The 55,482-nt window shown below is 73.2% G+C and carries 57 protein-coding genes (2 of these 57 cut by a window edge); 39 read left to right on the top strand and 18 right to left on the bottom strand.

Annotated features, from left to right (window positions below; all coding sequences use genetic code 11):
* On the top strand, positions 1-167 hold the 3' portion of the coding sequence (locus ACGFIA_RS02090; RefSeq protein ID WP_357390107.1) for an MMPL family transporter. 2,056 nt of this gene lie to the left of the window's left edge; the window shows 167 of its 2,223 coding nt (coding positions 2,057-2,223); the start codon falls outside the window, past its left edge; it ends in the stop codon at positions 165-167.
* A 210-nt stretch (positions 168-377) separates the two neighbouring features.
* Here the strand turns inward: ACGFIA_RS02090 and ACGFIA_RS02085 are convergent, their stop codons facing one another.
* A complete protein-coding gene (locus ACGFIA_RS02085) occupies positions 378-1,247 on the bottom strand; it encodes an endo alpha-1,4 polygalactosaminidase (RefSeq protein WP_357390109.1) in 870 nt (289 codons plus the stop codon).
* A gap of 77 nt (positions 1,248-1,324) precedes the next feature.
* A complete protein-coding gene (locus ACGFIA_RS02080) occupies positions 1,325-2,470 on the bottom strand; it encodes a CAP domain-containing protein (protein ID WP_357390111.1) in 1,146 nt (381 codons plus the stop codon).
* A 373-nt stretch (positions 2,471-2,843) separates the two neighbouring features.
* On the opposite strand from ACGFIA_RS02080, the gene ACGFIA_RS02075 reads away from it, so the two are divergent.
* From ACGFIA_RS02075 to ACGFIA_RS02065, 3 genes are all read left to right on the top strand, one after another.
* Entirely contained in the window at positions 2,844-3,038 is a 195-nt protein-coding gene (locus ACGFIA_RS02075; RefSeq protein ID WP_013284566.1) for a hypothetical protein, read from the top strand.
* Positions 3,039-3,352: 314 nt separating this feature from the next.
* Positions 3,353-6,952: a chromosome segregation protein SMC gene (gene smc / locus ACGFIA_RS02070; protein ID WP_357467258.1), complete on the top strand. Its 3,600-nt coding sequence runs from the start codon at positions 3,353-3,355 to the stop codon at positions 6,950-6,952.
* Positions 6,949-7,566 (top strand): HAD-IA family hydrolase, encoded by a 618-nt coding sequence (locus tag ACGFIA_RS02065; protein WP_357390525.1) that lies wholly within the window; start codon positions 6,949-6,951, stop codon positions 7,564-7,566. The genes smc and ACGFIA_RS02065 overlap by 4 nt, the downstream gene beginning before the upstream one ends.
* 6 nt (positions 7,567-7,572) lie before the next feature.
* On the opposite strand, the gene ACGFIA_RS02060 is transcribed toward ACGFIA_RS02065, so the two are convergent.
* The 5 genes from ACGFIA_RS02060 to ACGFIA_RS02040 form a co-directional block, all read right to left on the bottom strand.
* Positions 7,573-8,100, bottom strand: a complete 528-nt coding sequence (locus ACGFIA_RS02060) for a DinB family protein (protein ID WP_357390527.1) — start codon at positions 8,098-8,100, stop codon at positions 7,573-7,575.
* A 68-nt stretch (positions 8,101-8,168) separates the two neighbouring features.
* Positions 8,169-8,657, bottom strand: coding sequence for a universal stress protein (locus ACGFIA_RS02055; RefSeq protein WP_357390529.1), 489 nt, complete (start codon positions 8,655-8,657; stop codon positions 8,169-8,171).
* Positions 8,658-8,659: 2 nt separating this feature from the next.
* Positions 8,660-10,249 carry an MDR family MFS transporter gene (locus tag ACGFIA_RS02050; RefSeq protein ID WP_357467264.1) on the bottom strand — a complete coding sequence of 530 codons (1,590 nt, stop codon included), beginning with the start codon at positions 10,247-10,249 and terminating at the stop codon, positions 8,660-8,662.
* 104 nt (positions 10,250-10,353) lie between these two features.
* Positions 10,354-10,779 (bottom strand): MarR family transcriptional regulator, encoded by a 426-nt coding sequence (locus tag ACGFIA_RS02045; RefSeq protein WP_357467268.1) that lies wholly within the window; start codon positions 10,777-10,779, stop codon positions 10,354-10,356.
* A 13-nt stretch (positions 10,780-10,792) separates the two neighbouring features.
* A complete protein-coding gene (locus ACGFIA_RS02040; RefSeq protein WP_357390535.1) occupies positions 10,793-12,505 on the bottom strand; it encodes an alkaline phosphatase D family protein in 1,713 nt (570 codons plus the stop codon).
* Positions 12,506-12,653: 148 nt separating this feature from the next.
* Between ACGFIA_RS02040 and ftsY the strand changes: the two genes are divergently transcribed.
* The 8 genes from ftsY to ACGFIA_RS02000 all read left to right on the top strand — a co-directional run bounded on the left by ftsY (position 12,654) and on the right by ACGFIA_RS02000 (position 22,369).
* Positions 12,654-13,844 (top strand): signal recognition particle-docking protein FtsY, encoded by a 1,191-nt coding sequence (gene ftsY, locus ACGFIA_RS02035; RefSeq protein WP_357390537.1) that lies wholly within the window; start codon positions 12,654-12,656, stop codon positions 13,842-13,844.
* A gap of 8 nt (positions 13,845-13,852) precedes the next feature.
* On the top strand, positions 13,853-14,716 hold the full coding sequence (locus ACGFIA_RS02030) for an aminoglycoside phosphotransferase family protein (RefSeq protein WP_355015018.1): 864 nt from the start codon (positions 13,853-13,855) through the stop codon (positions 14,714-14,716).
* Between the two features lie 167 nt (positions 14,717-14,883).
* Entirely contained in the window at positions 14,884-16,239 is a 1,356-nt protein-coding gene (locus ACGFIA_RS02025; RefSeq protein ID WP_357390540.1) for an ammonium transporter, read from the top strand.
* Positions 16,240-16,264: 25 nt separating this feature from the next.
* Positions 16,265-16,603, top strand: a complete 339-nt coding sequence (locus tag ACGFIA_RS02020) for a P-II family nitrogen regulator (RefSeq protein WP_013284578.1) — start codon at positions 16,265-16,267, stop codon at positions 16,601-16,603.
* Between the two features lie 17 nt (positions 16,604-16,620).
* Positions 16,621-18,882 (top strand): [protein-PII] uridylyltransferase, encoded by a 2,262-nt coding sequence (locus tag ACGFIA_RS02015; protein ID WP_357467272.1) that lies wholly within the window; start codon positions 16,621-16,623, stop codon positions 18,880-18,882.
* Positions 18,883-19,068: 186 nt separating this feature from the next.
* Complete coding sequence (ffh, locus tag ACGFIA_RS02010; RefSeq protein WP_357390544.1) at positions 19,069-20,622, top strand: signal recognition particle protein; 1,554 nt, start codon at positions 19,069-19,071, stop codon at positions 20,620-20,622.
* Between the two features lie 67 nt (positions 20,623-20,689).
* Positions 20,690-21,268, top strand: coding sequence for a Uma2 family endonuclease (locus tag ACGFIA_RS02005; RefSeq protein WP_357390546.1), 579 nt, complete (start codon positions 20,690-20,692; stop codon positions 21,266-21,268).
* Positions 21,269-21,286: 18 nt separating this feature from the next.
* The gene (locus tag ACGFIA_RS02000) at positions 21,287-22,369 is read left to right on the top strand and encodes an amidohydrolase family protein (protein ID WP_357390548.1); all 1,083 of its coding nucleotides are present in this window, start codon (positions 21,287-21,289) and stop codon (positions 22,367-22,369) included.
* Between the two features lie 41 nt (positions 22,370-22,410).
* On the opposite strand, the gene ACGFIA_RS01995 is transcribed toward ACGFIA_RS02000, so the two are convergent.
* Together ACGFIA_RS01995 and ACGFIA_RS01990 are read right to left on the bottom strand one after the other, a co-directional pair.
* Complete coding sequence (locus ACGFIA_RS01995) at positions 22,411-23,004, bottom strand: TetR family transcriptional regulator (protein WP_357390550.1); 594 nt, start codon at positions 23,002-23,004, stop codon at positions 22,411-22,413.
* 25 nt (positions 23,005-23,029) lie between these two features.
* Positions 23,030-23,560, bottom strand: a complete 531-nt coding sequence (locus ACGFIA_RS01990) for a hypothetical protein (protein WP_357390551.1) — start codon at positions 23,558-23,560, stop codon at positions 23,030-23,032.
* A gap of 70 nt (positions 23,561-23,630) precedes the next feature.
* Here ACGFIA_RS01990 and proS point away from each other — a divergent pair, with 70 nt between their 5' ends.
* From proS to ACGFIA_RS01930, 12 genes are all read left to right on the top strand, one after another.
* A complete protein-coding gene (proS, locus tag ACGFIA_RS01985; protein WP_357390553.1) occupies positions 23,631-25,046 on the top strand; it encodes a proline--tRNA ligase in 1,416 nt (471 codons plus the stop codon).
* Positions 25,047-25,121: 75 nt separating this feature from the next.
* Positions 25,122-25,769: a DUF402 domain-containing protein gene (locus ACGFIA_RS01980; RefSeq protein WP_357390576.1), complete on the top strand. Its 648-nt coding sequence runs from the start codon at positions 25,122-25,124 to the stop codon at positions 25,767-25,769.
* Positions 25,770-26,011: 242 nt separating this feature from the next.
* The gene (gene rpsP / locus ACGFIA_RS01975; protein WP_357390555.1) at positions 26,012-26,470 is read left to right on the top strand and encodes a 30S ribosomal protein S16; all 459 of its coding nucleotides are present in this window, start codon (positions 26,012-26,014) and stop codon (positions 26,468-26,470) included.
* Entirely contained in the window at positions 26,445-26,705 is a 261-nt protein-coding gene (locus ACGFIA_RS01970) for an RNA-binding protein (protein WP_030500803.1), read from the top strand. The genes rpsP and ACGFIA_RS01970 overlap by 26 nt, the downstream gene beginning before the upstream one ends.
* Positions 26,705-27,244: a ribosome maturation factor RimM gene (rimM, locus tag ACGFIA_RS01965; protein WP_357390557.1), complete on the top strand. Its 540-nt coding sequence runs from the start codon at positions 26,705-26,707 to the stop codon at positions 27,242-27,244. The genes ACGFIA_RS01970 and rimM overlap by 1 nt, the downstream gene beginning before the upstream one ends.
* Before the next feature lie 14 nt (positions 27,245-27,258).
* The gene (gene trmD, locus ACGFIA_RS01960) at positions 27,259-28,047 is read left to right on the top strand and encodes a tRNA (guanosine(37)-N1)-methyltransferase TrmD (RefSeq protein ID WP_357390559.1); all 789 of its coding nucleotides are present in this window, start codon (positions 27,259-27,261) and stop codon (positions 28,045-28,047) included.
* A gap of 143 nt (positions 28,048-28,190) precedes the next feature.
* Positions 28,191-28,550, top strand: coding sequence for a 50S ribosomal protein L19 (gene rplS / locus ACGFIA_RS01955; RefSeq protein WP_013284591.1), 360 nt, complete (start codon positions 28,191-28,193; stop codon positions 28,548-28,550).
* Between the two features lie 168 nt (positions 28,551-28,718).
* A complete protein-coding gene (lepB, locus tag ACGFIA_RS01950) occupies positions 28,719-29,600 on the top strand; it encodes a signal peptidase I (RefSeq protein ID WP_357390562.1) in 882 nt (293 codons plus the stop codon).
* The gene (gene lepB, locus ACGFIA_RS01945; RefSeq protein WP_357390564.1) at positions 29,597-30,229 is read left to right on the top strand and encodes a signal peptidase I; all 633 of its coding nucleotides are present in this window, start codon (positions 29,597-29,599) and stop codon (positions 30,227-30,229) included. The genes lepB (ACGFIA_RS01950) and lepB (ACGFIA_RS01945) overlap by 4 nt, the downstream gene beginning before the upstream one ends.
* Before the next feature lie 90 nt (positions 30,230-30,319).
* Positions 30,320-30,787, top strand: a complete 468-nt coding sequence (locus ACGFIA_RS01940; RefSeq protein ID WP_357390566.1) for an NUDIX hydrolase — start codon at positions 30,320-30,322, stop codon at positions 30,785-30,787.
* On the top strand, positions 30,781-31,662 hold the full coding sequence (locus ACGFIA_RS01935) for a ribonuclease HII (protein ID WP_357390568.1): 882 nt from the start codon (positions 30,781-30,783) through the stop codon (positions 31,660-31,662). The genes ACGFIA_RS01940 and ACGFIA_RS01935 overlap by 7 nt, the downstream gene beginning before the upstream one ends.
* Positions 31,659-31,982 carry a DUF2469 domain-containing protein gene (locus ACGFIA_RS01930; RefSeq protein WP_011905215.1) on the top strand — a complete coding sequence of 108 codons (324 nt, stop codon included), beginning with the start codon at positions 31,659-31,661 and terminating at the stop codon, positions 31,980-31,982. Before ACGFIA_RS01935 ends, ACGFIA_RS01930 begins: the two co-directional genes overlap by 4 nt.
* Before the next feature lie 25 nt (positions 31,983-32,007).
* Here the strand turns inward: ACGFIA_RS01930 and ACGFIA_RS01925 are convergent, their stop codons facing one another.
* Both ACGFIA_RS01925 and ACGFIA_RS01920 read right to left on the bottom strand, forming a co-directional pair.
* Entirely contained in the window at positions 32,008-33,114 is a 1,107-nt protein-coding gene (locus tag ACGFIA_RS01925; protein WP_357467288.1) for a sulfite oxidase, read from the bottom strand.
* On the bottom strand, positions 33,111-33,770 hold the full coding sequence (locus tag ACGFIA_RS01920) for a class I SAM-dependent methyltransferase (RefSeq protein WP_357390572.1): 660 nt from the start codon (positions 33,768-33,770) through the stop codon (positions 33,111-33,113). Before ACGFIA_RS01920 ends, ACGFIA_RS01925 begins: the two co-directional genes overlap by 4 nt.
* A 209-nt stretch (positions 33,771-33,979) precedes the next feature.
* On the opposite strand from ACGFIA_RS01920, the gene ACGFIA_RS01915 reads away from it, so the two are divergent.
* The gene (locus tag ACGFIA_RS01915) at positions 33,980-34,528 is read left to right on the top strand and encodes a murein hydrolase activator EnvC family protein (RefSeq protein WP_393258593.1); all 549 of its coding nucleotides are present in this window, start codon (positions 33,980-33,982) and stop codon (positions 34,526-34,528) included.
* 13 nt (positions 34,529-34,541) lie between these two features.
* Here the strand turns inward: ACGFIA_RS01915 and ACGFIA_RS01910 are convergent, their stop codons facing one another.
* A complete protein-coding gene (locus ACGFIA_RS01910; RefSeq protein WP_357390574.1) occupies positions 34,542-35,723 on the bottom strand; it encodes an aminotransferase class V-fold PLP-dependent enzyme in 1,182 nt (393 codons plus the stop codon).
* Between the two features lie 119 nt (positions 35,724-35,842).
* The gene (locus ACGFIA_RS01905; protein ID WP_357382324.1) at positions 35,843-36,823 is read right to left on the bottom strand and encodes a tyrosine recombinase XerC; all 981 of its coding nucleotides are present in this window, start codon (positions 36,821-36,823) and stop codon (positions 35,843-35,845) included.
* Positions 36,824-37,221: 398 nt separating this feature from the next.
* Here ACGFIA_RS01905 and ACGFIA_RS01900 point away from each other — a divergent pair, with 398 nt between their 5' ends.
* Positions 37,222-37,563, top strand: a complete 342-nt coding sequence (locus ACGFIA_RS01900) for a hypothetical protein (protein ID WP_357382326.1) — start codon at positions 37,222-37,224, stop codon at positions 37,561-37,563.
* A 5-nt stretch (positions 37,564-37,568) separates the two neighbouring features.
* Here ACGFIA_RS01900 and ACGFIA_RS01895 read toward each other — a convergent pair whose 3' ends face one another.
* Genes ACGFIA_RS01895 through ACGFIA_RS01885 form a run of 3 tightly spaced genes read right to left on the bottom strand, consistent with a single transcriptional unit; the run spans position 37,569 to position 40,625 of the window.
* Positions 37,569-38,834, bottom strand: coding sequence for a DNA-processing protein DprA (locus tag ACGFIA_RS01895; protein ID WP_393258590.1), 1,266 nt, complete (start codon positions 38,832-38,834; stop codon positions 37,569-37,571).
* Positions 38,744-40,264: a YifB family Mg chelatase-like AAA ATPase gene (locus tag ACGFIA_RS01890; protein ID WP_357382330.1), complete on the bottom strand. Its 1,521-nt coding sequence runs from the start codon at positions 40,262-40,264 to the stop codon at positions 38,744-38,746. Before ACGFIA_RS01890 ends, ACGFIA_RS01895 begins: the two co-directional genes overlap by 91 nt.
* A gap of 1 nt (position 40,265) precedes the next feature.
* Positions 40,266-40,625 (bottom strand): YraN family protein, encoded by a 360-nt coding sequence (locus ACGFIA_RS01885; RefSeq protein WP_357382332.1) that lies wholly within the window; start codon positions 40,623-40,625, stop codon positions 40,266-40,268.
* Between the two features lie 152 nt (positions 40,626-40,777).
* On the opposite strand from ACGFIA_RS01885, the gene ACGFIA_RS01880 reads away from it, so the two are divergent.
* The 10 genes from ACGFIA_RS01880 (at position 40,778) to ACGFIA_RS01835 (ending at position 50,375) form a co-directional block, all read left to right on the top strand.
* Positions 40,778-40,993: a hypothetical protein gene (locus ACGFIA_RS01880; protein ID WP_357382334.1), complete on the top strand. Its 216-nt coding sequence runs from the start codon at positions 40,778-40,780 to the stop codon at positions 40,991-40,993.
* The gene (locus ACGFIA_RS01875) at positions 40,990-41,529 is read left to right on the top strand and encodes a hypothetical protein (RefSeq protein WP_393257935.1); all 540 of its coding nucleotides are present in this window, start codon (positions 40,990-40,992) and stop codon (positions 41,527-41,529) included. The genes ACGFIA_RS01880 and ACGFIA_RS01875 overlap by 4 nt, the downstream gene beginning before the upstream one ends.
* A gap of 86 nt (positions 41,530-41,615) precedes the next feature.
* A complete protein-coding gene (locus ACGFIA_RS01870; protein ID WP_393258587.1) occupies positions 41,616-42,653 on the top strand; it encodes a hypothetical protein in 1,038 nt (345 codons plus the stop codon).
* A 236-nt stretch (positions 42,654-42,889) separates the two neighbouring features.
* A complete protein-coding gene (gene rpsB / locus ACGFIA_RS01865) occupies positions 42,890-43,765 on the top strand; it encodes a 30S ribosomal protein S2 (RefSeq protein ID WP_357382340.1) in 876 nt (291 codons plus the stop codon).
* 128 nt (positions 43,766-43,893) lie between these two features.
* Positions 43,894-44,721: a translation elongation factor Ts gene (gene tsf, locus ACGFIA_RS01860; protein WP_357382342.1), complete on the top strand. Its 828-nt coding sequence runs from the start codon at positions 43,894-43,896 to the stop codon at positions 44,719-44,721.
* A gap of 155 nt (positions 44,722-44,876) precedes the next feature.
* Entirely contained in the window at positions 44,877-45,644 is a 768-nt protein-coding gene (gene pyrH / locus ACGFIA_RS01855) for a UMP kinase (protein WP_357382344.1), read from the top strand.
* A gap of 88 nt (positions 45,645-45,732) precedes the next feature.
* Complete coding sequence (gene frr, locus ACGFIA_RS01850; RefSeq protein ID WP_030504243.1) at positions 45,733-46,290, top strand: ribosome recycling factor; 558 nt, start codon at positions 45,733-45,735, stop codon at positions 46,288-46,290.
* Positions 46,291-46,544: 254 nt separating this feature from the next.
* Positions 46,545-47,852, top strand: a complete 1,308-nt coding sequence (locus ACGFIA_RS01845) for a phosphatidate cytidylyltransferase (RefSeq protein ID WP_357382347.1) — start codon at positions 46,545-46,547, stop codon at positions 47,850-47,852.
* A gap of 104 nt (positions 47,853-47,956) precedes the next feature.
* Complete coding sequence (rlmN, locus tag ACGFIA_RS01840; protein WP_393257928.1) at positions 47,957-49,102, top strand: 23S rRNA (adenine(2503)-C(2))-methyltransferase RlmN; 1,146 nt, start codon at positions 47,957-47,959, stop codon at positions 49,100-49,102.
* Between the two features lie 22 nt (positions 49,103-49,124).
* A complete protein-coding gene (locus ACGFIA_RS01835; protein ID WP_393257924.1) occupies positions 49,125-50,375 on the top strand; it encodes a DivIVA domain-containing protein in 1,251 nt (416 codons plus the stop codon).
* A 78-nt stretch (positions 50,376-50,453) separates the two neighbouring features.
* On the opposite strand, the gene ACGFIA_RS01830 is transcribed toward ACGFIA_RS01835, so the two are convergent.
* A complete protein-coding gene (locus ACGFIA_RS01830) occupies positions 50,454-50,678 on the bottom strand; it encodes a hypothetical protein (RefSeq protein WP_081635946.1) in 225 nt (74 codons plus the stop codon).
* A gap of 247 nt (positions 50,679-50,925) precedes the next feature.
* On the opposite strand from ACGFIA_RS01830, the gene ACGFIA_RS01825 reads away from it, so the two are divergent.
* A complete protein-coding gene (locus ACGFIA_RS01825) occupies positions 50,926-52,515 on the top strand; it encodes a Rieske 2Fe-2S domain-containing protein (RefSeq protein WP_357467303.1) in 1,590 nt (529 codons plus the stop codon).
* Between the two features lie 54 nt (positions 52,516-52,569).
* Here the strand turns inward: ACGFIA_RS01825 and ACGFIA_RS01820 are convergent, their stop codons facing one another.
* Positions 52,570-54,168 (bottom strand): phytoene desaturase family protein, encoded by a 1,599-nt coding sequence (locus ACGFIA_RS01820; RefSeq protein ID WP_393257920.1) that lies wholly within the window; start codon positions 54,166-54,168, stop codon positions 52,570-52,572.
* Between the two features lie 68 nt (positions 54,169-54,236).
* On the opposite strand from ACGFIA_RS01820, the gene ACGFIA_RS01815 reads away from it, so the two are divergent.
* Complete coding sequence (locus tag ACGFIA_RS01815) at positions 54,237-54,656, top strand: 50S ribosomal protein L7/L12 (protein ID WP_393257917.1); 420 nt, start codon at positions 54,237-54,239, stop codon at positions 54,654-54,656.
* 106 nt (positions 54,657-54,762) lie between these two features.
* Positions 54,763-55,482, top strand: partial view of an alkaline phosphatase PhoX gene (locus ACGFIA_RS01810; RefSeq protein ID WP_393257914.1) — the 5' portion only. 450 nt of this gene lie beyond the right edge of the window; only the first 720 of its 1,170 coding nucleotides appear in the window; the start codon lies at positions 54,763-54,765; its stop codon lies off the right edge, out of view.

Genomic DNA, 55,482 nt, shown 5'->3' with positions numbered 1-55,482 from the left:
CGATCCTGCTGGACGCCACGATCATCCGCGCGGTCGTGCTGCCCTCGGTGATGACGCTGCTGGGCGACGCGAACTGGTGGGCGCCGCGCTTCATGCGCCGCCGTACCGCCGCCCCGGCGGTCGAGCCGCCGCCCGCACCGGCGCCGGAGCTGGTCGGCGCCCGCTGACCCGGCCGGCCGGGGTGGCTCGACACCCGGTCCGGCCCGTGCCGCCCGCCGAGACGGCATCCACATGTGGCGGGTATGCCTGGGAGTCATAATCATGACTCTCAGGCATACGGCTTCCGTACTTCTGCCCGGCCGGGAGGCTGCGTCGAGGCCGAGGGCAGGCCGCCGGAGGACCTGGCCACCCCGCTGAGCGCGGAACACGCCGAGGCGTCACGGCAGCGCGCACGGCTCCCGCCAGGCGTCCAGCGTCCGATCCTTGCGGATCGAGGCGAAGCCGTAGCCGACCGAGGTGACGCAGAAGTCCGCCGGCTCGCCGGTGTACTCGACGTGGAAGACGGGCTTGCCGGCGTCGACGAACGGCAGTAGCTTCGCGCACTGGCGGCGGCGTACGCACTCCTGGTTGACCGCGAAGTCGAAGTCGGGGGCCAGCGCGGCCACCTGTGTCACGTCGTCGACCAGGCCGGGGGAGAGGCTCAGCTCGCGGGCCAGCCCGGCCAGCCGGCGGTTGAACAGCAGCTGGTCGTCGAAGTCCAGCGGGAAGCCGGTGCGGTGCCGGTAGCCGTCCGCGTCGGCCAGGGCCACCGCGCCGAAGCCCTTGCCGCGGCACAGCCGGAACCGGTCGGCCAGCACCGGCGCGAGCGCGTCCCAGCGCCGTACGTCCAGGAACCGGCTCCCCGGCCGCCCCGGCACCGCGGCGCCGCGCACGGCGGCGGGGAAGCGGGTGGCGTCCGGGTCATCGGCGGCGTACGTGCCGACCCGGACGTGGCAGACCAGCCGGCGGCCCCGCCCGCGCAGCGCGGCGGTCTCGGCCGAGGTGGCCGCCACCGGGTCGAGGAGGAAGACGTCGGCGTCGACAGCGACCTCCACCGGCGTGGTGAGCTGCCACTGCCACCGCCAGCTGTCGGCCTGCGCGGCCGGCCAGGGCGTCGGTGCGCCGGGCGGGGTGATCGGCCGGCGGCAGGCCGGCACCGGGACCAGCAGCAGGGCGGTCAGCGCGAGCGCCACGCCCCGGCGCGGACCACGTCGGCGGACGCGGGCCGGCCGGGGGCGCGGCACGGCCCACACCGGCCGGATCCGCATCGACAGCTCCCCGGACGCGGGCGGCCCGGCGCCGCCCCCGATGGGTCAACGAGCGCCGGGTCGGTCACGACGCGCGGTCAGCGCGGGGTGGCGAAGACCTGCGTCCAGTACGGCCCGTTGCTGCGCGCCACGCCCACCCCGATCTGGGTGTACGAGCAGTTGAGGATGTTCTTCCGGTGGCCCTCGGAGTTCATCCAGCCCTCCATGACCGCGGCCGGGGTCTGGTAGTTCCAGGCCACGTTCTCGCCCACCATGCTGTACGAGTAACCGGCGGCCTTGACCCGGTCCCAGGGCTGACTGCCGTCGCTGCCCGTGTGGTCCATCTTCTTGTGGTCGGCCTGGTCCTGGCTGTGCCGCTGGGCGGCCAGGTTCAGCTTGGCGTTCACGGTCAGTGCCTTGCAGCCGGCCTTGGCCCGCTCCTGGTTCACGATCGTGACGACCTGCTGGAGTTCGGCGCTGAGCCCGGTCGTGGCGGCGGCCTTGGTGCCGGTGCCCCCGGTGCCGCCGCTCGACGAGCCGCCGCCCGGGGCGCTGCTGCGCTCCTGCTGCCGTGACGGCGCGGTGCTGCGGCTCGGCTTCGGCGTGGCCTTCTTCGTCGGGCTCGGCGCGGCGGTGGTCGGTACGGCGGACGGGCTGGCCGGCTCCGGGGCGAGCACGTCGGCGGGCGCCTCCTCGGTGCCCTCGGGCCCCTGCGGCGCGGCGGCCACCGGCGCGTCGGCGGAGGTGCGCTTCGTGCCCTGGTCGCCGCCGGGCAGCAGGACGGCGCCCACGCCGAGGCTCACCACGAGCGTCGCCGCGGCGGCGGCCCCGCCGATCACGAGCGGCCGGGACAGGCGCCGCTTCGGGCGCCGCCGCTCGTCGGCCGGGGTGTCGGTGGCCGGCTGCCAGGTCGCGGTGGGCTGCTCCCAGCCGCCGGCCGGCTGCTCGTGACCGTGCCAGGCGGCCGGCTGCTCGTGACCGTGCCAGGCGGTGGGCTGTTCCTGGCCCTGCCACACCGCCGGCTGTTGCCGGCCCTGCCACGCGGGCTGCTCGCCCTGCCACGCGGCGGTGGGCTGCTCCTCGCCGTTCCAGCGGTCGCGGGGCGGCTGCTGTGTACCGTCGCCGAACAGGTACGACGACCGCGGCTCGGGCCGGTCGCTGAGCCACGCCGGACCCTCGTCGGTCGGCTGCTCGGGGCGTCGGGCGGTGCCCTCCGGGTCGATCGGGTCGTTCCAGCGGTACACGCCTGTCCCCTCCACGGGTCGGTTGCGGGCCGGGGTGACGCTACGGGCGCGTCCGGAGCTGCGGCAACGTGGCTAAGAAAGAGTTAAGGCGAAGCGGGCTCGGAGGGTGCGGCGTTCGCGCGTTCCGGGCGTACAGTAAAGGCGTCCGGACAGAGCGTGTCCGCGCCTTCTGGCAGCCCCCTGACGAGTGGACCGGCCGACGTGGAGATGATCTACGGCCTTGGTCAACTTGACGCCGGAGGGGTTTTCGGCTCAATATGTAGGTGTCGCCAGTCGCGCCCAGTCATGCCCCGATGCAACGGGAATGGCAGCCGCGAACATCATGGGCGCGCGTTGGCCGGCCTTTCCGGCAGCGCACATCAAGGAGTTCAGCATGGCGAAGGCCCTCTACGGCCACGTAAGTGCAGCGCCCGACCGGCGTCTGCTCGACGAGGTCACCCGTCTGCGTGCCAGGGTTCAGGCACTGGAGTTCGAGATCACGCGTCTGCGTGCCGACAACGATCGGCTCGCGGCGGCAGCGGCGGAGGCCGACGACCTCCTCCGTCTTGCCGAGCCCGCGCTGACCTGATCTCCAGTCGCCGGAAAACTGAATCGCACCACACCGAAAAGCGCGCCGACACTCAAGTGCCGGCGCGCAGCCATGTGCGTACCCCTTTTCGTGGTTCCCGCCGTAATTCTCGATCTTGCGAACCGCCCGGAATTGCGCCCGGTAATTGTGATCATGCATTTCCGTTCCCTCCGCGACGGCCGGGCGGAAAACGGACACCGCGGGCGTCGGGTGGGTCGCGTCGCGGCGACGTCGCGGTCCCGGGTTAGTCTGCGGGTTCACCAGGTCCGCGCAGCCGGCGACGGTACGGCGGCCACCGGACGAGGATCGAGAAGGTGCATCTCAAGAGCCTGACGGTGAAGGGCTTCAAGTCCTTCGCCTCCGCCACGACGTTGAAGCTGGAGCCCGGGATCACCTGCGTGGTGGGCCCGAACGGCTCCGGCAAGTCCAACGTCGTCGACGCCATCGCCTGGGTGCTCGGCGAGCAGGGCGCGAAGGCGCTGCGTGGCGGCAAGATGGAGGACGTCATCTTCGCCGGCACCGCCGGGCGGGCGCCGCTGGGCCGGGCCGAGGTCACCCTCACCATCGACAACACCGACGGCGCGCTGCCGATCGAGTACACCGAGGTCTCCATCACCCGCCGGATGTTCCGGTCCGGCGAGAGCGAGTACGAGATCAACGGCGACTCCTGCCGCCTGCTGGACATCCAGGAGTTGCTGTCCGACTCCGGCATCGGCCGCGAGATGCACATCATCGTCGGGCAGGGCCGGCTCGACGGCATGCTGCACGCCAAGCCGGAGGACCGGCGGGCGTTCATCGAGGAGGCGGCGGGCGTCCTCAAGCACCGCAAGCGCAAGGAGAAGGCGCTGCGGAAGCTCGACGCGATGCAAGTGAATCTCAACCGCCTGACCGACCTCACCGCCGAGCTGCGCCGCCAGCTCAAGCCGCTGGGCCGGCAGGCCGAGGTGGCCCGCCGCGCCGCCGCGATCCAGGCCAACCTGCGCGACGCCCGGCTGCGGCTGCTCGCCGACGACCTGCACACGCTGCGGACCACGCTGGACAAGGAGATCGCCGACGAGACCGCGCTGCGCGAGCGGCGCGAGCTGATCGAGGCCGAGCACGGCGAGGTGCAGGGCCGCCTCGGCGAGCTGGAGGCGGCGCTGGCCGAGGACGCCCCGCTGCTCGCGGCGGCGCAGGACACCTGGTACCGCCTCTCCGCGCTCCAGGAGCGGTTCCGCTCGATCGAGCAGTTGGCCCGGGAGCGGCTGCGTCATCTCAGCGCCGCCGGCGACGACGAGCGCCCCGGGCGCGACCCGGAGCAGCTGGAGGCGGAGTCGCGGCGGATCCGCGAGCAGGAGGAGGAACTGCGCGCCGCGCTCACCGAGGACCAGATCCGCCTGGCCGAGGCGGTCGAGCACCGACAGGAGCTGGAACGCCAGCTCGCCGCCGCAGAGCGGGAGCTGGTCGCCGCCGCGAAGGCGATCGCCGACCGGCGCGAAGGGCTGGCCCGCCTCACCGGCCAGGTCAACTCCGCCCGCGCGCGGACCACGAGCGCCGGTGAGGAGATCGAACGGCTCGCCGCCGCGCACACCGACGCGCTGGGCCGCGCCGAGAAGGCGCAGGCCGACCTGGACGCGGTCGCCGAGCAGTCCACAGAGGCCGACCGGGACAACGCCGACCTGGACGCCCGGCACGACGAGGCGGTGGCCGTGCACGAGCGGGCCCAGGCGGCGGTGCGCAGCCTGACCGACGGGGAGCGCGCCGCCGAGAAGGACGCCGCCACCTGGAAGGCCCGCGAGGAGGCGCTCGCCATGGGCCTGCGCCGCAAGGACGGTGCCGGTGAGCTGCTGGCCCGCGCCGACCAGGTGCCCGGCCTGCTCGGCAGCCTCGCCGGGCTGCTCACCGTCGCCCCCGGCGACGAGGCGGCGCTCGCCGCCGCGCTGGGCGGCCTGGCCGACGCGGTGGCGGTCAGCGGCGTGGACGAGGCGGTCGAGGCGATGCGGCTGCTCAAGATCTCCGACGCCGGGCGGGCCGGGCTGCTCGTCGGCAGCCCCGCCGGACCGGGCATGGACGGCTCCGCCGACGCGCTGCGCCCGAAGCTGCCCGAGGGCACCCGCTGGGCCCCCGACCTGGTGGAGTGCTCGGCCGCGATCCGCCCCGCCGTGCACCGGGCGCTGCGCGACGTGGCGCTCGTCGACGACCTGGCCGCCGCGTCCGCGCTCGTCGCGGCGAACCCGGAGCTGCGCGCGGTCACCCCGGACGGCGACGTGGTCGGCGCGTACGCGGCTGCGGGCGGGTCGGCCAAGGCGCCCAGCTTCATCGAGGTGCAGGCCGCCGTCGAGGAGGCGCGGGCCAACCGGGCCACCGCCGAACGCACCGCCGCCGAGCTGCGGGAGCAACTGGCCGAGGCGCGCGCCGAGGTGGCCACCGCCAAGGAGGCCGTGCAGCACGCCGCCGCCGCCAAGCGGGAGGCGGAGAGCCACCGCAACGCCGCCGCGCGCCGCCTCGCCGAACTGGGCGCCGCCGCCCGCTCGGCCAAGGCGGAGACCGACCGGCTGGGCGAGTCCCGTTCCCGCGCCGAGGCGGCCCGGGAACGGGATCTCGCCGCGCTCGCCGAGCTGGAGGAACGGCTGCGGCTGGCCGAGGCGACCCCGATCGACGCCGAACCGTCCACCGAGGAACGCGACCAGCTCGCCGCCATGGTGCCGCAGGCGCGGCAGAACGAGATGGAGGTCCGGCTCGCCGTGCGTACCGCCGAGGAGCGGGTGGCCTCGATCGCCGGGCGGGCCGACTCGCTGGCCCGGCAGGCCACCGCCGAGCGGGCGGCGCGGGAGCGCGCCGCCGCCCGCCGCGCGGCCCGCACCCGCGGGGCCCAGATCGCCCGGGCCGTGGTCGGCGGCGCCCGGGAGGCGCTGAGCCGGCTCACCGTCTCGATCGCCCGGGCCGAGGAGCACCGCGACGCCGTCGCCCGCGAACGCGCCGCCCGCGAGGCCGAGCTGTCCGAGGTACGCGGCGCGGCCAAGCGCCTCGCCGCCGAGCTGGAACGGCTCACCAGCCAGGTGCACCGTGACGAGGTGGCCCGCGCCGAGCAGCGGATGCGCATCGAGCAGTTGGAGGCGAAGGCCGCCGAGGACTTCGGCCTCGACGTGGCCACGCTCGTCGCCGAGTACGGCCCGGACCGGCCGGTCCCGCCCACCGACGCGGACGTGGCGCTGGCCGAGAAAGACGGCCGTCCGGTGCCGGACCCGGTGCGCTACGAGCGCCCGGTGCAGGAGAAGCGGGCCGCGAAGGCGGAGCGGGAACTCGCCCTGCTGGGCAAGGTGAACCCGCTGGCGCTGGAGGAGTTCGCCGCGCTGGAGGAGCGCTTCAAGTTCCTCTCCGAGCAGCTGGAGGATCTCAAGGCGACCCGGCGCGACCTGCTCACCGTGGTCAAGGACGTGGACGACCGGATCCTCGAGGTCTTCGCCAGCGCGTTCGAGGACACGGCCCGGGAGTTCGAGCAGGTCTTCACGGTGCTGTTCCCCGGCGGCGAGGGCCGGCTGGTGCTCACCGACCCGGAGGACCTGCTCACCACCGGTGTCGAGGTCGAGGCCCGTCCGCCGGGCAAGAAGATCAAGCGGCTCTCGCTGCTCTCCGGCGGGGAGCGGTCGCTCACCGCGGTGGCGATGCTCGTGGCGATCTTCCGCGCTCGGCCCAGCCCGTTCTACATCATGGACGAGGTGGAGGCGGCGCTCGACGACGTGAACCTGGGCCGCCTGATCACGCTGCTGGCACAGTTGCGGGAGAAGAGCCAGCTGATCGTGATCACGCACCAGAAGCGGACCATGGAGATCGCCGACGCGCTCTACGGGGTGACCATGCGCGCCGGCGTGACCCAGGTGATCAGCCAGCGGCTCAACCGGGCCGACGACGAGGAACAGGTGACGAGCGAGTGAGTCGGGAACGCGCCACGGCGCTCCTGGTGGACTTCGACGGCGTGCTGCGCCGCTGGGATCCGGCGGTGGCCGCCGGCGTCGAGCGGGAGTACGGGCTGACCGAGGGGGTCCTCGGTGAGATCGCGATGTCCTGGGGGCTGCTCCAGCCGGTGCTGACCGGCCAGGTCAGCCACGCCCAGTGGATGGTGAGCGTGGCCGACGCGCTGACCCCCGTGGTCGGCGCGGACCGGGCCCGCGCCGCGGTCCAGGAGTGGCAGAGCTACCGCGGCGAGGTCGACCCGGACGTGCTGGCGTTCATCCGCGAGGTGCGGGCGGGCGGCATCCGGGTCGGGCTGGGCACGAACGCCACCGACCTGCTCGACGCCGACCTGGCCGCGCTGGACCTGACCGGCGAGCTGGACGTGATCGTGAACTCCTCGGTCGTCGGGGTGCACAAGCCGGCCAAGGAGTACTTCCAGGCCGCCTGCGAGGCGCTGGGGACGCCGCCGGGGCGGGTGCTGTTCGTCGACGACGAGGACCGCGCGGTGGCGGGCGCCCGGGTGGCCGGCCTGTCCGCGCACCGGTGGAGCGGCCCGGCCGACCTGCGCTACCTGCGGGCGGCCCTGGCGTACTGAGCCGGGTCAGGCGCCGGTGACGCCGTCGATGCGTTCCCGGATCAGGTCGGCGTGGCCGTTGTGCCGGGCGTACTCCTCGATCATGTGGACGTACACCCAGCGGAGGCTGATCTCGTGCGTGGCGTCGCCCCGGCGGTGGTGGAAGGTGTGCTCCAGCGGCAGGCCGGCCACTGCCGCCCGGGCCGCCTCGATCTCGGCGCGCAGCGTGGCGAACGCCTCGGCCGGGTCGGCGTCGGCGACATGGTTGAGGTCCGCGTCCGGGTCGGCGTCGTAGTCGTAGAGGTCGGGCAGCTCCTGGCCGGTGGCGCGGACGCGGAACCACCAGCGCTCCACGTCGGCCATGTGCCGGACGAGGCCGAGCAGCGTCAGCCCGGAGGGCTCCACGCTTCGGGTACGCAGTTGCTCGGCGGTCAGCCCGGCACATTTGTGCACCAGGGTGTCGCGATGGTGGTCGAGCCAGCCTTCGAGCATGGTGCGCTCGTCGGCGACGTAGGGCTCGTGGCGGCGGTCGATCTCAGGAACGGTCCAGGTCATGGGCGCAGATGTTAAGAGGGGCCCCCTGTACAACGCGAGGCGTTAACGGGGGGCCCTTCCTTACACCCTCAGGGCACCACGATGACGGGCCAGCGGCCGGTACGCACCAGCCGGGTGGCGACCGAGCCGACCAGCTTGTGCCCGGCCTGCTCGGACGAGCCGACCACCACCATGTCGGCCCGGTGCTCGTCGGCGGCCCGGCACAGCTCGGTGTAGGCGTCGCCGCGCCGGCACAGGAACGTCACCGGCAGGTCCAGTTCCTCGGCCCCGCGTCGGCACTCGGCGCGCAGCTCGTCGGCCAGCTCGTCGTGGGTCTGCTGGACCGCCCCGGCCACCACGCCGGAGAGCATCGCGCTGTAGGTGGCCGGCGAGCTGACGAACACCGCCACGAGCGTGGCGCCCTGCCGCCGGGCCAGTCCGGCGGCGTACGCGGCGGCACGCATCGAGGTGCGGCTGCCGTCCACGCCGACGAGCACCACCCGTGGCCCGTCCGTACCCCGTTCGTAGGGCAGCGGACGGGTCCGCGGGCCGTACCGTTCGCGTTCCGCGGCGTCCATCGTCAGTCCTTCGTTCCGGCCGGGACGACCTCGGCCGTCTCCCGCACGGCGGGGACCGGCTCGGCGTTGCTGCGGCGCAGCGGCACCTCCCGGATGAGGACCACGGCGATCAGGGCGAGCAGCCCGAACGGGGCGGCGGCCAGGAAGATGTCACCGGCGGCGTGCCCGTACGCGGCCTCGACCACAGTGCGGACCGGGCCGGGGAGCGTGTGCACGTCCGGCAGCCCGCCGCCACCGGACCCGGAGGCCGGGACGCCGAGGCGGCTCAGGCCGTCGGCCAGGTAGCCGGTGACCCGGTGTCCGAGCACCGCGCCGAGCGCGCTCACGCCGATCGCGCCGCCGAGGCTGCGGAAGAACGCCACCACCGAGCTGGCGGCGCCCAGCTCGTCCGGGCGGACCGTGTTCTGCACGGCGAGCACCAGGTTCTGCATGCTCATGCCGACGCCGAGGCCGATCAGCGCCATGAACACGGCGAGACGCCAGTACGGGGTGTCCGCGCGCATGGTGCCCATCAGCGCGAAGCCGGCGGTGAGCAGCACCGAGCCGATGACCAGCCAGCTCTTCCAGCGGCCGGTGGCGGTGATGATCCGGCCGACCACCGTCGAGGAGACCAGCAGGCCGCCGATCATGGGAAGCGTCATCAGGCCGGACATGGTGGGGCTGGCGCCGCGGCTGATCTGGAAGTACTGCCCGAGGAACACCGAGGCGCCGAACATGCCGACGCCGACCGCGATGCTGGCGATCACGGCGAGCGTGATGGTGCGGTTGCGGAACAGGTGCGGCGGGATCATCGGCTCCGCGGCACGCGTCTCGACCCGGGCGGCGAGCACGCCGAGCACCGCCGCACCGGCCACCATCGCGCCGCTGGTCCAGGAGATCCAGTCGTACCGGTCACCGGCCAGGGTGATCCAGACCAGCAGCAGCGAGACGGCTGCGGTGATGAGCGTGGCGCCCCACCAGTCGATCTTCACCTCGCGCTTGACCACCGGCAGGCGCAGCGTCCGCTGGAGCACGATCAGTGCGAGCACGGCGAACGGCACGCCGACGTAGAAGCACCAGCGCCAGCCGAGCCAGGAGGTGTCCACGATCACGCCGCCGATCAGCGGGCCGCCGATGGTGCCGACTGCCATCACCGCGCCGAGGTAGCCGCTGTACCGGCCGCGCTCGCGCGGGGCGATCATCGTCGCCATGATCACCTGGGCGAGGGCGGTGAGGCCGCCCGCGCCGACGCCCTGCACCACCCGGCAGGCGATCAGCTCGCCGGTGGTCTGTGCCTGCCCGGCGAGCACCGAGCCCAGCACGAACACCACCAGGGAGATCTGGACCAGCAGCTTCTTGCTGAACAGGTCGGACAGCTTGCCCCAGATGGGCGTGGTCGCGGTGGTCGCGAGCAGCGTCGAGGTGACCACCCAGGTGTACGCGGACTGGCCGCCGCGCAGGTCGGTGATGATCCGTGGCAGCGCGTTGGAGACGACGGTGGAGGAGAGGATCGCGACGAACATGCCCAGCAGCAGGCCGGAGAGCGCCTCCAGGATCTGCCGGTGGGACATGTCGACGGCGGTCGCCCGCACGGGCGCGGTCGCCTGGGTCATCGTGGGTTGCCTCCGTATGGGGGAGAAGGTTGCCTCGGGCAACCGAAGTCGTTGCCTTGAGCAACAACCAGGGCCGGGCCGGGATTGTTCCCTCCCGCCGGGGGCTAGAACGACTCGTTGAAGCGGTGCATCAGCCGGGCGAAGGCCGCCACGTCCTCTTGCGGCCAGCTTTCCAGCGAACGTCGTATCTGTCCGAGTCGGGCCGCCCGGGCCGCGTCGAACCGCCGGGTGCCCTCGTCGGTCAGGCTGAGCTGGGCCGCCCGCCGGTCGGTCGGGTCCGGGTCGCGGCTGACCAGGCCCAGCGCCTCCAGACCGCCGATCTGGCGGCTGAGCGTGCCCTTGCCGATGCCCAGCTTCGCGGCCAGGTCGGTGAGCCGGATCGAGCCGGAGCGGCGCAGCCAGAGCAGCAGGCCGTACGCGTTGGGCTCCAGGTTCGGGTGGACCTCGCGGGCGATCTCCCAGGACAACGCCCGGCCCCTGCGCAGCAACGCGGTCAACTCGTGCTCCACGGCGCGCAGCGTCTCGTCCACGCTCAGAGGGTACTCAGTCCCCGTCGCTGAGTTGCTGGTGCGCCACCGGCCGCAGCTCGCCGTCGCTGGTCGTGCCCTCGATCACCACGGCCGCCTTGCGCCCCTGGTGGGTCAGCGTGGCCACCGCGTTGCCGAAATAGGGCCCGGCCAGCTTCCGCCAGCGCACCGGCGGGCGGCGTACCCCGGCCGAACGCGCCAGCGCCCGGGTTGCCCCGGCCGGCCCCGGATTCCAGCCCAGCGTCATCAGCGGTCGCATGCCGGCGGGCACCTGGTTGTGGATCGGCGAACAGGTGAGCTGGTGCACGGGCGTGCGGACGTCGCGGTCGGCGAAGCGGGCCCGCGCCACGTACGAGTGGTGCACGTCGCCGGAGAGCACGCTGATCGACGCCGGTCGCGCGTACGCCGGCCCGGCGCCCACCCGCGCCCCGGTGCGCGGCGCGGTGCCGCTGCCCAGCCGCGCGAACAGCTCGCCCAGCGCCTCGAACGAGCGCCGGAACGCCGCCCAGTGCTCCAGGTCCAGGGCCCGGCGGATCTGCTCGGAGAGCCGGGCCACCCACTGCCGGCTGGAGTCGGCCAGGCGCTCGTTCCACGCCTCGACGTGGTGGATACCCGGCGGCAGCAGCCACGGCAGCGAGCTGCCCACCACCAGATGGTCGTACTCGCCGTGCGCCTGGTCGAGGAACCACGACCACTCGCCCGGCGGCAGCATCGCCCGGCTGCCGGGCAGCAGCACCCGGCTGGACCGGTTGTCCAGCATGACCAGGCGGGTGCGGCCCAGGTCCAGCGCGTAGCTCCACTGGTACTGCACGGCCCGCCAGCGCTCGGTGTCGTGCGCCAGGTCGGCCTCCTTGTCGACCCGCTCGCCGAACTCGTGCAGCACACCGGTGGCGTCCTCGGCGGCGATCACCTTCGCGTACACCGGGTCGGCGGCGATCTCGTCCGGGCTCAGGTTGCCCAGGTGCTGGTAGACCCAGTAGGAGGCGAGGCCGCTGCGGATCCGCTCGGCCCACCACGGCTGCTCGCGCATGTCCGCGCGCCACGACTGCGAGGTGTTCCAGTCGTCGATCACCTCGTGGTCGTCGAAGATCATCACGCTCGGCACGGTGGAGAGCAGCCAGCGGATCTCCGGGTCGCGCCACGACTCCAGATAGAGCTTCGTGTACTCGTCGAAGCTGACCACCTGCGTCGCCGGGGCGTCCTTCGGCCGCTTCCGGCGCCGCTTGAGCAGCCGCCGCACGGTGGGCGAGGTCTCGTCCGCGTACACCTGGTCGCCGAGCAGCACCAGCAGGTCGGGCAGCACGGCCTGCTCGGGCGCGGCCATCACCCGCCGGGCGTACGCGTCCAGCGCGTCCGGCGGCAGCTTGCGCGCGGTGGAGTGCTGGGTGGTCTCCCGGCAGGAGCCGAACAGCAGGCGCACCGGCTGGTCGGCGTCGTCGAGCGCGCGGGTCCGGATCACGCTGGGCGGGAACGACGAGTCCGGCAGCGGCCACGCCACCTCGTCGTCGATCAGCACCTCGTACGTCGTGGCGCTGTCCGGGGTGAGCCCGGTCACCACGACGATCGCGTAGTGGTGGTCGTACGCGGAGAAGGTGGGCGCGCTGCCGGTGGCGCCGTCGGCCGTGCGGACGGTGACCACGGCGGGCGAGCTGGTCTCCACCCAGACGGTCGCCCGCGTGTCGACGACCCGGCGCAGCAACGGGCCGATGAGCAGGCGGGAACCGGGCACGACATCCACCTCCGACAAGATCGTTTCGGCTGTTCCCTACCCGGCCGGCGGTTGCGGTACGCCTTCCGGTGCGAGCGTACCCGCAGGTTGTTCGCGTGCCGAGGCGGTGAGTGGGACGCCGTCGCCGCCATCTGACAGGATTTCGGGCATGACGGAATACCTCCTCGTCGCTCTCGCCCTGCTCGGCGTGCTGATCATCGGCGGCCTGAGCCTCGTGGTGCCCCGGCTGCGCCGGCGCCCGCAGCCGCCGCTGCCGCGCACGGAGGTCGACACCCGGACGGAGGAGGACCTGGCCGGCCCGCCGGTCGAGGCCCCGGAGGCGGAACTCACCACCGGCGTGGTGGTCGAGGCGCCGCCCGCCCCTCCGGTCGAGGCGCCCCCGGTCGAGGTGCCGGAGCCGACCGCCGGCCGGCTGGTCCGGCTGCGGTCGCGGCTGTCCCGCTCGCAGAACGTCTTCGGCAAGGGCCTGCTCGGCCTGCTCAGCCGCGACCGGCTGGACGAGGACACCTGGGAGGAGATCGAGGACAGCCTGATCACCGCCGACGTCGGCATCGACGCCACCCGGGAGATCGTCGACCGGCTGCGCGAGCGGACCCGGGTGCTCGGCACCCGTACCGGTGACGAACTGCGGGCGCTGCTCGCCGCCGAGCTGGTGAACGCGCTCGACCCGACGCTGGACCGCTCGCTGCGCACCGCGCCGAAGGAGGGCGTCCCGGCGGTGGTGCTCGTGGTCGGCGTCAACGGCGCCGGCAAGACCACCACCTGCGGCAAGATCGCGCGGGTGCTCGTCGCGGACGGCCGCAGCGTGCTGCTCGGCGCGGCCGACACGTTCCGGGCCGCCGCCGCCGACCAGCTGGAGACCTGGGGCGGCCGGGTGGGCGCCGAGACGGTCCGCGGGCCCGAGGCCGCCGACCCGGCGAGCGTCGCGTTCGACGCGGTCAAGCGCGGCATCGACACCGGCGTGGACACGGTGCTCATCGACACCGCCGGCCGGCTGCAGAACAAGGTCGGCCTGATGGACGAGCTGGGCAAGGTCAAGCGGGTGGTGGAGAAGCACGGCCCGATCGACGAGACACTGCTGATCCTCGACGCCACCACCGGCCAGAACGGGCTGGAGCAGGCGCGGGTCTTCACCGAGGCGGTGAACGTCACCGGCGTGGTGCTGACCAAGCTCGACGGCACGGCGAAGGGCGGCATCGTGATCGCCGTGCAGCGCAAGCTCGGCATCCCGGTCAAGCTCGTCGGCCTCGGCGAGGGCAAGGACGACCTCGCCCCGTTCGACCCGGCACAGTTCGTCGACGCGCTGCTCGGCACCGAGCCGCTCGCCCGGGACGCGTAGCCTCTCCCGTGACGACTGACGATCGCGCCTACGCGGGGTGGCGCGACCCCAGCCACCCGTCGCCACGCCTCGGGAGACCGTACGTGACTTCGCAGGAGATCCCGCTGCACGGCGGGAACGTGAGCACCGTGGTCCGTGTGGGAGACACGGTCCGGCGCAACGCCGGCCCGTGGACGCCCTCCGTGCACGCGCTGCTGCGCCACCTGGAGTACGTCGGCTTCACCGGCGCTCCCCGGGCGCTCGGCATGGACGAGCGCAACCGGGAGGTCCTGTCGTACCTGGAGGGGGAGTGCGGGGAGTACCCGCTGGCCCCGCACTGGGTGACCGACGAGGCCCTGGTCACGGTGGCCACCATGCTGCGGATGTTCCACGACGCGCAATACGGCTTCACCCCGCCGCCCGGCGCGGTCTGGCGCTCGTTCGGGCCGCCCCCGCCGGACACCGAGGTCATCTGCCATCACGACGCCGCGCCGCACAACGTGATCTGGCGGCCGGACGGCACGCTGGGTCTGATCGACTTCGACCTCGCCTCGCCGGGTGCCCGCATCTACGACGTGGCGTACGCGGCCTGGACCTGGGTGCCGATCTTCTCCGACCGCGACTCGATAACGCTCGGCTGGAAGCACCCGGACCGGGCGCGCCGGCTGCGGCTGTTCGCCGACGCGTACGGGCTGATCCCGCGCGACCGGCACCGCCTCATCCGGACCATCCGCAAGCGCATCGTCGACCACGTCGAGGGCATCCGGCGGATGGCCGCGGCCGGTGAGCCGGCGTTCGTCCGGATCGTCCACAAGGGTCACCTGCGTCGTCCCATGCGCGACCTGCGGCTGCTCGACTACGAGCGGCACCAGCTGGAGGCCGCGCTCCGCTGAGCAAGATCGGCGTTCTTCACACGCCGGAAACAACCCGTCACGCGTCGGAAATCGCGCGGTGTCGCTGAAGGAAACAGCCGGCGACAAAGCTTCCGCGCAACCGGCTGACGGGCGATGCTGCCAGGTCTTCAGTCGGAGGGAGGAATACGACAACGAGAGGAGGCAGCGTGGAGATCGACACCGGGAACACTGCCTGGTTGCTTGTCTCGACTGCCCTCGTGCTGCTCATGACCCCCGGTCTCGCGCTGTTCTACGGCGGCCTGAACCGGTCCAAGGGCGTTCTGAACATGATGATGATGAGCTTCTCGTCCATCGGGCTCGTCAGCATCCTGTGGCTTTTCTACGGCTTCACCGTCGCCTTCGGCGAGGGCGGCAAGTTCTGGGGTGACCTGGGTCAGTACCTGGGCACCAAGACCTTCGTCGGCGAGAACGACCTGTGGGGCGAGACGGGCATCCCGATCTACGTCTTCATCGCCTTCCAGATGATGTTCGCGATCATCACCGTGGCGCTGATCAGCGGCGCGCTGTCCGACCGGGCGAAGTTCGCCGGCTGGCTGCTGTTCGCGTTCGGCTGGGCCACCCTGGTCTACTTCCCGGTCGCCCACATGGTCTGGGGCGGCGGGCTGATCGGCGGCGACATCGGCGCGCTCGACTTCGCCGGTGGTACCGCCGTGCACATCAACGCCGGTGCCGCGGCCCTCGCGCTGGTGCTGGTGCTCGGCAAGCGGGTCGGCTGGCCGCGCGAGAGCATGAAGCCGCACAACGTCCCGATGGTCGCCCTCGGCGCCGCGCTGCTGTGGTTCGGCTGGTTCGGCTTCAACGCCGGCTCCGAGCTGACCGCCGACGGGGTCACCGCGCTGGCGTTCATCAACACCCAGGTCGCCACCGCCGCGGCGCTGCTCGGCTGGATCGTGGTGGAGTGGGTGCGCGACGGCAGGCCGACCCTGGTCGGTGCCTCCTCCGGCGCCATCGCCGGTCTGGTCGCCATCACCCCGGCCTGTGCGTTCATCACCCCGGCCGCAGCGGTGCTGCTGGGTGTGGTGGCCGGCGCGGTCTGCGCCCTCGCGGTCGGCCTGAAGTACCGCCTCGGCTACGACGACTCGCTCGACGTGGTCGGCGTGCACTTCGTCGGCGGCTGGATCGGCTGCCTCTGGATCGGCCTGTTCGGCACCGCGTCGGTCAGCTCGCTGGTGGAGACCGACGGCCTGTTCGTCGGCGGCGACGCCACGCTGCTCGGCAAGCAGGCGATCAGCGCGCTGATCGTGACCGTCTACTCCTTCGTGGTCGCCTTCGTCCTGGGCTTCGTGATCGACAAGACGATCGGCTTCCGGGTCTCCGCCGAGGCCGAGGTCGACGGCATCGACATCGCCGAGCACGCCGAGAGCGGCTACGACCTGTCGCCCACCACGGGCAGCAGCGGTGGCGCGTTCGCGATGGCCGGGATCGGCGCCGGCAAGCCGGCTTCGGAGCCCGCCGTCGAGGCCGACGAGTCCGCGCCGGTAAGCGAGAAGGTCGCCGGTTAACGTTCCTGGGATGGAGGGGTTGGACATGAAGCTGGTGACCGCGGTCATCAAGCCGTACCAGCTGGACGCGGTGAAGGAGGCCCTGCACGCGCTCGGCGTGGCCGGGCTGACCGTCAGCGAGGTCCAGGGCTACGGCCGGCAGAAGGGGCACACCGAGGTCTACCGGGGTGCCGAGTACACGGTCGAGTTCCTGCCCAAGATCCGGGTCGAGGTGCTCACCGACGAGATGGACGTCGACAAGATCGTGGACGCGATCGTCGGCGCCGCACGGACCGGCAAGATCGGCGACGGCAAGGTCTGGGTGACCGGCGTCGAGGAGGTCGTCCGGGTGCGTACCGGCGAGCGCGGGCTCGACGCCCTCTGAGCGCCGGATCCGCCGACGTGACCTCGTTGACCACCGCCACCGGCCCCTCCGGGGGGCCGGCGGTGGTCAACGAGGTCGCCGGCGTTCCCGCGGGCATCGGCGCGGCGGCCCGGACCGCGCGGGCCGACGCGCTCGACGCCTGGCTGCGCCGGGCCTTCCCGGACCGGGACGGGGTGGCGCTCGTCGCGGTGGGCGGGCTGGGCCGCCGCCAGTGCGCCCCCTACGGCGACCTCGACCTGGTGCTGCTGCACGCCGGGGTGCCCGGCATCGACGAGCTGGCCGCGTCCCTGTGGTACCCGATCTGGGACGCCGGGCTGCGGTTGGACCACTCGGTGCGTACCGTCGCCGAGGCGCTGTCGGTGGCCCAGGACGACGTCAAAGTCGCCCTCGGACTGCTCGACGCGCGGCACATGGCGGGCGACCCGGCGCTCACCGACCAGCTCGCCCGCACCGCCGCCGACCACTGGCGGCGGACCGCGATCCGCCAGCTCCCCGGCCTTCGCGAGATCACCGCCGCGCGCTGGGAGACGCACGGCGAACTGGCGTTCCTGCTCGAAGGCGACCTCAAGGAGGCGGCCGGCGGGCTGCGCGACGTGGGCATCCTGCGCGCCATCGCCACCGCCGGGGTCACCGACGCGCTCCGCCCGGCCGTGTACGCGGCACACCGGCGGCTGCTCGACACCCGCGACGCGCTGCACCAGCAGGTGGGCCGCCGGGGTGACCGCCTGGTCGCCCAGGAACGCGACGGCGTGGCGCGGCTGCTCGGCGCCGAGGACGGCGACGCGCTGCTGCGGCTGGTCGCCGGTGACGCCCGCACGGTCAGCCACGCCCTCGACGACGCCTGGCGGGCCGCCGACCGGCTCCGCTCCGGCCGGCACCGCGCCGCCCCCGGCCGTCCGCTGCGCCGCCCGGTCGCCCGGGACGTGGTGGAGCAGGACGGGGAACTGGTGCTCGCCCGCACCGCCATCGGCGCCCGCCCCGACCCGAGCCTGTCGCTGCGCGTGGCCGCCGCTGCCGCCACCACCCGGCTGCCGATCGCGCGCGCCACCTGCGAGTGGCTGGCCGCGTACTGCCCGCCGCTGCCCGCGCCCTGGCCGCCCGCGGCCCGCGCCGCGCTGATCACCCTGCTCGGCGCCGGTCCCGGCCTGGTGCCCGCCTGGGAGACCTGCGACAGGTACGGGCTGATCGACCGCTGGCTGCCCGAGTGGACCCGGATGCGCAGCCTGCCCCAGCACAACCCGGTGCACCGGTTCACGCTCGACCGGCACCTGGTGCAGACCGCGTACGAGGCCAGCCGGCACACCCGCGACGTGGAACGCCCCGACCTGCTGCTGCTCGGCGCGTTCCTGCACGACATCGGCAAGGGGCTGGAAGGCGACCACTCCGTGGTCGGTGCGCCGCTGGCCGAGGCGGTCGCCACCCGGATCGGGCTGCCGCCGGACGAGGCGGCGCTCATCGGGACGCTGGTCCGGCTGCACCTGCTGCTGCCCGACGTGGCGACCCGGCGCGACCTGTCCGACCCGAAGACCGTCGCCGGGGTCGCCGAGCGCGTCGGTGACACCGGCACGCTGGAACTGCTGCACGCCCTGGTTCGCGCCGACGCCGCCGCCACCGGCCCGGCCGCCTGGTCCGGCTGGAAGGGCCGGCTGATCGCCGAGCTGGTGAGCCGGGTGCGGACCACGCTGGACACCGGCGTGGTGCCCGCCCCGCCGGCCCCGGACCCGGTGCTCGTGGCCGGGCCGCTGCCTGTCGTACACCTGCGGGAGGATCGGGTGTCGGTCGCCGCCGCCGATCGGCGCGGGCTGCTCGCGACGGTGGCCGGGTGCCTGGCGCTGCACCGCCTGGAGGTGATCTCCGCGGACGCCGCCACAGTCGACGGCCGGGCCCTTGTCGAGTGCCGGGTGCAGCCGCGCTACGGGCTGGCCCCGGACCCGATCGCGCTCAGCGCCGACCTGCGCCGCGCGGTCGGCGGCGACGTCTCGGTCATCCAGCGGCTGCGTGGCCGGGCGCTGGCCGCCCGCAGCCAGGGCGCCGCACCCCGGGTGGTGTGGCACCGGGAGGCGGCCACCGACGCGGTCCTGCTGGAGTTGCGGGCCGCCGACGCGGCCGGGCTGCTGTACCGGGTGACCTGCGCGCTGGACGAGGCCGGCGCCCAGGTGCGGGCGGCCCGGATCTCGACGCTCGGCGGCGACGTGGTGGACGCGTTCTACCTGGTCGGCGGCTGGCCCCCGGACGAGGAACGGGCGCGGATCGAGGCCGCCGTGCTGGGCTCCGTGTAAGGAAGGGCCCCCTGTTAACGCCTCCGGTAGAGGAAGGGGCCCCTGTTAACACCCCGCCGACGAGCGGTGCGGGCCCGTGGACGGCCGGGCCGGAGCGGGGGTGCGGGCGGCGGGCTACCCTAACGGTGGGCTGGACCACCGGCCCGGCAGCATGTGCCCGCCGAAAACGACAAACGGGATGTTCGCGTGTTTGACACCTTGAGTGACCGCCTGTCCGGGATCTTCACCAAGCTACGCGGCAAGGGCCGGCTCACCGACGCCGACATCGACGCCACCGCGCGCGAGATCCGGATGGCGTTGCTGGAGGCCGACGTCGCCCTGCCGGTGGTCAAGGGCTTCATCGCGAACGTCAAGGAGCGGGCGCGCGGCGCCGAGGTCTCCCAGGCGCTCAACCCGGCTCAGCAGATCGTCAAGATCGTCAACGAGGAGCTGATCAAGGTCCTCGGCGGCGAGGGACGGCGGCTCCAGTTCGCCAAGCACCCGCCGACCGTGATCATGCTGGCCGGCCTCCAGGGTTCCGGTAAGACCACGCTCGCCGGCAAGCTGGCCCGCTGGCTCAAGGGCCAGGGCCACCAGCCGCTGCTCGTCGCCGCCGACCTCCAGCGTCCCAACGCCGTCGGGCAGCTCCAGGTGCTCGGTGGCCGGGCCGGGGTCGAGGTGTACGCCCCGGCGCCCGGCAACGGCGTCGGTGACCCGGTGCAGGTGGCCCGCGACTCGATCGAGCACGCCCGCCGCGCCGCCCGGGACATCGTCATCGTCGACACCGCCGGCCGGCTCGGTATCGACACCGAGATGATGCAGCAGGCCGCGAACATCCGCGACGCGGTCCAGCCCGACGAGGTCATCTTCGTCATCGACGCGATGGTCGGCCAGGACGCGGTGCGCACCGCCGAGGCGTTCCGCGACGGCGTCGGCATCACCGGCGTGGTGCTGTCCAAGCTCGACGGCGACGCCCGCGGTGGCGCCGCGCTCTCCGTCCGCGAGGTGACCGGCCAGCCGATCCTCTTCGCCTCCACCGGCGAGAAGCTGGAGGACTTCGACGTCTTCCACCCGGACCGGATGGCCAGCCGGATCCTCGGCATGGGCGACGTCCTCACCCTGATCGAGCAGGCCGAGGCGGCCTTCGACTCCGATCAGAAGGAGAAGATGACCGCCAAGCTGATGGGCGGGGAGACCTTCACGCTGGAGGACTTCCTCGATCAGCTTATCGCGGTCCGGCGGATGGGCCCGATCGCCAACGTGCTGGCCATGATGCCGGGCATGGGGCAGATGAAGGACCAGCTCGCCGAGCTGGACGACAAGCACTTCGACCGGGTCACCGCGATCATCAGGTCGATGACCCCGGCCGAGCGCACCAACCCGAAGATCATCAACGGCTCCCGCCGGGCCCGGATCGCGAACGGCTCCGGCGTCACCGTCATGGACGTCAACCAGCTGCTCAACCGCTTCACCGACGCGCAGAAGATGATGAAGCAGATGGGCGGCATGATGGGCCTGCCCGGCGGTGGCCGGCGCAAGGCGACCAAGTCGCCGAAGAACAAGCGTAAGGGCACCAAGGGCGGCGGACGGCCGCGTACCGGCGCCGGGATGCCGGGCGGCTTCCCGGGCGGGATGCCGCAGCTGCCGCCGGGCCTGGACCCGGGCGACCTGGCCGGTGGGCAGGGCCTGCCGCCGGGCTTCAAGCTCCCGAAGATCGACTTCAACAAGCTCGGCAAGGGCGGCGACAAGGGCCCTCGCTAGCGTGTCGGTGACGGTGGGCGACATCGCTGTCTCTTAAAGTGATGTCGCCCCCTGGAAGGAGATGTCAATGACCGCGGCCCCGATCCTGCCGGAGCGGCACGAGTGGACGGTCGACGACCTGGGCGAGCTGCCCAAGGACCTTCCGTACGAACTGATCAACGGAAGGTTGATCGTGCCGTCGCCCACTCTGCTGCACCAGGACATGTGCGTCGAGTTGCTGCTCGCGCTCCGCGTGAACTGCCCGAAGGAGTACCAGGTCGGGATCGATCTGTCGATGCGGGTCGACCGCCGTAACGAGCCTCGGCCGGACGTCGTCGCGGTCGTGCGGGGTAACGCCAACCGGAGCCCGCTGCCGGTCGAGGACGCTGTGCTCGCCGTCGAGGTCATCTCGCCGACCTCCACCTTCCGCGACATGTACGACAAGGCCAGGGTCTACGCGCACGCCGGTGTCCGCTCCTACTGGGTGCTCGACCCGGTCAAGGAGAAGATCACGCTGACCGAGTACGTGCTCGGCGCCAATCGCGAGTACAAGCAGGTCAGTCAGGCCGAGGACCTGTTCGTCACCGAGCGGCCCTGGAAGGTCTCGGTCGACCTGCCGGCGCTGACCGCGCGCCGCGACGACCTGCTCGCCGGCGAGGAGGACTGATCGGGTAGGACTGTGCACATGGCTGCTCTGCACGTGCGCGGTGTGTTCCTTCCCGACGACGAGGTCCGGGACGTCTGGCTGGTCGGCGACCGGGTCACATTCGAACCGGTGCCCGGCGCCGAGACGGTGGCCGACGGCGGCTTCGTGCTGCCCGGCCTGACCGACGCGCACTGCCACATCGGCATCGCCCGCGGCGGCAGCCCGATCACCTCCCTCGACCAGGCGCGAGAGCTGGCCCGGACCGACCGGGACGCGGGCGTGCTGGCGATCCGGGACGCCGGGTCGCCGTACCCGTACCCCGAACTGGAGGACGAGCCGGACCTGCCGCGACTGGCCCGCGCGGGCCGCCACGTCGCCCCGCCGAAGCGCTACCTGCGCGACATCGGCGTGGAGGTCGGCGCGGCGGAGGTCGCCGCGGCGGTGGCCGCGCAGGCCGCGGCCGGCAACGGCTGGGTCAAGCTGGTCGGCGACTGGATCGACAGGGGAGTGGGCGACCTGGCGCCGGCCTGGGACGCCGACACCATGACCGCGGCGGTCGCCGCCGCACACGCCGCCGGGGTACGCGCGGCGGTGCACACGTTCTCCGAGTCGGCCGTGGAGATCATGGTGCGGGCCGGGGTGGACTCGGTGGAGCACGGCACCGGGCTGAGCCTCGACCTGATCGACCTGATGGCCCGGCAGGGCACCGCGCTGGTCCCCACGATGATCAACATTCGGACGTTCGGTCACATCGCGGAGCAGGCCCGGCCCAAGTTCCCCGGGTACGCCGACCACATGCTCGCGCTACGCGACCGCTTCCCCGAGGTGGTGCGCGCCGCGCACGAGGCGGGCGTGCCGATCTACGTCGGGACCGACGCGGGCGGCGGCATCGACCACGGGCTCGCGGCCGAGGAGATGATGCTGCTGCACGAGCAGGCCGGCATGTCCGCCCCGGACGTGCTCGCCGCCGCCTCCTGGCGGGCCCGGGAGTGGCTCGGCTTCCCCGGGCTGGTCGAGGGCGGCCTCGCCGACCTGGTGGTCTACCCCGAGGATCCGCGCCGCGACCTGCGCGTGGTCCGGGCACCCAGCCGGATCGTGCTGCGCGGCCGCGTCGTCCGCTGACGGGCCGGCCGTCCGCTGGCCGATTGCCGCCGTCGGCCGGCCTAGCGGGTCGTGGCCGCCGTCAGGAACAGGCGGACCGCCAGGCCGGCCAGCCGGTCGGCGGTCTCGTCGACCGGGCCGCCGGGCAGCACGATGTGGCTCACCACCAGGCGTACGACGCTGTCCGCCGCGAACGCCAGGGCCGCCGGGTCGGCGTCGGGCAGGCGTTCACCGGTCCACTCCAGCAGCGCCCTCGCGGCCTCGGCGAGCACCAGCTCGGACCGGGTGGTCAGATAGGGCAACAGCTCCTCCGAGCCGCCCGGCGTGCTGGTCAGGACCGCCCTCACCAGCGGGTTCTCGGCGGCCGAGGCGAGGGTGCGGTGGATCGCCGCGTACGCGGCCGCACGCACGTCGGAGTCGTGCTCGTCCAGCGCGGACCGGACCTGGCCGACGAACCGGTCCACCTCGTGCCGGGCCAGCGCCTCGCCCAGGCCCGCCTTGGTGCCGAACTCGTTGTAGACCGTCTGCCGGCTCACCCCGGCCGCGCTCGCGACCGCACCCATCCGGACCCCGGCCCAACCCGTCGTGACGGTCAGCGACCGTGCGGCGTCGACGATCGTGTCACGCACCGGCGTGACGTTCCTCGGCTTAGGCATGATGATCGAAGTCTACGGTCGCCGCTCAGCGCACCACGAGTTCGTACTCCGCCTCGACCCGGAACGGCCCGCCGTCGTGGCCGCCGAAGGTCAGGTGGTGCGTCCCCGGCGCGGGCGGCGGCACCAGGCCCCACAGGCCCCAGCAGGAGACGTGTACCGGCCACGGCCACGCGGTGACGACGTTGTTGAAGAACCCCCGCACCGGGAACGAGGCGGGTGAGCCCGCCGGGTGCACCGGCACCGCGACCCCGTCCAGCTCGGCGTGCCCTTCGGCATGGGGCATCGGCGGGACCGGGTCGTCCCGGCGGCCGACCCGCCAGCAGCAGATCGCCGGGAAGAACAGGGGGCGGCCCGCCGGCACCACGCAACGCCGGGCGACCCCGCCGCCCTGCGTGCCCGCGAGGAACCACACGTCGTCGGGCTGGTGACGCCCGCCGTGCCGGCCGGTGGTGTCCTTGAGCGGGTTGACCGGCTGGCGGTGGGCGGCCACCCAGGCCACCCAGCGGGCGGCGAGCGGGGCCAGGACCGGCGCCGGGTCGGGGGTGGGGAGGAGCATGACGGCAGATGGTAGTGGGGGGCGCGCCCGGCTGCGCCGGCCCGTCACGGGACGCATAGGATGTGCGGTCATGGCACGCGTGCTCACTCCCCGTGCGGAGGACTTTCCCCGCTGGTACCAGGACCTGATCGCCAAGGCGAAGCTGGCCGACAACGGCCCGGTCCGGGGGACCATGGTGATCCGACCGGCCGGCTACGCCATCTGGGAGCGGATGCAGGCCGAGATGGACGCCCGGATCAAGGCGGCGGGCGCGGAGAACGCGTACTTCCCGCTGTTCATCCCGGAGAGCTACCTCAAGCGGGAGGCCGAGCACGTCGAGGGCTTCTCGCCGGAGCTGGCGGTGGTCACGCACGGTGGCGGCAAGCAGCTCGCCGAGCCGGTGGTGGTGCGCCCCACGAGCGAGACGGTCATCGGCGAGTTCATGGCCAAGTGGATCGACTCGTACCGCGACCTGCCGCTGCTGCTCAACCAGTGGGCCAACGTGGTCCGGTGGGAGCTGCGCCCGCGGATCTTCCTGCGTACCAGCGAGTTCCTCTGGCAGGAGGGGCACACCGCGCACGCCACCCGCGAGGACGCGCGCGCCTACGCGCGGCGGATCCTGCACGAGGCGTACGAGGACCTGATGGTCAACGTGCTCGGCATCCCGGTGGTGGTCGGCCTGAAGACCGCCCGGGAGCGCTTCGCCGGCGCCACCGCCACGTACACGTGCGAGGGCATGATGGGCGACGGCAAGGCGCTGCAGCTGGGCACCAGCCACGAGCTGGGCCAGAACTTCGCCAAGGCGTTCGACATCAGCTACTCCTCGGCCGAGGGTGGCCGGGAACACGCGTGGACGACCTCCTGGGGCACGTCCACCCGGATGCTCGGCGGCCTGATCATGTGCCACGGCGACGACAACGGGCTGCGGGTGCCGCCGAAGCTGGCGCCGGTCCAGGCGTACGTGATGGTCGTCAAGGACGGCGAGGGCCCGGGCGGCCCTGCCGAGGCGGCCCGGAAGCTCCACGACGCGCTGCGTGACGCCGGGGTGCGGGTGGCGCTGGACGACCGCACCGACACCGCGTTCGGCCGCCGCGCCGTCGACGCCGAGCTGCGCGGCTACCCGGTCCGCGTCGAGGTCGGCCCGCGTGACCTGGCCGCCGGCAACGCGGTCGTGGTCCGGCGTACGGACGGCTCGAAGGCCCCGACGCCGGTCGCCGACTTGGTCGGCGCGGTGGTGGCCGCGCTGGAGGCCGACCAACGGGCGCTGCACGACCAGGCGCTGGAGTTCCGCCGGTCCCGCACCGTCGAGGTGTCGACGCTGGCCGAGGCGATCGAGGCGTCCGCCACCGGCTGGGCGCGGGTGCCGTGGTCGGCGGTCGGCGTCGAGGGTGAGGCCGAGGCGAACGGCCAGGGCGTGACGGTCCGCTGCCTGGTGCGCGCCGACGGCTCGGTGCCGGACTCGGAGGACGAGCCCGACCTGGTGGCGATCCTCGCCCGCGCGTACTGAGGTGTAAGGAAGGGCCCCCTCTTAACGCATTCTGCATAGGCGGGGGCCCTTGTTAACACGACGGCGGGGGTGAGTGTGCGGTTCGAGCCGGGGCGGCTGATCATGCACCGGAACGTCCGGCACGGCCGGATCGGCTGGGTCCGGTCGGCCCGCGTGGTCTCCGACGACGAGCGCGGGCTGCTGCTCTGGGTGCCCCGGGGCACGCCCGTCGCGTACGAGGTGACAGCGGCCGGCCTGGGCATGCGCGCCGTGCCGTTCGCCGAGTGGGTGACGTCGTCCTACCGGCTCTCCCGGGGGCGGTGGAACGGCCCGCCGGTGCTGAAGTTCCTGCCCACCGGCGCGGCCCACTCGGTCTGGTGGTTCCGTGACGCCGACGGCCGCTTCCAGAACTGGTACGTGAACCTGGAGGAGCCCGGCGTCCGCTGGGACGACAGCGCGGTGGCCGGCGTCGACATGATCGACCAGGACCTCGACGTCGTGGTCCACCCGGACCTGAGCTGGGAGTGGAAGGACGAGGACGAGTTCGCCGAGCGGCTGGCGTTCCCGGAGCACTACTGGGTGACCGACGAGAAGGCGGTACGCGCCGAGGGCGAGCGGGTGATCCGGATCGCCGAGGCGGGGGAGTTCCCGTTCGACGGCACCTGGTGCGACTTCACCCCACCCGCGGAATGGGACGTACCGAACGAATTTCCGCCCGGGTGGGACCGCCCGCCGGTGCGCTGAACCGGTGTCCTCCGTCACGACCCGGCCCGCCCCGGGCGTGGTGCCCGGGTCCGGTGTGAGTGTTCGGGGCCGGATCTGGCAGAATGGGTCGCTGGTATCCGGCGCGCGTCCGGCGCCCTCTAACCCGGGCGCGTCGCCAGTTCACCGAGCAGTCTCCGGCCCAAACCCCACTGTGCCGGTCGGCGCTCACCCGCCACACCGCCCGTACGGGCCGGTGAGATCGCAACAGGAGCGAAACAACTGTGGCCGTAAAGATCCGGCTCCTGCGGATGGGCAAGATCCGCAACCCGCAGTACCGCATCGTCATCGCCGACTCGCGTACCAAGCGTGACGGTCGCGCGATCGAGTTCGTCGGTGTGTACCAGCCGAAGGAAGACCCTTCGGTGATCGAGGTCAAGTCGGAGCGGGTCCAGTACTGGCTCTCGGTCGGCGCCCAGCCGAGCGAGGCCGTGCAGCGCCTGCTGGAGCTGACCGGTGACTGGCAGAAGTTCAAGGGCCTGCCCGCGCCGCCGCCGCTGAAGGTCGCCCCCGAGCGGGCCGACCGCAAGGCGGCGTACGAGGCCGAGGCGAAGGCCGCCGCCGGCGTGGCGGACACCCCGGCCAAGCCGGCCAAGAAGGCCGCCGCCAAGGCGGAGGAGCCGAAGGCCGAGGCCCCCAAGGCCGAGGAGCAGGCCAGTGCCGAGTCCGGCGAGCAGGCCTGACATGGCACTGCGTCCCGCCCTGGAGCACCTGGTCAAGGGCATCGTCGACCACCCGGACGACGTCCGGGTGCGCATGGTCGACTCCCGTCGGGGCAAGCGCCTCGAAGTCCGCGTGCACCCCGAGGACCTCGGCACGGTGATCGGGCGGTCCGGCCGGACCGCCAAGGCGCTGCGCCAGGTGATCGGCTCCATCGGCGGGCGTGGGGTACGCGTCGACATCGTCGACTCGTACTGATGCTTCTCGTCGTCGGCCGGATCGGCAAGCCGCACGGCATCCGCGGTGAGGTCACCGTGGAAGTGCGCACCGATGAGCCCGAAGCACGGTTCGCCCCCGGTTCGGTGTTGACCACCGAGCCGGGGGTGACCCCGTCGGAGCCCGGCGCCTGGCGGGTGCCGCCGACGCTCACCGTCGAGTCGGCCCGCTGGCATCAGGGCCGCCTGCTCGTCGTGTTCGAGGGCGTGCTGGGGCGCGACGTCGCCGAGGCGCTGCGCAACACGCTGCTCGGCGTGGACAGCGCCGACGTGGCCCCGCCGGAGGACCCGGAGGAGTTCCACGACCACCAGCTGGTCGGCCTCGCCGTGGTCACCCGGGACGGGGAGCACGTGGGCGAGGTGGCCCGCATCGACCACGCGCCCGCGTCCGACATGCTGGTGTTGCGGCGGCCCGAGGGGCGTACCGCGCTGGTCCCGTTCGTCAAGGCGATAGTGCCCGAGGTGGATCTGGCCGGCGGTCGCGTCGTCGTCGACCTGCCCGGTGGCCTGCTCGACCTCTAGCTGGAGCCCACCGCATGCGCGTCGACATCGTGTCGATCTTCCCCGAGTACTTCGCCCCGCTGGACCTGTCGCTGATCGGCAAGGCCCGCGCGAACGGCACGCTGCGGCTGGCCGTACACGATCTGCGGACCTGGACCCACGACGTGCACCGCACCGTCGACGACACGCCCTACGGCGGCGGTCCCGGCATGGTCATGCGGCCGGAGCCGTGGGGCGAGGCGCTGGACGCGCTGGCGCCGGACGAGCTGAGCCCGGACGGGCACACGCTGCCCCGGCTGCTCGTGCCGTCGCCCGCGGGCGTCCCGTTCACCCAGGCCCTTGCGCACGAGCTGGCCGCCGAGTCGCACCTGCTGTTCGCCTGCGGCCGGTACGAGGGCATCGACCAGCGGGTGCTGGACCACGCCGCGACCCGGATGCCGGTGACCGAGGTCTCCCTCGGCGACTACGTGCTCTTCGGCGGCGAGGTGGCCGTGCTGGTGATCCTGGAGGCGGTCACCCGGCTGCTGCCCGGTGTGCTCGGCAACGCCGGCTCGCTGGACGAGGAGTCGCACGCGCACGGCCTGCTGGAGGCCCCGCTCTACACGAAGCCGGCGAGCTGGCGCGGGCTGGACGTGCCCGAGGTGCTGCGCTCCGGCGACCACGCCCGGATCGACCGCTGGCGGCGCGACGAGTCGCTGCTGCGCACGGCGCAGCGCCGCCCCGACATGATCGGCGCGCTGCCCCCGGAGACGCTCGACAAGCGGGACCGGGCGGCGCTGGACCGGGGCGGATTTTCCTCGCCACCGGAGCATGTGGCAAAGTAGAGGGGTTGCCGCATCCGTCCACGCCGTGGGTGGTTGCGAGGACCCTCGACCGGGGCCGGCCTCGCCGGTCACCACCCGGGGGTCAGAATCACCCGTTCGCGCATCGACTGACGATGCGCCGTGAGCCTCACGAGGACGCAGCGATGAACATCCTGGACGCCCTTGACGCCCAGTCGAAGCGTACCGACCTGCCCGACTTCCGTGCCGGTGACACCGTCAAGGTGCACGCGCGAGTCGTCGAGGGCAACCGGTCCCGGGTCCAGATCTTCCAGGGCGTCGTCATCCGCCGCCAGGGTGACGGTCTGCGCGAGACCTTCTCGGTCCGCAAGGTCAGCTTCGGCGTCGGCGTCGAGCGGACCTACCCGCTCAACGGCCCCGGCATCGACCGGATCGAGGTCGTGACCCGCGGTGACGTGCGTCGCGCCAAGCTCTACTACCTGCGTGAGCTGCGCGGCAAGAAGGCCAAGATCAAGGAGCTGCGGGAGAAGCAGCCGGCGAACTGACTTTCGTTCGCCACGCCGCCCGAGCTGCGCGGATGTCGTATCGACCGGATCGCATTACTCTGGTCGGTACGGGCGCGACCGGACGGTGCGAAACGGTCCACTACCGCCCGTGGGGTCTCCGAGGGGACTCCCGGGCGGTAGTGTCGTTTCCGCGGACCGGAGAGTGGCATGGTGCAGATGGTTGACGAGGACGGTGCCGTCGATCCCTGGCGCCGGCGAGCCCGGCGTGGCCGCCGCCAGATGCCGCTCTGGCAGGAGCTGCCGCTGCTGCTGATCGTGGCGTTCTGCCTCGCGGTGCTGATCCGCACCTTCCTGCTCCAGGCGTTCTTCATCCCCTCCGGGTCGATGGAGGACACGCTGCTCGTCGGCGACCGGGTGCTCGTCAACAAGGTCGTCTACGACGTCCGCGACCCGGTCCGCGGCGAGGTGGTGGTGTTCCGGGGCACCGACCGCTGGGTCGCCCAGGAGGCGCCCGCGCCGCCGACGAACTTCGCCGGCCGGGTCGGCCGTACGCTCGGCGACCTGGTGGGCGTCAGCCGCCCTGGCGAGAAGGACTTCATCAAGCGCGTCATCGGCGTACCGGGCGACAAGATCTGGTGCTGCGACGACGGCCGGGTGGTGGTCAACGGGGTGCCGCTGGACGAGCAGGCGTACGTCTCCGAAGATTCCCCGGTCGACCTGCCGCCGAACCCCAAGGAGTGCCGGTCGCGGCAGTTCACCGAGGTGGTGGTGCCGCCGGGGCAGATCTTCGTGATGGGTGACCACCGGCTCGTCTCGCAGGACGCCCGATGTCAGGGGCCGGTGCCGATCGAGAACGTGGTCGGCCGCGCCTTCATGATCGTCTGGCCGTCGCAGCGGTGGACCACACTGCCCGTACCGGAGACGTTCACCAGCGTGCCGCGCGCGGAGGCCGCGCCGGCCGGGCCGGTCCCGGTCGATCCCGACCCGGTGGGCGGAGTCGTCCTGATCCTTCCGGTCGCGGCGACGCTCACCGTTCTGGCGGGTTCGGGGCGACCGCGCCGCACCGGGCGACGTAGGCTCCTCCCGTGATCGACGAGCAGACCGAGAAGCCCCGCAGCTCCTTCTGGAAGGAGCTGCCCATCCTCCTGGGCGTGGCGATCCTGGTCGCGGTGCTGGTGCGTGCCTTCGTGCTGCAGACCTTCTTCATCCCGTCGCCGTCCATGGAGAACACCCTCAAGATCGACGATCGGGTGCTTGTCAACAAGCTGGTCTACGACTTCCGGTCGCCGCACCGGGGCGAGGTGATCGTCTTCAAGGCCCCCACCGAGTGGAGCGGCAACCCCGACGGCGAGGACTTCATCAAGCGGGTCATCGGCGTCGGCGGCGATCACGTGGTCTGCTGCGACCGCACCGGCGGCCAGGAACGGCTGATCATCAACGGCAAGCCGATCGACGAGCCGTTCATCTTCCCCGGCAACAAGCCCGCCGACCAGGACTTCGACATCACCGTGCCGAAGGGGCGCCTGTGGGTCATGGGCGACCACCGGGAGGCGTCCGGCGACTCGCTCGAGCACTGGCAGCAGTCGGGCGAGGACATCAACGTCGCCACCATCCCCGAGGGCGAGGTCGTCGGCCGGGCGTTCACCATCTTCTGGCCGGTCAGCCGTGCGACCTGGCTCACCGTGCCCGAGCAGTTCGACGGGATCCCCAATCCCTGAGCGGGTCCGCGCCACGCTCCGGCACGCCGGCCCGGCGTCGGCGGCGGGAGGGCGTGGTCGTTCGTCACAGGCGTCTGGCAGGCTGGTCCGGTGACCGTCTACACCCCTCGTCGCGCGGCCCGGGTGCTGCTGGTTGACGCGTCCGACCGGGTGCTGCTGTTCGAGGGCAGTGATCCGGCCCGGCCGGGCCACCGCTACTGGTTCACGCCCGGCGGCGGGCTGGAGCCGGGGGAGGCCCCGGCCGACGGCGCCGCCCGGGAACTGGCCGAGGAGACCGGTCTGCGGCTGGCCCCGGCCGAGCTGGGCACGCCGGTCTGGTCGGACATCGTCGAGTTCCCGTTCGATGGCGTCTGGTACCGCCAGGAGCAGCAGTTCTACCTGGTCCGGGTGCCGGGCTGGGAGGTCGACACCGCGGGCTTCAACGACGTCGAGCGGGCGAGCGTGCACGGGCACCGCTGGTGGCCGGTCGCCGAGCTGGCCGCCTGCACCGAGCGCTACTACCCGCCGGACCTGCCCGGCCGGCTCGGCGCCGTACTGACCGGAGGTGGCGCGTGCTGACCCCGCCGCGCACCGTGGTCCGCCGCGACGGCGGCCTCTACGCGCTGGAGCGGGCCCTGCAACGGCGCGGCTTCCGGCACGTGGCGGGCGCCGACGAGGCCGGTCGCGGCGCCTGCGCCGGGCCGCTCGTGGCCGCCGCCGCGATCCTGCCCGAGGGCCGGCGTGGTGAGATCGACGAACTGGCCGACTCGAAGCTGCTCACCGCCGCCGCCCGCGAGCGCGTCCACGACGAGGTGGTGGCACGGGCCCTGGCGTACGCCGTGGTCGTCATCCCGGCCGAGGAGGTCGACGCGCGCGGGCTGCACGTGTGCAACCTCGCCGCGATGCGCCGGGCGCTCGCCTCGCTCACCACCCGCCCCGAGTACGTGCTGACCGACGGCTTCGGCGTCGACGGGCTGGACGTGCCGGGCCTGGCGGTCTGGAAGGGCGACCGGGTGGCCGCGTGTGTGGCGGCGGCGAGCGTGCTGGCGAAGGTCACCCGGGACCGGATCATGGTGGAGCTGGACGGGCGGTTCCCCGGCTACGGGTTCGCCGAGCACAAGGGCTACATCACCGCCGAGCACAGCGCCGCGCTGCGCGCGCTCGGGCCCTGCCGGGAACACCGCTTCTCGTACGTGAACGTGGCCGCCGTCTCCGGGCGGGACGGCCGGCCTCCCCGCGCCCGCCGTCCGGCGGGTGCCGGCGCCGACGGGGCACCATCCGAGCCCGTGGCCGGGCTGCCAGGGCTGTCGCCCGGCGCGTTCGCCGGCCGCCCGGACGAGCCGATGGGGCGCTGCGGCGTGTCAGGGGGTACCGTCGGCGTGGCGTTGGGCGAGCAGCCGCGACCTCCGGCGTCGGTGGGGGAAGATGTGGTCATGGAAGGCGGAGTGCGATGAGCGCGGAAGATCTCGAGAAGTACGAGACCGAGATGGAGCTGCAGCTCTACCGGGAGTACCGGGACATCGTCCGCCAGTTCTCCTACGTGGTGGAGACCGAGCGCCGTTTCTACCTGGCCAACCAGGTCGACCTGCATGTGCGCAACTCCGACGGCGAGGTCTACTTCGAGGTCGAGATGCACGACGCCTGGGTGTGGGACATGTACCGTCCTGCCCGTTTCGTCAAGAATGTGCGAGTGATGACGTTCAAGGACGTCAATGTGGAAGAGCTCGAAAAGCCCGACATCTCGCTTCCCGCAGATTCCGGGTTCGGGAGCTGACCGCAGGCGGCGCAACGCCCCCGGCTCACTCCGCCGGCACGACCACCTCGACCCGCTGCACCAGGTTGTTCGCGAACCCGCCCCGGTTCCACGGCTGCTCGACCGGCTGGGTGCGCCCCGAGGCGTCGGTCGCCCGGGCGCCGAGCACGTAGCGCCCCGGCGTCGCCGTCCAGCTCACGGACCAGCGGCGCCACGCCCACTCGCCGGCTGCCGGCTCGTCGAGGAGCGCCGGTGTCCACGTCTCGCCGCCGTCCACCGTCACCTCGACCGAGGTCACCGGCGCGTGGCCGGACCAGGCCCGACCGTCCAGAGTGCACTGTCCCGGCCGAAGCACCCGGGTGCGGGACATGAAGTCCGGGAAGCCGGGCGGACGCACCAGCGCGCGCGGCTCGATCCGGGTCACCGGCACGCCCGGGTCGTCGGCGTCGCGCCGCAGCCGGTAGGCCACCGCGTTCTGGTAGCCGTCGAACGGCTCAGTCGTCACAGTGATGTCGCGCAGCCACTTCACGTGTGCCATGCCGTACCACCCGGGCACGATCAGGCGCAGCGGCGCCCCGTGCTGCGGCAGCAGGGGAGCGCCGTTCATCTCGTACGCCAGCAGCACCTCCTCGCGCAGCGCGTCGGCCACCGGCAGCGCCCGCTGGTAGTCCTGCTCGACACCGCGCTCCACCCCGTGGTCCGCGCCGGTGAACACCACGTCGACCGCGTCGCCGGACATGCCGGCCTCGCGCAGCAGCGGCGCCAGCGGCGTACCGGTCCACTCGGCGTTGCCCACCGCCTCCACCAGCCAGGGCTGGCTGACCGGGCGGGGACGCAGCAGCGCCCGGCCGTTACCGGCGCACTCCAGCGTCACGCGGTGGGTCACCCGGGGCCGTTCGCGCAGCGCCGACAGGTCCAGCCGCAGTGGACGCTCGACCGCGCCGGACACGCCCAGCGCGTACGCGGCCGGGTCGACGTCCGGGATGTCGTAGTGGATGAGCAGATAGTGCAGGCCCGCCGGGGTCACGTCGTACCGCAGGGCCTCCAGTGGGATGCCGTGGTTGCGCGCGGCGAGCTGAAGCTCCTCGACGCTGATCGCCTCGTCCGGCCCGGCCACCCGGGAGGGCAGACTGACATCGTCCACTGTGGTCATTCCTGCTCCGTCCGCTCCAGCACGTCGTAGCCCACGAACGTGAACATCCGCACCCCCGGCGCCAGCGGGCGCGGCGTGCCGGTGAAGCGGTGCGCGCCGACGCCCACACCGTCGGCCGGGCTGCCCACAGCGACCGGCTCGAAGCCCTCCTCGGCGAACCACTCGCAGATGACCGGCACCAGGTCCGGCTCGCGCCGGTGCCGCGTCCACAGCACGGTGCCGCCGGTGGCGCAGAGCGAGGCGCAGTGCCGCACCGTGGCCCGGATGTCGTCGTCGCCGATGTTGCCGAAGATGCCGCAGACCAGTACCAGATCCGCCGGGGCCAGATCGGCGTAGCGGTCGGTCAGCGAGGCGTCCCCGGTCACCACCTCCACGCCGGTGAGCCCCGCGTCGGCGGCGGCGCGGCGGGCCGGATCGGCGTTTCGTGGGTCCAGCTCGACCAGGCGGGCGGTCACGTCGCGCCCCCGGGGGTGGGCGGCCAGCACCGGGATCAGGTCGCGCCCCTGACCCGCGCAGAGGCTCAGCGCGCGCAGCGGACCGGGCGGCGCCGCGTCGAGGGCGTCGGAGACACGCTGCCGCACCTCGGCGAGCCGCCGCGCCAGTGCGGACTCGGGCTGGTCGTAGTCGCTGTGCCAGGCGTACCAGTCCTTCGTCACCCGGCCAGCATAGGCGTCCAGGGCCTAGCAGATCGGCCCCGATTTCGGCGCTCGTCCACAGGCGGTGCGCCGTCCACAGGGCGGCCGGGTGGGGTTCGCGGGACGGTGCCCGGGGCGGCAGGGTGGTCGGCGTGCGTTCCTCGATCTCTGTAGCGGGCAGGGCCGGGCTGGTGGTGTTGTGCCTCGTCGTCTGCCTGCCGGGTGTCTCCGTGCCGTCCCGGGCGGCGCTGTCGTCCTCGGTCCGGCCGTTGCCGGGGTCTCCTGCGGCTGTCCCGGGCTCCGGGGCTTCGGCGGCGGGCGGATCGGCTGCGGGACTTCGGGGTGCGCCCGGCGGGCGGTTCCGGTGGCCGCTGACGGGTGCGCCGCGGGTGGTGCGGCGGTTCGACCCGCCGCCGCAGCCCTGGCTGTCCGGGCACCGGGGCGTCGACCTCGCCGCCGCTCCCGGCGCGCCGGTGCTGGCTGCCGGCGCCGGGACCGTCCTGTTCGCCGGCATCGTCGCGGGCCGGCCGGTGCTCACCGTCGGCCACTCCGACGGGCTGCGCACCACATACGAACCGGTCCGCTCCCGGCTCACCGCCGGCACGCCGGTGGCCGCCGGCGCGCCGGTCGGCGACCTGCTCGCCGGGCATCAGGGCTGCGCCGGGGCGGCCTGCCTGCACTGGGGACTGCGACGCGACACCGAATATCTCGACCCGCTGGCCCTGCTCGGGCTCGGTCGGGTCCGGCTGCTCCCGCTGCACCCCGTCCCCGCCGGGTGATCGGGTGTATCGCTCAGCCCTGGGCGAGCAGCGTGGGCAGCCGGACGGCCAGCCGGTCGTACTCGTCGGGGGTGTTGTAGACCTGGCCGCACAGCCGCAGGTAGCCGCGCCCGTTCCAGCCGGCGATCGACACCTCGGCGGAGAGCCGTTCGGCGATCCGGGTCCGCAGCTCCCGGGCCGCGTCGAGCGTCGTCGCGACACCGGGCGGCAGCGGCACGAGCCGCATGGCGACCGCAGGCCCGCCGGGCTCCGGCAGCCGCTCGGGCGCCACACCGAGTGCGTCCCCGACGACCCGTTGCCCGTACGCGGCCAGCGCCGCGTTGTGTGCGCGTACCCGGTCCACGCCGAGGCTGCGCAACGTGAACAGGCCCACCGGGGCGGCCAGCCAGCCGGTGTAGTCGAGCGTCGCCTGCCACTCGACCCGGACCGGGAAGCCGCTGTCCTGCTCCCACGAGACGACGAGCGGCTGGATCCTCTCCCGCCATTGCGGGGCCACCACGAGCGCGGCGGTGCCGCGTGGCGCGTACGCCCACTTGTGCAGGTTGCCGACCCAGAAGTCGGCGCCGACGGAGGCGACGGTGGCCGGCAGCATGCCCGGTGCGTGGGCGGCGTCGACCAGTACCGGCACGCCCTGCTCCCGGGCCACCGCGACGATCGCCGCGGTGGGGAACAGCCGGGCGGTCGGCGAGGTGAGCTGGTCGACGATCAGCAGCCTGGTGCGCCCGGGGCGCAGCCCGTCGCGGATGATCTCGACCACCTCCTCGTCGGTGGTGGTCAACGGCACCGGCAGGGTGCGGGACACCGCACCGGTGCGGGCGCACTCCCGGGCGACGGACAGCGCCACCGCGCCGTACCCGTGGTCGGTGGTCACGATCTCGTCGCCGGGGCGCAGGGCCAGCGACTGCAGCACCACGGCCGCGCCAGCGGTGGCGTTGCCGACGAGCGTGGTGCCGTCCGGGTCGGCGCCGAGGAACGCGGCCAGGTGCCGCCGTGCGTGGGCGATCCGGTCGACCAGGCCCTGCGTGAAGAACCGCAGCGGGTTGGCCTCCATCTCGTCGCGCAGGCGCTGCTGGGCGCGCTGCACGGCGATCGGTACGGCGCCGAACGAGCCGTGGTTGAGGTGACTGACGGAGGGATCGAGGGAGAAGAGCAGCCGAGCCCCGGGAATCGGCTCGGGCGGCTGCGGCACCGTCATCCACCGATCCTAGCCCGGGATGGATCATGCCCCGGCCGGATTCGCCCGCTCGGGTGGAACGTCATGGGTGTCTCCCGGCCCCGCGGACACCCATGACGTTCCACCGACGCTTTCTGCGGTCAGGCGCGGGGGTGCGCCTGGCGGTACGCGGCGCGGAGCCGCTCCACCGAGACGTGCGTGTAGATCTGGGTGCTGGCGAGCGACGAGTGCCCCAGCAACTCCTGCACGGCCCGCAGGTCCGCGCCCCCTTCGAGCAGGTGCGTCGCGGCGGAGTGGCGCAGCCCGTGCGGCGTCACCCGCGGCACCCCCGCGGCACCGGCCCAGCCGGACACGATCCGTCGCGCCGTGGTCGGGTTGAGCCGTCCGCCCCGAGCCCCGAGCAGCAGCGCCCGGCCCGAGCCCGGGGTCAGCAGAACGGGCCGGCCGTCGCGCAGCCAGGTGTCGAGCGCCCGCTGGGCCGGCACCCCGTAGGGCACCGAGCGTTCCCGCCCGCCCTTACCCAGCACGCGTACCACCCGGCGGGCCTGGTCGACGTCGGTGACGTCCAGGCCGCACGCCTCGCTGACGCGTACCCCGGTGCCGTAGAGCAGCTCCAGCAGCAGCCGGTCACGCAGCAGCACCGCAGCGGGTGTGTCCGCACCCGCCGTCTCCACGGGCTGCGGGGCGTCCGCGGGCCGGGCCGCCTCCATCAGGACGGCGGCCTGGTCGGCCCGCAGCACTGTGGGCAGTTCCCGCCGGGCCCGGGGGCTGGCCAGCGGCGCGGCCACGTCGTCGGCGAGCAGGCCGGTCCGGTGCGCCCAGGCGCTGAACGTGCGGACCGAGGCGGCACGCCGCGCCATGGTCGTCCGGGCCGCGCCCATGGTCCGCTGCTTCGCCAGCCAGCTACGCACCATTGCCAGGTCCAGCTCCGGCAGGTCGGCGCAGCCCATCCGGACGGCGTGATCCAGCAGCGACACGAGGTCCGTGACGTACGCCCGGACGGTGTGGACGGAGCGGTTGCGCACCCGTGACAGGTGGTCGGCGAAGTCGTCCACCGCCTCGCGCATCGACGCGGGCAGCTCCTCGTGCGCGTCCCGCGTGCCACGCCGCCGCTGACTCATCGCGGCGTCCGGTCCGGGCGCACCCGGTCGCGGCGGCGGTGGCGGACAGCGATCACCGCCCCAGCGTAAGGCCGGAGCGCCCACGTTCGCCGTGCCGCCGCCCCGCCGCTCGCCGTGCCGCCCGGCTACCGTTTCCGTCCTCGCGGTGGGCCGGGCCGTCGCCCGTGCGTTGTGCCGTCCGCCACTGCCGTCCGCTTCTTCCCGGCGTGGATTACCCGCCGACGCGCTGAGTGGGGTGGCAAAAGCGGGTCTGGACAGGGGAAACTCATGCTGCGGCACGCTCCGGTGCGGCGACCGGCGGGCAGCGTGGCCCGGACCGGCCCCGACGGAGGTCGATCCGGCCGCGATCAGACGAACGCGTCCCCGCGTCGGTGACGCCGCTACGAGGAGGGCCGAGAGTGGGAGTGGACGCCGTCCTCTACCGGCAGGTGTCGGCGGGCGACAGCCGTCGCCGGCCCGCGTACGTCTCGATCGAGGTCGTGGCGGATCCGCAGGATCTGCTGCTCGACCTGCTCAAGCGTGTGCGCGGCGGTGGCCGGACCCCGCTGCTGGACCGCGTCGACCCGCTCGGTGAGCTGACAGTGGGCACCGAGCGGATGCCGCACCTGCTCGCCGAGCTGCGGTGCCTGGCCGAGGTGGCCCGGGCGCAGGCGGAGGTCGACCACGTGCACCGGCTGGCCCGGCTCGTCCGCCGATGTGCCGAGCGCCGCGACGCCGAGATCCGGTTCGAGGGCGACTGAGGCGGTCACGTGCGGGCGGCCGGTGGGGGTGCGAGCGCGTAGCCGTCGTCGCGGCGTACCACCATCGCCAGTTCCTCCAGCATGGACAGCTTGCGCATGGCGGTGCGCAGGTCCACGCCGGCGCGTGCCGCGACGCTCTCCAGGTCCAGCGCCCGGCGGCGCGGCAGCGCCTCCAGCACCTGGGTGGCCTCCTCGTCGAGCCGGTCCCGTGGACGTTCGGGGGCCCGGGCGGGCGGGGCCAGGTCGTACCCGATGCGCCCCACCTCCTCCAGCACGTGCGCGACGTTCGTGACCAGCCGGGCCCGTGGGTGTTCCCGCAGCACCTCGTGCCCGCCGACGGACATCGCCGAGGTCACCGGGCCCGGCACCACCATCGCCGGGCGGTGCAGGCCGAGCGCCCGGTTGAGCGTCTGGGTGGCGCCGCTGCGGGCGGCGGCCTCGACCAGCACCGTGCCGTTCGTCGCCGCGGCGATGACCCGGTTGCGGATGAGGAATCGTGGGCGCAGCGGCTCCGCGCCGGGAATCCACTCGCTCACCAGCAGGCCGGTGTCGGCGATGCGGTCGAACAGCGCGGCGTTGCCCATCGGGTACGGGCGGTCCACGCCGCAGGCGAGCACGGCGACGGTGCGCCCGCCCGCTGTCAACGCCCCGCGATGCGCCGCGGCGTCGATGCCGAACGCGCCACCGGACAGGACTGTCCACTCCCGATCGGCGAGGCCGTAGCCCAGCTCGGTGGCGATGTGCGCGCCGTAGGGGGTGGCCGCCCGGGCGCCGACCACCGCCACCGAGCGTGCCAGCGCCTCGTCGAGCGGCCACGCGCCGCGTACCCAGAAGCAGAGCGGCGGATCGGTCTCCACGTCGACCCGCCGGGTGGCCCCGGACATCGCCAGCCGGCGCAGGTCCCCGACCTGGGTGGGCCATTCGTCGTCGTCCGGGGTGACCAGCCGGGCGCCGAGTCGTTCGCCGCGCGCCAGCGCGTCGGCGGCGACCGTCCGGGCGTCACCGGCGGCGCCGCGCGCCGCGACGGCCGACCGCAGCGCCCGGTCCGGCGCTTCGCCGGACAGCAGCAGGTCGAGCGCGGCGACCGGGCCGATCCGCTTGACCAGGGCGTACACCGACCGGGTGCCGGGCTCGGCGAGCCAGGTGAGCGCGACCCGCGCCAGCCGGTGGTCGTCGGCGCTCACGCGACCTCTCCCGTCCTGAGCTGGATGGCCTCCGCCACGTCGTCGCGGCCGGGCCGATCCCGCCCGTCCAGGTCGGCGATGGTCCAGGCGAGACGGAGTACGCGGTCGTAGCCGCGCGCGGACAGCGAACCGGTGTCGAGCCGGCGGCGCAGATCCGTGGTGACCCGGGCGGGCAGGTGCCACGGCGGCCGGCGCAGGTACGGGCCGGGAACGTCGGCGTTGACCCGGTGCCCGGTGGCCGCCCAACGGTCGGCGGCGGCGTGCCGCGCGGCGACGACCCGGGCGGCGACGGTGGCCGAGGACTCGTGCGCGGCGTCGGTGCGCAGCAGCTCCGCCGCGCGTACCGCGGTCAACCGGACCTGCACGTCCACCCGGTCGAGCAGCGGACCCGACAGGCGTCCCAGGTAGCGCCGCCGGGTCAGCGGCGGGCACTCGCAGTCGACGTCACCGGAGGGCTTCGCGCAGGGGCAGGGGTTGGCCGCCAGCACCAGTTGGGTGCGGGCCGGGTACTCGGTGGCGCCCCGGGTACGCGCCACCCGCACCCGGCCGCTCTCCAGCGGCTGCCGCAACGCCTCCAGCGCGCCCTTGCTGAACTCGGGCGCTTCGTCGAGGAACAGGACCCCGCGGTGGGCGAGCGACACCGCGCCGGGCCGGGCCAGCCCGGAGCCGCCTCCGACGAGCGCGGGCACCGTGGCGGTGTGGTGTGGCGCCTGGAACGGGGGACGGCGCAGCAGGCCGCCGCCGGGTGGCAGCAGGCCGGCGATCGAGTGCAGCGCGGTCACCTCCAGAGCTGCCTCGTCGTCCAGTTCGGGCAGGATCGAGGGCAGCCGCTCGGCGAGCATGGTCTTGCCGGCGCCGGGCGGACCGAGCAGCGCGAGGTGGTGGCCGCCGGCGGCGGCGATCTCCAGTGCGCGCCGTCCGAGCGGCTGCCCGGCCACGTCGACCAGGTCGGGCCCGACGGTGCCGCCGCCCGGGACGTGGGCGGGTGGGGTGAGCAGCGGGCTGCCGTCGCGGACGTGGGCGACGAGCCGGTGCAGGGTGTCGACGGCGTGCACCCGTACGCCCGGGATGACCGCCGCCTCGGCGGCGTTGCCGGCGGGTACGACGACGCGGGTGTGCCCGGCGCGGGCGGCGGCGGCGACCATGGGCAGCGTGCCGCGGACGGGGCGTACCGCGCCGTCGAGGCCGAGTTCGCCGAGCACGACGGTGGCGTCCAGGGCCACCGGCGGCAGCTCACCCGAGCCCGCCAGGACGGCGAGCGCGATGGCGAGGTCGAACGCCGAGCCGTATTTCGGCAGGGTGGCGGGGAGCAGGTTGAGGGTGATGCGACGGTTGGGCCACTTCTGGCCGGAGTTGACGATCGCGGCGCGGACCCGGTCGCGCGCCTCGTGCAGGGCGGTGTCGGGCAGGCCGGAGATGATCACGGCGGGCAGTCCGGGAGCCAGGTCGGCCTCGACCTCGACGAGGTGCCCGGCGACTCCGGCCAGGCCGACGCTCAGCACTTTCGCGTACCCCATGTCAGAACGCGCCGCGGAGGTGTTCGACGCGGGCGGGGCCGGTGAGCGGGAGCCGGACGGAGAGGACGTCGAAGCGGACCTCGTCGGCGGTGGTGCCGGTCTCGGCGAGCCAGCGGGCGGCCAGGCCGCGCAGCCGACGGGCCTTGGCCTGCACGACGGCCTCGGCGGGGGAGCCGAACCGCTCGGTACGGCGGGTCTTGACCTCGCAGATGGCGAGGACCGGGCCGTCCCAGGCGATGATGTCGATCTCGCCCTCGGGACAGCGCCAGTTGCGGGCGACCGGGCGCAGGCCCGTCTCGATCAGGTGCCGCAGCGCGCACCGCTCGCCGTACGCCCCGACGGCTCGGTTCCGGTTCGTCATGCCGGTCAGGATGCGACCGGCGTCCCTGATCGCGGGTGGCCCGGTCCGGTGACCTGTGGACAGGGGTGGGCCTGTGGACGGAACGACGATCATGTTGTCGATCTGCTAGGGACAGGCATGATGAGCCGGTCCGACAGCGAGAGTGGAGTGCCGTGGCAGCTCGGAACACGTCGTTCGACGCTTCGGCCTGCGGCGGGATCGCGGAGTTCCGCGAGGCGGACGCCGAATCCAGGGTTCGGAGGACGGATGCGGCGGTGCTCGCCCTGAATCTGGGCGTCGAGCAGTCCAGCCTTGCGGGCCGGCGTTTCAGCTGCCTGGTGGTGCCCGACCGGTACGGGGTCACCAGAAGTGACTTCAGACTCGCGTGAACAGGTACGTCGAGCGGCTCGTGCGGATGGTGCCGCCTCCGGCCCGTCTGAGCGCGCCGCCGGACTGGCCGGCGGTGGAGCGCTCGCTCGATTCCGCACTCCCCAGGGACTACAAGGATCTCGTCGACCGGTACGGGCCGGGGAAGTTCGACGACTTCCTGGCGCTGCTCGTGCCCGGCCATCCGGTTGCGCGGCTGGACCTCGCGCGCGGTGTCGCGGAGGCCGCCGAAGTGCTGCGCGCGTACGCCTCCAGCGGGGAGGCGCTACCCGCACCGGTCGACGGTCTGACGGCGGTGGCCCTGACCGACAACGGAGACACCGTCTACTGGGTGCGCGACCCGGGCGACGCGCCGGATCGGTGGCGCATCGCGGTGAACGGCGCCCGGGACTTCGACGAGTGGCACCTGTTCGACGGTTGCCTGGCGCACTTCCTGGTCGACGTGCTCAACCGCGAAGCCGTGGTGACCGCCTTCCCCGACGATTTCCCGTACCCGGGTGCCGCACCGGCCTTCACATCGCACGACTACCCAAAGTAGTGCGGCGGCGACCCCTCGATATCGGTGCTGACCTGGGCCGATATGGCCGGGTGTCCGAATGGCGCGGCTGGTGCGTGTCGCATACCGTGCCGGTCGTGGACGGACGACGGAGCTATTCCGAGGATGAGCAGGGGTCGCGTTGGGGCGACCGCGGATACGAGTCGGACTGGCGCGCCGCGGGTGAGCCCCGCTACCGCGACGACGACTACCGCACGCCTGAGCAGCGGGCCGGTGAGAACCGGTACGCCGAGCCGGGCCGGTACTCCGCCGCCGATCCGCTGGTGGACGACACGAGCAGCTGGCGGTCGCAGCGGCCGGACGACCCGGAGGTCTCCGGGGAGCTGCCCGGGTCGCGAGCCGCCCGCCGCGCGGCGCGCGAGTCGGCCGACCCGCTCGGCTCGGTGTCCCGCAGCGGCGTCGACGCGCTCGGCACCGCCGCCCACGGGAACCCGCTGGCGAGCCCGCTCGGTACGCCGACAGCCGCCCCGGCCGGCGCCGACCCGTACGGCCTCATCGCCCACGGCAGCGACCCGGCCGGCGGCGCCGACGCCCGGAGCGCGGTCGGCGGCGTCGACCAGCCCCGGCTCAGCCCGGTCGGCGGCTACCCGGTGGTCGAGCCGGCCGCGCCCGGCGCCGTGGGCCCGGACGGGGCCGAGCCCTCCGCCGCCGGTCGGCTGAACCCCGGCGAGCCCACTCCGCTGCGGATCGGCGAGCGCCCGGGTGGTCCCGCCCAGCCGGCGGCGACCCCGCACCCGCTGGAGATGCCGACCGGTCCGATGCCCGCTGTGCTGCCGCGCCCGGACGGGCCGCCGCCCGGTGACGGCGTCTACCGGACCCGGCGCCCGGCGCTGGCGGTCCTGCTGGCGGTGCTCGTGCTGGTGCTGGAGGTGCCGGCGGTGCGGGTGTTGCTGCACGGCATCTTCGGTGACCCGGTGTCGACGTCGCACGTCGTGGTGGGCATGTTCCTGGTGGTGGGCCTGCCGATCTTCGGCACCGGCCTGTACGGGCTGCGCACCGGAGGGCTGGCGCTCGCCGACGGCAGCCGGGGCTGGCTGCGCCCGCCGACGGCGTACCTGACCGTCGGGCTGGTGTTGTTCCTGGCCGCCGCGCTCGCCGCCGGCTGACCGGGCGGGCGTGCTCCGCACCCGGGGGCCGGGCAGCGGAGAGGGCGCGTACACTGGTCGACTGGCGACCGCCTCGCGCGGTCGACCTCGCGTGCCCTCTCCACGGTCTCTCCGTGGGGCGACGGCCTCCCTGGTCCCGGTCTGACGTACCGGGCCCACCCTGGCCGGCGACCGGGCGCCAGGCGTCCGGCCGCCGGCCGGACGGACAACCAGGGACAACGTAGGAGTAACCCACCATGGCCGTCGTGACCATGCGTCAGCTGCTGGAAAGCGGTGTGCACTTCGGGCACCAGACCCGGCGCTGGAACCCGAAGATGAAGCGCTTCATCTTCACCGAGCGCAACGGTATCTACATCATCGACCTGCGCCAGACGCTCGACTACATCGAGAAGGCGTACGAGTTCGTCCGCACCACCGTCGCGGGTGGCGGCAGCATCCTGTTCGTCGGCACCAAGAAGCAGGCCCAGGAGGCCATCGCCGAGCAGGCGACCCGGGTCGGTCAGCCGTACGTCAACCACCGCTGGCTCGGTGGCATGCTGACCAACTTCCAGACCGTGTACAAGCGGCTGCAGCGGATGAAGGAGCTGGAGGCCCTGGGTGACCTGAGCGGCACCGCCGCCGGTTACACCAAGAAGGAGACGCTCCAGCTCTCCCGCGAGAAGATCAAGCTGACCAAGACCCTCGGTGGTCTGCGGGACATGCAGAAGCTCCCGGCCGCGGTGTGGATCGTCGACACCAAGAAGGAGCACATCGCCGTCGACGAGGCCCGCAAGCTGGGCATCCCGGTGATCGCCGTGCTCGACACCAACTGCGACCCGGACGAGGTCGACTTCCCGATCCCGGGCAACGACGACGCCATCCGCTCGGCCGAGCTGCTGACCAAGGTCGTCGCCGCCGCCGTCGCCGACGGCCTGATCGCCCGTTCCGGCCGTAACCGGGGCGCGGACGAGAAGCCCGAGGCCGGCCAGGTCGCCGCCGGCGAGCCGCTGGCCGAGTGGGAGCGCGAGCTGCTCGAGGAGCCGAAGAAGGCCGACGAGCAGCCCGCCGCCGCCGAGCCGGCCGAGCCCGCCGCGCCTGCCGCCGAGCAGCCGGCGACCGCCGCCGCGGAGTGATCTCGCCGTCGCGTCCCCACCGCCGGGAATCGCCGGTGGTGGGGACGTGACGGGTACGCCGGGCAGCACCGGCCCGGAACCGGGTAACCAGCACCCCAGACCACCTCACTGACACCGAAGAGAGAGTCATGTCCAACTTCACCGCCGCGGACGTCAAGAAGCTCCGCGACCTCACCGGCGCCGGCATGATGGACTCCAAGAAGGCGCTGACCGAGGCCGAGGGCGACTTCGACAAGGCCGTCGAGATCCTGCGCGTCAAGGGCGCCAAGGACGTCGGCAAGCGGGCCGGGCGCACCGCCGCCAACGGCCTCATCGCCCACTCCGGCCAGGCGCTGCTCGAGCTCAACTGCGAGACCGACTTCGTCGCCAAGAACGACGCCTTCATCGCGCTGGCCCAGCAGCTGGTCGAGCACGGCGTGGCCAGCGGCGCCACCAACGCCGAGGAGCTGCTCGCCAGCAGCATCGACGGCAAGAGCGTGGCCGACCTGATCCAGGAGCAGTCCGCCAAGATCGGCGAGAAGCTGGTGCTCAACCGCTTCGCCAAGCTGGACGGGACCACCGCTGTCTACCTGCACCGCAAGAGCCAGGACCTGCCCCCGGCGGTCGGCGTGCTGGTCGAGTTCACCGGCAAGAGCGACGAGGCGGCGGACGCCGACGCGCGCGCCGTGGCCATGCAGATCGCCGCGATGCGGCCGAAGTACCTCACCCGCGACGAGGTGCCGGCCGAGACCGTCGAGTCCGAGCGGCGCATCGCCGAGCAGACCGCCCGCGAGGAGAACAAGCCCGAGGCGGCGCTGCCGAAGATCGTCGAGGGCCGGGTCAACGCCTTCTTCAAGGACTTCGTCCTGCTGGAGCAGGCGTCGGTCGCCGACAACAAGAAGACCGTCAAGCAGGTGCTGGCCGACGCCGGCATCGAGGTGACGCGCTTCCTGCGGTTCGAGGTCGGCCAGGCCTGAGCCGCCGCGCCGGGCCGTCCGGCCCGGGCACAGGGGAGACGTTGACGAGGAGGCCGCCGGTGTACGCGACAGGCACCGCGGCCTCCTCGTCACATAGGGTCGGCAGGGGCACGTACGCGACACCGCGTGATGCGCGGGGAGAAGGGGCGGGGCGGATGACGCAGGTTGTGAGTGACCGGAACCTGGCGGTGGAGGATCCGACCGCACCTCCGCCCGGTCGGTCCCGCCGGGTGGTGCTGAAGCTCTCCGGCGAGGTCTTCGGCGGCGGCGCGATCGGCGTCGACCCCGACGTCGTGCAGGGCATCGCCCGGCAGATCGCCACCGTGGTGCGCCGCGGCGTGCAGGTCTCCGTGGTGGTCGGCGGCGGTAACTTCTTCCGCGGCGCCGAGCTGCAGAAGCGCGGCATGGACCGGGCCCGCGCCGACTACATGGGCATGCTCGGCACGGTCATGAACTGCCTGGCCCTCCAGGACTTCCTGGAGAAGGAGGGCATCGAGACCCGGGTGCAGACCGCGATCACCATGGCCCAGGTCGCCGAGCCGTACATCCCGCTGCGCGCGATCCGGCACCTGGAGAAGGGCCGCGTGGTCATCTTCGGCGCGGGCGCCGGCATGCCGTACTTCTCCACCGACACGGTGGCCGCCCAGCGGGCGCTGGAGATCCGCGCGGACGTGGTGCTGATGAGCAAGAACGGCGTGGACGCGGTCTACACCGCCGACCCCCGGATCGACCCGACCGCGAGCAAGCTCGACTCGATCACCTTCTCCGAGGTGCTGCGCCGTAACCTGCGGGTGGCCGACGCCGCCGCGTTCAGCCTCTGCATGGAGAACGGCCTGCCGATGCTGGTCTTCGGCGCGCAGGGCGACGACACCATCGTCCGCGCCGTCGGCGGTGAGAAGATCGGCACCCTGATCACGGCCTGACCGGCCCGCCGGACCGGCAACGGTCCCTCTCTGCCACGGCAGCACCCGCACCACACCCGACGAGCGACAGAAGGAGGCGAGGAGACCGGTGATCGACGACACCCTCCTCGAGGCGGAGGAGAAGATGGAGCGTGCCATCGAGCACGCCAAGGAGGAGTTCGGCGGGATCCGTACCGGACGCGCCAACGCCGCCATGTTCTCCCGGATCGTCATCGACTATTACGGCAGCCCGACCCCGCTGCCGCAGATGGCCTCCATCGCGGTGCCCGAGCCCCGCATGGTGATCATCAAGCCGTACGACAACTCGCAGCTGGGCGCCATGGAGAAGGCGATCCGCGACTCGGACCTCGGGGCCAACCCGAACAACGAGGGCAACCAGCTCCGCATCGTCCTGCCGCAGATGACCGAGGAGCGGCGCCGGGAGATGATCAAGGTCGCCCGGCAGAAGGGCGAAGAGGCCAAGGTCGCCGTCCGCAACATCCGCCGCAAGGCCAAGGAGGAGCTGGACCGCCTGGTCAAGGACGGCGAGGTCGGCGAGGACGAGGGCCGGCGCGCGGAGAAGGAACTGGACGACCTGACCCACCGTTTCGTCGCAGGAGTCGACGAGCTGGTCAAGCACAAGGAGAGCGAGCTGCTCGAGGTCTGAGCACCCGCGTACCTCGCACGGCACCGCGCCGCCGTCGCCCGTCGGGGCGGCGGCCCGGTGCCGTCGTCGTGCCCGGCGGCGCACACCCTCGGCGCTCCGGCGGGTGCAGTAGGCTCGGCACGATTCCCGACCACCACGGGGTGAACGGCGGGAGTCGCCCGGCCGTCGGTCGGTAAACAGGAAGTCTCACGCCGGTAGGGGATGGTCTTGGTCTTGCGTCATGTGGTGGCTCTCGTACCGGCTGCCGGTGCGTGATGTCCCACCCCGACCCCTACGGCAGCACCGAGCCGCGCGGCTGGGACCGCCCGGCCGCCCCGGCCCTGCCCTGGCCGGACACCGACCTGGAGCCCGGTCCCTGGCGACCCGGCCCGGCCGCGCACACCTCACCCGCCGAGCCGGACACCTACGCCCGCCCGGACACCTACCCGGGTACGGAGACGTACGCCGGGGCGTACCCGACGACCTCGCGGCACCACGACGGCCCGGGCCGGTACGACGGACCGCCGGCCGGCGACCGTGGGCGGCCCACCGGGCCGGAGCACGACGGCCCGTGGGGTGAGCCCGCTCGCGACGACGAGTACCCGACCGCGCAGATCGCGCCGGTGCGGGACGAGCCCACCGACCAGATCCCGGCGGTACGCGACGAGCCCGCGCCGGTGCCCGAGCCCGAGCCGCCGGCCGGTCGCCGGGGCCGGGGGCGGCGGCGGGCGAGCCCGGAGCGTCCGCCGACCGTCGCGCCGAAGACGTCCCGGGCGGGGCGCAACCTGCCGGCGGCGATCGGTGTCGGGGTGGCCCTCGGCGCGGCGGTCGTGGTGCCGCTGTTCTTCTTCATGCCGGCGTTCCTCGCCGTGCTCGCGACCGCGGTGGGCATCGGCATCTGGGAGATGGCCCGCGCGGTGCGCCGCAGCGGCGCCCACCCGCCGCTGGCGCCGCTCGTCGCCGGTGGCGTGATCACAGTGGGTCTGGCCTGGTACGCGGGGCCCGACGCGCTCTGCCTCGGGCTGCTGGTCACGGTGCTGGGCACGATGATCTGGCGGCTGGGCGACGGGCCCGGTGACTACCAGCGTGACCTCACCGCGGCCACCCTGATCGCGGTGTACGTGCCGTTCCTCGCGGGGTTCGCGGCCATGCTCGCGGCGGCGCCGGGCGACGGGGCCCTGCGCGTGCTGGTGACGCTGGCGGCGGTGGTGCTCTCCGACACCGGCGGGTACGCCGCTGGCGTGTCGTTCGGCAAGCACCCGATGGCTCCCACGATCAGCCCGAAGAAGTCCTGGGAGGGCTTCGCCGGCTCGGTGACCGCCGCGGCGGCGGGCAGCGCGGCGCTGCTCTGGGCGTTGTTCGACGTGGCCCCCTGGTGGGGTGCGCTGTTCGGGATGGCGATCTCGGTCGCGGCGGTGCTCGGTGACCTCGCCGAGTCGATGATCAAGCGGGATCTCGGCGTCAAGGACATGAGCAACCTGCTGCCCGGGCACGGCGGCCTGATGGACCGGCTCGACTCGATCCTGTTCGCCGTGCCGGTGGCGTACCTGCTGCTCGCGGTCTTCGTCCCGGTGACGGGCTGAGGCATGAATCACGGCGTCGAGCCGGGGCGGCCCGGCCGGCCGGGGGCGATTCGACACGTACGGACGGGTGCGTCCGGGCGGGAGCGTGTCAGACTGGACGCGCCATGACGAGTCTCCCGCTGATCTCCGTAGACCCCGACGCCCGCGGCCGCCGGCCCTCGATGCCTCCCCGCCACCTCGCCGACCTGGACCTGCCCGGCCGGCAGGCGCTCGTCGCCGAGCTGGGCGAGCCGGCGTTCCGCGCCAAGCAGGTCTCCAACCACTACTTCGGCCGCCTCGTGCGCGACCCGGAGCGGATGACCGACCTGCCGGCGGCGACCCGGGAGCGGCTGGCCGGCACGCTGCTGCCCAACCTGCTCACCCCGGTGCGCGAGCTGGCCTGCGACGACGGCGCGACCCGCAAGGCGCTCTGGCGGCTGCACGACGGCTCGCTGGTGGAGAGCGTGCTGATGGGCTACCCGGACCGGGTGACGGTCTGCATCTCCAGCCAGGCCGGCTGCGGCATGGCCTGCCCGTTCTGCGCCACCGGCCAGGCCGGGCTGACCCGCAACCTGTCCACCGCCGAGATCGTCGACCAGGCGGTCTACCTGGCCGGTGTGGCCGCCTCCGGCGTGGTGGCCGGGTCCCCGCCGCGGCTGTCGCACGTGGTGTTCATGGGCATGGGCGAGCCGCTCGCCAACTACTCGCGGGTGGTGGCGGCGATCCGCCGGCTGGTCGCCCCGGCGCCGGAGGGGCTGGGCCTGTCGCAGCGGCACATCACCGTCTCGACAGTCGGCCTGGTGCCGGCGATCCGCCGACTGGCCAGCGAAGACCTCTCGGTGACCCTTGCGTTGTCGCTGCATGCCCCCGATGATGAGCTGCGCGACGAACTCGTCCCGGTCAACCAGCGCTGGAAGGTGTCCGAGGTGCTGGACGCGGCGTGGGACTACGCGGCCACGACGGGACGTCGCGTGTCCATCGAATACGCGATGATCAAGGACGTGAACGACCAGCCGTGGAGAGCCGATCTGCTCGGGCGGCTACTGGCCGGCAAGCTGGCCCACGTGAACCTGATCCCGCTCAACCCGACCCCGGGCAGCCGCTGGGACGCCAGCCCGAAGCCGGTCGAGCGGGAGTTCGTCCGGCGGTTGCGCGCCGCCGGTGTGTCGACCACGGTGCGCGACACCCGGGGACGCGAGATCGACGGGGCCTGTGGGCAGCTCGCCGCCGCCGAGGACACGGACGGCGACTCACGCGCGGCAACGGCGTAGCGGTACGAGACCAGGAGACATAGTGGCGAGTCAGGGTCAGCGTTTCCGGCGTAAGGCGCTCCGCCGGGGCTACAAGGTCGACGAGGTCGACGCCTTCCTGGACCGGGTCGAGGCGACACTCGAAGGCCAGCCGGTCGGCGCGCCCGTGGCTTCCCAGGAGGTCCACGACGTCGTCTTCCGGGTCCGGTTCAACGGCTACGACGAGTGGCAGGTCGACCTGCACCTCGACCGGGTCGAGCGGCAGCTCGCCGAGCTGGAGGAGCGCGGTGGCGCACCGGCCGGGCGCGGTGGCGACCCCCGGATGGCCGACCGGATGGGCCCGCCGATGCGCGACGACCGGGGCATGTCGCCGGTGCCGCAGCCGCCGATGCCGCCCCGGCAGATGCCGGTCCAGCCCGGCCCGCCCGCCGACCGCTACGGCAGCCGCTACGACGAGCCGACCGGCGCGTTCGCCGGTGGCTACGACGGCCCGCGCGGTGGCTACGACGGCCCGCGTGGCCCGGGTGGCCCCGGCCCGATGGGCCCGGGTGCGCCGATGGGGCACGGCGGTCCGCCGTCGCGCGGCCTGCCGCCCGGCCCGGGCGGCTACGGCCCGGACAACGGCCCCGGTGGGTACGGCCCGGACAACGGTCCCGGTGGCTACGGCCCGGACAAGGGTCCCGGTGGGTACGGTCCGGACAGCGGCCCTGGTGGATACGGCCCGCCGGACAGCGGTCCCGGTGGGTACGGCGGCCCGGAGGACCGTTTCGACGGGTTCGAGGCCGGCCGGCGGGGACGGGCCGACATGACCGCCGAGATCCGCATGCCCGAGCGCGAGCTGCGTGGTCGTGGCCCTGGTGGTCCGCCCGCGCTGCCGCAGCAGGGCTATGGCGCTCCCGAGCCCGGCTACGGCCCGCCGGACCCGGGTTACGGTCCGCCGGACCACGGCTACGGCCCGGGCCCGTCGATGACCGGCCCGCCGCTCGTGGGTCCGCCGGTCGCCGGTCCGCCGATGGTGGGTCCGCCGATGGCCGGCCCGCCCGGCAGCGACCTGCACCGGGTCGACCAGATCCGGCGCAGCTTCCAGGTCCGCCGGTTCGGCAGCGGGTACGACCCGGACCAGGTCGACCGGTTCTTCGAGACGCTGCTCGGGGGCATGCAGGGGCGCAACCCGATGCCGGTGAGCCCGAAGGAACTCGACACGCTGCGCTTCGGGCTGGTGCCCGGTGGCTACTTCGAGGCCGAGGTCGACGCCGCGCTCAAGGACGTGCAGGACATCCTGCTCGGCCGCTGACGGCGGTCACGAGACGACGAAGGGCCCGCCCCCCGGACAGGGGGCGGGCCCTTCGCGCACTACCGTGGGCGCCGCGCGTCAGGACCGCAGGCCGTTGCGGCGCAGCACGGCGTCGCCGATGACGATGGCGATCAGCAGCCCGGCGATCCCGAACAGCCAGATGTGCTCCACCCGGCCTTCCTCGATCCCGCAGAACGCCATCAGAACCAAGGCCAACGCCGACAGCACCGCACCGATCCGTCCGGACTTGCGGTGTCCGGGCTTGTGCTGATCTGGCGCGGTTACCGGCTCGTCTCCTGCCACTGTCGGTCCTTCCCTCGCGATCGGATCTCCGATCAGTCTGGCACGCCGGTAACCGGGCCCGGCGCAGGGTCCGACCTCCTGTGCCGGGGATGACCCGGGCGGGCGACAGCGGACCGTCCGGCCGGCCCGGGTCGTTGGTCCCGTCCCGGTCGGGGCGGAAGGCCACTACCGGCGTCGCGGAACGGCGAGCACACTGCCTCCGGTAGCGTCTTGACGTACACCTGATGCCTTTTTGAGGAGGACTGCGGTGCGAGTGACCGGTACGGGGCATGCCAGCATGCGGATCGACACGGCCGCGGGCAGCATCCTGTGCGACCCGTGGGTCAACCCCGCCTACTTCGCCTCGTGGTTCCCCTTCCCGGACAACTCCCAGCTCGACTGGGCCACGCTCGGCCAGGTCGACTACCTGTACGTGTCGCACCTGCACCGGGACCACTTCGACGCGAAGCACCTGCGCGACTTCGTGTCGAAGGACGCCACCGTCCTGCTGCCCGAGTTCCCCACCTCGGAGATGGAGGACGAGTTCCGGGAGCTGGGCTTCACGAAGTTCCTCAAGGCCCCGAACGAGCAGGTGGTGGAGCTGCCCGGCGGCCTGAAGATCATGATTCAGGCGTTGACCAGCCCGACCGACGGCCCGATCGGCGACTCCTCGCTCTGGGTCGAGTACGACGGCGTCCGGCTGCTCAACCAGAACGACGCCCGCCCGACCGACCTGACCGTGTTCGCCGAGCTCGGCCACGTGCACGCGCACATGCTCCAGTTCTCCGGCGCGATCTGGTACCCGATGGTCTACGAGCTGCCGCAGGCGGCGAAGACGGCGTTCGGGAAGCAGAAGCGGGACCGGCAGTTCGACCGCACCTGGCGCTACATCGACGACCTGAAGGCCGACCACGTCTTCCCGATCGCCGGCCCGCCGTGCTTCCTCGACGACGAGCTGTGGCAGTTCAACGACATCTTCGGCGACGAGGGCAACATCTTCCCCGACCAGTCGGTGTTCCTGTCGGAGTACGCCAAGGTCGGCGGCACCAACGGCGTCGTGCTGCTGCCCGGCAGCGTCTCGGAGATCACCACCGAGGGCGCGACCACCACGCACCCGGTGCCGGTGGAGGAGTTCTTCGCGAACAAGGTCGCCCACCTGGAGGAGATGCGGGAGCGCAAGCGCCCGATCATCGAGGCCGAGAAGGCGTCCTGGCGGCACCCCGAGGTGGACGTGCTGGGCGAGATGAAGCGCCGGATCGAGCCGCTGCTCGACGAGTCGATCTACCTGGCCAAGGGCGTCGGCGGGCCGGTCCGCTTCGACCTGGTCGGCACTGACGGCACAGGCGGAGAGACCATTGAATCCATCGTGGTGGACTTCCCGGGCAAGGAGGTCCGGCCGTACGCGGACGAGAAGGTCCGCTACCGCTTCCGTACCGAGCGGGCGCTGATCGAGCACCTGCTGCACATCGGCGAGGTGGACTGGGTCAACTCGCTCTTCCTCTCCTGCCGTTTCTCCGCGGCCCGCATCGGCCAGTACAACGAGTTCGTCTACGCCTTCTTCAAGTGCCTGTCCGAGGAGCGCCTCCAGTACGCAGAGGGCTGGTACGACGAGCACGAGCGGGCGGTCGACGCCGAGGACATCACGCTCGACGGCTGGGTGGTGCAGCGGCGCTGCCCGCACCTGAAGGCGGACCTGAGCCGGTTCGGCATCGTCGAGGGTGACCAGCTCACCTGCCAGCTGCACGGCTGGAAGTTCGACCTGGCCAGCGGGCGCTGCCTGACCAGCGTCGGGCACAAGATCCGCGCGCACCGCGCCGACGCGGAGACCCCGGCGCCGGCCGGGGAAGCGGCCGTCTGACGGTTTCCGCCGCCGCCGTCCGCCGGCCAGGAGGCGCCCGACGGCCGGGAGGACTCAACCCAGGTCGGCGAGGATGCGGCGGGCCGCGTTGTGCCCGGCCGCGCCGATCACGCTGCCCGCCGGATGGCAGCCGGCGCTGCCCGCGTACACGCCGTCCACACCGGTCGCGTACGGCATCCGGTCGGTGAACGACACCGTGTTGTCGACGTGGTGGATGTGCCCGCCGGTGATGCCGAAGTGCGCCTCGATGCCCGGCGGCGGCAGCGGCACCGCGTCCGCGACCAGGTCACCGGCGCCCGGGGCGTACCGTTCGCAGATCGCGATCAGCCGCTCGACGTAGCCGGGCAGCGCGGCCTCCCAGGTGGTGCCGGCCAGCTCGTAGGGGACCGACTGCACGAACAGCGCCGACGAGTGGTGCCCGGCGTCGTCGGACAGCGACGGGTCGACAGTGGTGTGCAGGTACCACTCGATCGTCGGCTCGTCCGGCAGCCGTCCGGCCCGCACGTCCGCCCACATGCCGCGCAGCGCGGCCATCGGTGACTCGCCGCCGTCGCCGACCAGCGACGCCGAGCCGGGCAGCAGGTGGATGGTCGAGCCGAACGGGCTCGGCGCGTCCTCCGGCAGGCAGGAGAAGCGCGGCAGCCCGGTCAGCGCCAGGTTGAGCTTGAGTGTGGTGCCGGGGCGGCGGACTGCCGCCATCCGCGCGCCCAGCTCCGCCGGGAGCGCGCCGTCGGGCAGCAGCTCCATCAGCCGGTACGGGTCACACGCGCCGAGCACCACCGGGGCGTCCACCTCCCGCCCGTCGGCGAGCGTCACCCCGGCGGCGGTGCCTCCGGCCAGCCGGATCGCGGTGACCGGCGCGTCGGCCACGATCCGCGCCCCGGCGCGCACGGCGGCCTCGGCGAACGTGCGGGACACCGTGCCCATGCCGCCCCGGGTGATCATCCAGGTGCCGTCCGCGCCCGGCAGCCGGCACATGTTGTGCACCAGGAAGTTGTGCCCGGTGCCGGGGTCGTCCGGCCCGGCGTTGAGCCCGGACAGGCCGTCGGTGACCGCGTACATGCTGACCAGCAGCTCGGAGCGGAAGTCGAAGCGGGCCAGGTGGTCGGCGACCGAGCCGCGCACCAGGTCGACGAAGACCCGCCGCAGCGCTGGCCGCACGTAGCGTTCGGCGGTCTCCTCGACCGGCAGCGGCTCGGCCAGCCACGCCGGGGCGAGGTCCTCCCGTAGCTGGGCCAGCTCGGCGTGCAGCGCGTCGTCGGCGGCGACGTCGGCGGGGGAGAACATCTCCGCGAGCTGCCGCCGGCTCGCCGCCACGTCGCTGCCGGCCAGCAGGTACGGCGAGCCGAGCCCGCCCGGCGTGGGCAGGAAGTAGTGCGGGTCGCGGCGCAGCACCGGGATGCTCACGTCCAGCGTGGCCAGCAGCTCCGGTGGCATCAGCCCGAGCAGGTACGACCCGGTGGAGTGACGCAGCCCCGGCACCTTCGGGAACGGGTTCTCGGTGCGGGTCGCCCCGCCGATCACGCCGGACGCCTCCAGCACCAGCACGTCCAGGCCGGCGCGGGCCAGCAGGATCGCCGAGACCAGGCCGTTGTGCCCGGCGCCGACCACCACGACGTCGGCGCGGGACGGCAGCTCACTCGCGTCGCTCATAGGATCGGAGCGTAACTGCGGCGGGACCCCGGCGGGAGGGCTCGCGGCGGGGCGCTACCGTTCCCGGCATGTCCCCGGCTGTCCAGGTCGCGCTCGCGGTGGCGCTCGTCGTGGTGGTGCTCCTCCTCCTGCTCGTGCTGCGGCGCGATCGTCCCCGGGACCTGGTCGCCCCGGACCGCCCGGCCGGCGACGGGCAGGCCGAGGTGCTCCGCCTGATCCACGCGGGTCGTCAGGTCGAGGCGGTCAAGGTGATGCGCGAGCAGACCGGGCTGTCGCTGCTGGACGCGAAGCGGGCGGTGGACGCGCTGGCGGCCGGCGGCACCTGGCCGCCCGGCGCCCCGGCGCCCGGAAAGGGCGTCGACGAGGCGGTGCGGGCCGAGGCCGCGCGGCTGCTGCACCGGGGGAAGAAGATCCAGGCGATCAAGGTGGTACGGGAGCACACGCACATGTCGCTGGCCGACGCCAAGCGGTACGTCGAGAGCCTCTGACCCCGGAGCGCCGTCACCAGTCGTTCACCCTGTAGTGGCAGCGGTCGATGCGTTTCCGTTCTACCGTCGAGGAGACACCCACCGCCTCCGGGAAGGTCACCCCCCGATGGATCGTCGTACCGTCCTGCGTGCCACCGCCGCCGGTGGCGCCGCCGCTCTCGCCGGTGGTCTCTGGGCCGCCGCGGCCGCCCCGGCCCAGCCCGCCCAGCCCGGCGCCGGCCCGTACGGCGACCTGCTCGCCGCCGACGCCAACGGCCTCCAGTTGCCGGCGGGCTTTACCAGCCGGGTGATCGCGCGTTCCGGGCAGCGGGTCGCCGGCACCTCGTACACCTGGCACCCGGCGCCCGACGGCGGCGCGTGCTTCCCGTCCGGCGACGGCTGGATCTACGTCTCCAACTCGGAGGTCCCGCTCGTCGGCGGTGCCTCGGCGGTGCGGTTCGCCGCCGACGGCACGATCGCCGCCGCGTACCGGATCCTCGGCGGCACGAACGTCAACTGCGCCGGCGGGCCGACCCCGTGGGGGACGTGGCTGTCCTGCGAGGAGGTGCCGCTGGGCCGGGTGTTCGAGACGTGGCCGGAGGGCGGCCGCTCCGGCGAGGAGCGGACCCGGATGGGCCGCTTCAAGCACGAGGCGGCGGCCTGCGACCCGGTGCGGCGGGTGGTCTACCTGACCGAGGACGAGCCGGACGGCTGCTTCTACCGCTTCGTGCCGGACACCTGGGGCGACCTGCGTACCGGCAAGGTCCAGGTGCTCTGCGCCCCGGACGGCCAGGTGACCGGGCCGGTGACCTGGCGGGACCTGCCGGACCGCGACGGGTTCCCGGTG

This window comes from Micromonospora sp. NPDC049203 (assembly GCF_043197215.1).
Classification (GTDB): Bacteria; Actinomycetota; Actinomycetes; order Mycobacteriales; family Micromonosporaceae; genus Micromonospora.
This window is presented reverse-complemented; position numbering and strand designations above follow the sequence as displayed.

Excerpts from the sequence above, each read along its gene's own strand:
- ACGFIA_RS02085 (WP_357390109.1), bottom strand. The coding sequence starts at position 1,247 with ATGCGGATCCGGCCGGTGTGGGCCGTGCCGCGCCCCCGGCCGGCCCGC.
- ACGFIA_RS02075 (WP_013284566.1), top strand. The coding sequence starts at position 2,844 with ATGGCGAAGGCCCTCTACGGCCACGTAAGTGCAGCGCCCGACCGGCGT.
- ACGFIA_RS02060 (WP_357390527.1), bottom strand. The coding sequence starts at position 8,100 with ATGACCTGGACCGTTCCTGAGATCGACCGCCGCCACGAGCCCTACGTC.
- ACGFIA_RS02055 (WP_357390529.1), bottom strand. The coding sequence starts at position 8,657 with ATGGACGCCGCGGAACGCGAACGGTACGGCCCGCGGACCCGTCCGCTG.
- ACGFIA_RS02050 (WP_357467264.1), bottom strand. The coding sequence starts at position 10,249 with ATGACCCAGGCGACCGCGCCCGTGCGGGCGACCGCCGTCGACATGTCC.
- ftsY (WP_357390537.1), top strand. The coding sequence starts at position 12,654 with ATGACGGAATACCTCCTCGTCGCTCTCGCCCTGCTCGGCGTGCTGATC.
- ACGFIA_RS02020 (WP_013284578.1), top strand. The coding sequence starts at position 16,265 with ATGAAGCTGGTGACCGCGGTCATCAAGCCGTACCAGCTGGACGCGGTG.
- ACGFIA_RS02005 (WP_357390546.1), top strand. The coding sequence starts at position 20,690 with ATGACCGCGGCCCCGATCCTGCCGGAGCGGCACGAGTGGACGGTCGAC.
- ACGFIA_RS02000 (WP_357390548.1), top strand. The coding sequence starts at position 21,287 with ATGGCTGCTCTGCACGTGCGCGGTGTGTTCCTTCCCGACGACGAGGTC.
- ACGFIA_RS01995 (WP_357390550.1), bottom strand. The coding sequence starts at position 23,004 with ATGCCTAAGCCGAGGAACGTCACGCCGGTGCGTGACACGATCGTCGAC.
- ACGFIA_RS01990 (WP_357390551.1), bottom strand. The coding sequence starts at position 23,560 with ATGCTCCTCCCCACCCCCGACCCGGCGCCGGTCCTGGCCCCGCTCGCC.
- proS (WP_357390553.1), top strand. The coding sequence starts at position 23,631 with ATGGCACGCGTGCTCACTCCCCGTGCGGAGGACTTTCCCCGCTGGTAC.
- rimM (WP_357390557.1), top strand. The coding sequence starts at position 26,705 with ATGCTTCTCGTCGTCGGCCGGATCGGCAAGCCGCACGGCATCCGCGGT.
- trmD (WP_357390559.1), top strand. The coding sequence starts at position 27,259 with ATGCGCGTCGACATCGTGTCGATCTTCCCCGAGTACTTCGCCCCGCTG.
- rplS (WP_013284591.1), top strand. The coding sequence starts at position 28,191 with ATGAACATCCTGGACGCCCTTGACGCCCAGTCGAAGCGTACCGACCTG.
- lepB (WP_357390562.1), top strand. The coding sequence starts at position 28,719 with ATGGTGCAGATGGTTGACGAGGACGGTGCCGTCGATCCCTGGCGCCGG.
- ACGFIA_RS01930 (WP_011905215.1), top strand. The coding sequence starts at position 31,659 with ATGAGCGCGGAAGATCTCGAGAAGTACGAGACCGAGATGGAGCTGCAG.
- ACGFIA_RS01925 (WP_357467288.1), bottom strand. The coding sequence starts at position 33,114 with ATGACCACAGTGGACGATGTCAGTCTGCCCTCCCGGGTGGCCGGGCCG.
- ACGFIA_RS01910 (WP_357390574.1), bottom strand. The coding sequence starts at position 35,723 with ATGACGGTGCCGCAGCCGCCCGAGCCGATTCCCGGGGCTCGGCTGCTC.
- ACGFIA_RS01905 (WP_357382324.1), bottom strand. The coding sequence starts at position 36,823 with ATGAGTCAGCGGCGGCGTGGCACGCGGGACGCGCACGAGGAGCTGCCC.
- ACGFIA_RS01890 (WP_357382330.1), bottom strand. The coding sequence starts at position 40,264 with ATGGGGTACGCGAAAGTGCTGAGCGTCGGCCTGGCCGGAGTCGCCGGG.
- ACGFIA_RS01885 (WP_357382332.1), bottom strand. The coding sequence starts at position 40,625 with ATGACGAACCGGAACCGAGCCGTCGGGGCGTACGGCGAGCGGTGCGCG.
- rpsB (WP_357382340.1), top strand. The coding sequence starts at position 42,890 with ATGGCCGTCGTGACCATGCGTCAGCTGCTGGAAAGCGGTGTGCACTTC.
- tsf (WP_357382342.1), top strand. The coding sequence starts at position 43,894 with ATGTCCAACTTCACCGCCGCGGACGTCAAGAAGCTCCGCGACCTCACC.
- pyrH (WP_357382344.1), top strand. The coding sequence starts at position 44,877 with ATGACGCAGGTTGTGAGTGACCGGAACCTGGCGGTGGAGGATCCGACC.
- ACGFIA_RS01845 (WP_357382347.1), top strand. The coding sequence starts at position 46,545 with ATGTCCCACCCCGACCCCTACGGCAGCACCGAGCCGCGCGGCTGGGAC.
- rlmN (WP_393257928.1), top strand. The coding sequence starts at position 47,957 with ATGACGAGTCTCCCGCTGATCTCCGTAGACCCCGACGCCCGCGGCCGC.
- ACGFIA_RS01820 (WP_393257920.1), bottom strand. The coding sequence starts at position 54,168 with ATGAGCGACGCGAGTGAGCTGCCGTCCCGCGCCGACGTCGTGGTGGTC.
- ACGFIA_RS01815 (WP_393257917.1), top strand. The coding sequence starts at position 54,237 with ATGTCCCCGGCTGTCCAGGTCGCGCTCGCGGTGGCGCTCGTCGTGGTG.